General features: G+C 73.6%; 40 protein-coding genes and 2 pseudogenes. 21 read left to right on the forward strand and 21 right to left on the reverse strand.

The window, feature by feature from the left end; all coding sequences use genetic code 11:
• Positions 1 to 201, reverse strand: a pseudogene (locus ABZX85_RS48000) (hypothetical protein); the annotation flags it as partial.
• A gap of 805 nt (positions 202 to 1,006) precedes the next feature.
• Here ABZX85_RS48000 and ABZX85_RS48005 point away from each other — a divergent pair.
• Both ABZX85_RS48005 and fxsA read left to right on the forward strand, forming a co-directional pair.
• A complete protein-coding gene (locus ABZX85_RS48005; RefSeq protein WP_355884609.1) occupies positions 1,007 to 1,834 on the forward strand; it encodes a polyprenol monophosphomannose synthase in 828 nt (275 codons plus the stop codon).
• A gap of 125 nt (positions 1,835 to 1,959) precedes the next feature.
• Positions 1,960 to 2,517, forward strand: a complete 558-nt coding sequence (gene fxsA, locus ABZX85_RS48010; protein WP_355884611.1) for an FxsA family membrane protein — start codon at positions 1,960 to 1,962, stop codon at positions 2,515 to 2,517.
• Positions 2,518 to 2,626: 109 nt separating this feature from the next.
• On the opposite strand, the gene ABZX85_RS48015 is transcribed toward fxsA, so the two are convergent.
• From ABZX85_RS48015 to ABZX85_RS48030, 4 genes are all read right to left on the reverse strand, one after another.
• Positions 2,627 to 3,001 carry an RNA polymerase-binding protein RbpA gene (locus ABZX85_RS48015; RefSeq protein ID WP_010357981.1) on the reverse strand — a complete coding sequence of 125 codons (375 nt, stop codon included), beginning with the start codon at positions 2,999 to 3,001 and terminating at the stop codon, positions 2,627 to 2,629.
• A 278-nt stretch (positions 3,002 to 3,279) separates the two neighbouring features.
• Positions 3,280 to 4,620, reverse strand: a complete 1,341-nt coding sequence (locus tag ABZX85_RS48020; RefSeq protein ID WP_355884613.1) for an MFS transporter — start codon at positions 4,618 to 4,620, stop codon at positions 3,280 to 3,282.
• A gap of 39 nt (positions 4,621 to 4,659) precedes the next feature.
• A complete protein-coding gene (locus ABZX85_RS48025; RefSeq protein ID WP_355884614.1) occupies positions 4,660 to 5,427 on the reverse strand; it encodes a glycerophosphodiester phosphodiesterase in 768 nt (255 codons plus the stop codon).
• Positions 5,424 to 6,086, reverse strand: coding sequence for a hypothetical protein (locus ABZX85_RS48030; RefSeq protein WP_355884616.1), 663 nt, complete (start codon positions 6,084 to 6,086; stop codon positions 5,424 to 5,426). Before ABZX85_RS48030 ends, ABZX85_RS48025 begins: the two co-directional genes overlap by 4 nt.
• A 100-nt stretch (positions 6,087 to 6,186) precedes the next feature.
• Between ABZX85_RS48030 and ABZX85_RS48035 the strand changes: the two genes are divergently transcribed.
• Positions 6,187 to 7,686: a PLP-dependent aminotransferase family protein gene (locus ABZX85_RS48035; protein WP_355884618.1), complete on the forward strand. Its 1,500-nt coding sequence runs from the start codon at positions 6,187 to 6,189 to the stop codon at positions 7,684 to 7,686.
• Between the two features lie 106 nt (positions 7,687 to 7,792).
• On the opposite strand, the gene ABZX85_RS48040 is transcribed toward ABZX85_RS48035, so the two are convergent.
• The gene (locus ABZX85_RS48040) at positions 7,793 to 9,373 is read right to left on the reverse strand and encodes a hypothetical protein (RefSeq protein WP_355884620.1); all 1,581 of its coding nucleotides are present in this window, start codon (positions 9,371 to 9,373) and stop codon (positions 7,793 to 7,795) included.
• Between the two features lie 34 nt (positions 9,374 to 9,407).
• A complete protein-coding gene (locus ABZX85_RS48045; RefSeq protein WP_019059657.1) occupies positions 9,408 to 9,602 on the reverse strand; it encodes a hypothetical protein in 195 nt (64 codons plus the stop codon).
• A 272-nt stretch (positions 9,603 to 9,874) separates the two neighbouring features.
• Between ABZX85_RS48045 and ABZX85_RS48050 the strand changes: the two genes are divergently transcribed.
• The 5 genes from ABZX85_RS48050 (at position 9,875) to ABZX85_RS48070 (ending at position 15,653) form a co-directional block, all read left to right on the forward strand.
• On the forward strand, positions 9,875 to 10,267 hold the full coding sequence (locus ABZX85_RS48050) for an ankyrin repeat domain-containing protein (RefSeq protein WP_355884622.1): 393 nt from the start codon (positions 9,875 to 9,877) through the stop codon (positions 10,265 to 10,267).
• Positions 10,268 to 10,602: 335 nt separating this feature from the next.
• Positions 10,603 to 12,021 (forward strand): HEAT repeat domain-containing protein, encoded by a 1,419-nt coding sequence (locus tag ABZX85_RS48055; protein WP_355884624.1) that lies wholly within the window; start codon positions 10,603 to 10,605, stop codon positions 12,019 to 12,021.
• Positions 12,022 to 12,247: 226 nt separating this feature from the next.
• A complete protein-coding gene (locus ABZX85_RS48060; protein WP_355884626.1) occupies positions 12,248 to 13,378 on the forward strand; it encodes a glycosyltransferase family 1 protein in 1,131 nt (376 codons plus the stop codon).
• Between the two features lie 80 nt (positions 13,379 to 13,458).
• On the forward strand, positions 13,459 to 14,790 hold the full coding sequence (locus ABZX85_RS48065) for a glycosyltransferase (RefSeq protein ID WP_355884678.1): 1,332 nt from the start codon (positions 13,459 to 13,461) through the stop codon (positions 14,788 to 14,790).
• The gene (locus ABZX85_RS48070; protein WP_355884628.1) at positions 14,787 to 15,653 is read left to right on the forward strand and encodes an SGNH/GDSL hydrolase family protein; all 867 of its coding nucleotides are present in this window, start codon (positions 14,787 to 14,789) and stop codon (positions 15,651 to 15,653) included. The genes ABZX85_RS48065 and ABZX85_RS48070 overlap by 4 nt, the downstream gene beginning before the upstream one ends.
• 154 nt (positions 15,654 to 15,807) lie before the next feature.
• Here ABZX85_RS48070 and ABZX85_RS48075 read toward each other — a convergent pair whose 3' ends face one another.
• The 5 genes from ABZX85_RS48075 to ABZX85_RS48095 form a co-directional block, all read right to left on the reverse strand.
• Positions 15,808 to 16,671 (reverse strand): biotin-dependent carboxyltransferase family protein, encoded by an 864-nt coding sequence (locus ABZX85_RS48075; RefSeq protein ID WP_355884630.1) that lies wholly within the window; start codon positions 16,669 to 16,671, stop codon positions 15,808 to 15,810.
• Complete coding sequence (gene pxpB, locus ABZX85_RS48080) at positions 16,668 to 17,306, reverse strand: 5-oxoprolinase subunit PxpB (RefSeq protein ID WP_355884632.1); 639 nt, start codon at positions 17,304 to 17,306, stop codon at positions 16,668 to 16,670. Before pxpB ends, ABZX85_RS48075 begins: the two co-directional genes overlap by 4 nt.
• A 226-nt stretch (positions 17,307 to 17,532) precedes the next feature.
• Positions 17,533 to 18,282: a 5-oxoprolinase subunit PxpA gene (locus tag ABZX85_RS48085; protein ID WP_355884634.1), complete on the reverse strand. Its 750-nt coding sequence runs from the start codon at positions 18,280 to 18,282 to the stop codon at positions 17,533 to 17,535.
• Positions 18,279 to 19,133: a putative hydro-lyase gene (locus ABZX85_RS48090; protein ID WP_355884636.1), complete on the reverse strand. Its 855-nt coding sequence runs from the start codon at positions 19,131 to 19,133 to the stop codon at positions 18,279 to 18,281. The genes ABZX85_RS48085 and ABZX85_RS48090 overlap by 4 nt, the downstream gene beginning before the upstream one ends.
• On the reverse strand, positions 19,130 to 20,401 hold the full coding sequence (locus ABZX85_RS48095) for an MFS transporter (RefSeq protein WP_355884638.1): 1,272 nt from the start codon (positions 20,399 to 20,401) through the stop codon (positions 19,130 to 19,132). Before ABZX85_RS48095 ends, ABZX85_RS48090 begins: the two co-directional genes overlap by 4 nt.
• Positions 20,402 to 20,545: 144 nt before the next feature.
• Here ABZX85_RS48095 and ABZX85_RS48100 point away from each other — a divergent pair, with 144 nt between their 5' ends.
• From ABZX85_RS48100 to ABZX85_RS48115, 4 genes are all read left to right on the forward strand, one after another.
• On the forward strand, positions 20,546 to 21,250 hold the full coding sequence (locus ABZX85_RS48100; protein ID WP_355884640.1) for a GntR family transcriptional regulator: 705 nt from the start codon (positions 20,546 to 20,548) through the stop codon (positions 21,248 to 21,250).
• Between the two features lie 71 nt (positions 21,251 to 21,321).
• On the forward strand, positions 21,322 to 22,848 hold the full coding sequence (locus tag ABZX85_RS48105) for a hypothetical protein (protein WP_355884642.1): 1,527 nt from the start codon (positions 21,322 to 21,324) through the stop codon (positions 22,846 to 22,848).
• A 34-nt stretch (positions 22,849 to 22,882) separates the two neighbouring features.
• A complete protein-coding gene (locus ABZX85_RS48110; RefSeq protein ID WP_355884644.1) occupies positions 22,883 to 23,761 on the forward strand; it encodes a hypothetical protein in 879 nt (292 codons plus the stop codon).
• Between the two features lie 79 nt (positions 23,762 to 23,840).
• Positions 23,841 to 28,391, forward strand: a complete 4,551-nt coding sequence (locus ABZX85_RS48115; RefSeq protein WP_355884645.1) for a hypothetical protein — start codon at positions 23,841 to 23,843, stop codon at positions 28,389 to 28,391.
• A gap of 102 nt (positions 28,392 to 28,493) precedes the next feature.
• Here ABZX85_RS48115 and ABZX85_RS48120 read toward each other — a convergent pair.
• A pseudogene (locus ABZX85_RS48120) lies at positions 28,494 to 28,874 on the reverse strand (hypothetical protein); the annotation flags it as partial.
• A 472-nt stretch (positions 28,875 to 29,346) separates the two neighbouring features.
• On the opposite strand from ABZX85_RS48120, the gene ABZX85_RS48125 reads away from it, so the two are divergent.
• From ABZX85_RS48125 to ABZX85_RS48140, 4 genes are all read left to right on the forward strand, one after another.
• Positions 29,347 to 31,998, forward strand: a complete 2,652-nt coding sequence (locus tag ABZX85_RS48125; RefSeq protein ID WP_355884647.1) for a nitrate- and nitrite sensing domain-containing protein — start codon at positions 29,347 to 29,349, stop codon at positions 31,996 to 31,998.
• On the forward strand, positions 31,995 to 32,435 hold the full coding sequence (locus tag ABZX85_RS48130) for a roadblock/LC7 domain-containing protein (RefSeq protein WP_355884649.1): 441 nt from the start codon (positions 31,995 to 31,997) through the stop codon (positions 32,433 to 32,435). The genes ABZX85_RS48125 and ABZX85_RS48130 overlap by 4 nt, the downstream gene beginning before the upstream one ends.
• Position 32,436: 1 nt before the next feature.
• On the forward strand, positions 32,437 to 32,832 hold the full coding sequence (locus ABZX85_RS48135; protein WP_355884651.1) for a DUF742 domain-containing protein: 396 nt from the start codon (positions 32,437 to 32,439) through the stop codon (positions 32,830 to 32,832).
• A gap of 437 nt (positions 32,833 to 33,269) precedes the next feature.
• A complete protein-coding gene (locus tag ABZX85_RS48140) occupies positions 33,270 to 33,875 on the forward strand; it encodes an ATP/GTP-binding protein (protein ID WP_355884653.1) in 606 nt (201 codons plus the stop codon).
• Between the two features lie 124 nt (positions 33,876 to 33,999).
• Here the strand turns inward: ABZX85_RS48140 and glpK are convergent, their stop codons facing one another.
• From glpK to ABZX85_RS48160, 4 genes are all read right to left on the reverse strand, one after another.
• Positions 34,000 to 35,511, reverse strand: coding sequence for a glycerol kinase GlpK (gene glpK / locus ABZX85_RS48145; protein ID WP_355884655.1), 1,512 nt, complete (start codon positions 35,509 to 35,511; stop codon positions 34,000 to 34,002).
• A gap of 564 nt (positions 35,512 to 36,075) precedes the next feature.
• Positions 36,076 to 37,707 carry a GGDEF domain-containing protein gene (locus ABZX85_RS48150; protein ID WP_355884657.1) on the reverse strand — a complete coding sequence of 544 codons (1,632 nt, stop codon included), beginning with the start codon at positions 37,705 to 37,707 and terminating at the stop codon, positions 36,076 to 36,078.
• A gap of 121 nt (positions 37,708 to 37,828) precedes the next feature.
• Entirely contained in the window at positions 37,829 to 39,019 is a 1,191-nt protein-coding gene (locus ABZX85_RS48155; protein WP_355884659.1) for a lipid-transfer protein, read from the reverse strand.
• Positions 39,016 to 39,471: a zinc ribbon domain-containing protein gene (locus ABZX85_RS48160; RefSeq protein ID WP_355884680.1), complete on the reverse strand. Its 456-nt coding sequence runs from the start codon at positions 39,469 to 39,471 to the stop codon at positions 39,016 to 39,018. The genes ABZX85_RS48155 and ABZX85_RS48160 overlap by 4 nt, the downstream gene beginning before the upstream one ends.
• Before the next feature lie 102 nt (positions 39,472 to 39,573).
• Here ABZX85_RS48160 and ABZX85_RS48165 point away from each other — a divergent pair, with 102 nt between their 5' ends.
• The gene (locus tag ABZX85_RS48165; RefSeq protein ID WP_355884661.1) at positions 39,574 to 40,374 is read left to right on the forward strand and encodes a M15 family metallopeptidase; all 801 of its coding nucleotides are present in this window, start codon (positions 39,574 to 39,576) and stop codon (positions 40,372 to 40,374) included.
• Between the two features lie 47 nt (positions 40,375 to 40,421).
• On the forward strand, positions 40,422 to 40,958 hold the full coding sequence (locus ABZX85_RS48170; RefSeq protein WP_355884663.1) for an NUDIX domain-containing protein: 537 nt from the start codon (positions 40,422 to 40,424) through the stop codon (positions 40,956 to 40,958).
• Here ABZX85_RS48170 and ABZX85_RS48175 read toward each other — a convergent pair.
• Positions 40,949 to 43,324 carry a TIM-barrel domain-containing protein gene (locus ABZX85_RS48175; protein WP_355884664.1) on the reverse strand — a complete coding sequence of 792 codons (2,376 nt, stop codon included), beginning with the start codon at positions 43,322 to 43,324 and terminating at the stop codon, positions 40,949 to 40,951. The two genes, ABZX85_RS48170 and ABZX85_RS48175, sit on opposite strands and share 10 nt — an antisense overlap.
• 178 nt (positions 43,325 to 43,502) lie before the next feature.
• On the opposite strand from ABZX85_RS48175, the gene ABZX85_RS48180 reads away from it, so the two are divergent.
• Positions 43,503 to 45,470: an acetoacetate--CoA ligase gene (locus tag ABZX85_RS48180; protein ID WP_355884666.1), complete on the forward strand. Its 1,968-nt coding sequence runs from the start codon at positions 43,503 to 43,505 to the stop codon at positions 45,468 to 45,470.
• Positions 45,471 to 45,526: 56 nt separating this feature from the next.
• Here the strand turns inward: ABZX85_RS48180 and ABZX85_RS48185 are convergent, their stop codons facing one another.
• Positions 45,527 to 46,846, reverse strand: coding sequence for an aminotransferase class I/II-fold pyridoxal phosphate-dependent enzyme (locus tag ABZX85_RS48185; protein WP_355884668.1), 1,320 nt, complete (start codon positions 46,844 to 46,846; stop codon positions 45,527 to 45,529).
• Positions 46,847 to 46,891: 45 nt separating this feature from the next.
• Here ABZX85_RS48185 and ABZX85_RS48190 point away from each other — a divergent pair, with 45 nt between their 5' ends.
• Together ABZX85_RS48190 and ABZX85_RS48195 are read left to right on the forward strand one after the other, a co-directional pair.
• The gene (locus tag ABZX85_RS48190; protein ID WP_355884670.1) at positions 46,892 to 48,166 is read left to right on the forward strand and encodes an MFS transporter; all 1,275 of its coding nucleotides are present in this window, start codon (positions 46,892 to 46,894) and stop codon (positions 48,164 to 48,166) included.
• Between the two features lie 31 nt (positions 48,167 to 48,197).
• Positions 48,198 to 49,091: a hypothetical protein gene (locus ABZX85_RS48195; protein WP_355884672.1), complete on the forward strand. Its 894-nt coding sequence runs from the start codon at positions 48,198 to 48,200 to the stop codon at positions 49,089 to 49,091.
• 91 nt (positions 49,092 to 49,182) lie between these two features.
• Here ABZX85_RS48195 and ptsP read toward each other — a convergent pair whose 3' ends face one another.
• Both ptsP and ABZX85_RS48205 read right to left on the reverse strand, forming a co-directional pair.
• A complete protein-coding gene (gene ptsP, locus ABZX85_RS48200) occupies positions 49,183 to 50,853 on the reverse strand; it encodes a phosphoenolpyruvate--protein phosphotransferase (protein WP_355884674.1) in 1,671 nt (556 codons plus the stop codon).
• A gap of 95 nt (positions 50,854 to 50,948) precedes the next feature.
• A complete protein-coding gene (locus tag ABZX85_RS48205; protein WP_355884676.1) occupies positions 50,949 to 51,398 on the reverse strand; it encodes a PTS glucose transporter subunit IIA in 450 nt (149 codons plus the stop codon).
• Positions 51,399 to 51,927 lie beyond the last annotated feature (529 nt).

Here is a 51,927-nt window from a genome sequence, read left to right on the forward strand (position 1 = left end):
GCTGCCCGCTGCCCGCTGCCCGCTGCCCGCTGCCCGCTGCCCGCTGCCCGCTGCCCGCTGCCCGCTGCCCGCTGCCCGCTGCCCGCTGCCCGCCGAACGCCAGTTCTGGATGCCGACCTGCGCACGGCGTCCGCCGGACGGTGCCTCGTGCCCGGCGCCCGCCGAACGGCTACCGCCGGTTCTGGATGCCGACCTGCGCACGGCGTCCGCCGGACGGCGCCTCGCGCCCGGTGTCTGCTGCCTGCCGGACGGAGCGCGCCGGTCCCGGACGCCGACCCGTGCACGGCGCCCGCCGAACGGACCCCGCACACCGCCACGCCCCGCGCACCCAAAACCCCACGCACGCCCCCACCTCCCGCACCCGACGCCCGCCCAAGAACCCCGCCACCCCGGCCCCGCCACCTCACCCACCCACCCCCTACGCCCGCCCGAGTGACCCCCACCCCCCGGCCGTCCCAAGATCACCCGTCTGCGCGGGCTCGCCCGGTTTCGGTTGTCTTGCTTCTGACCAGGGCGTTGAGGAGAGAAGTGCAGGTCGAACGGGTGTTGACAGCGAGCGGCGGGGGACAGGTAGGTTCGGCGAGTCCACTGCCGGACGCCCCGCCGGGGAACCTCCACGGCCGCCGCGGCGCCGCTGGGTCAGGGACGGTGCACCGCCCCGGGCACCGCCACTGGCAGCCAGGCCCAGCGCTCGCACAGCGGCGACGGAACGTTCCGCCGAACGGGGAGGTGCGACCCGGGTGGGGCCCGGCGTTCAGTAGACAACGGCTTTCGGTCGACCCGCAGCCAGCGGGCCCCTGGTCGGCCCGAAGGGCGCCGGGCCTCCACCCGCAGAGTTCACCTCGCACACCCTCCGCGTACACCCCGTCGTGGGGGAGCGGGGCCGGCGAACGTGCAGTCTTACCCCACTCTTGGGGATTCGACACCACTGTAGGCACGATCCGGCATGTCGCCGCAGACGGCGACCACTATGGTGGTCCCCTGCGTACGACTTGAAGGGGTAGCGGTGAACGACGGCGACGGGACCCTCGCGGCACAGGATCGCGGGCGGCGGTTCGGCCCCCTGGGCGATGCCTTGGTGATCATTCCGACCTACAACGAGGCGGAGAACATCAAGCGCATCGTCGGCCGGGTGCGCGAGGCGGTCCCGGAGGCCCACATCCTCGTGGCGGACGACAACAGCCCCGACGGCACCGGCAAGCTGGCCGACGAGCTGGCGGCGGGCGACGACCACGTCCACGTGATGCACCGCAAGGGCAAGGAGGGCCTCGGCGCCGCCTACCTCGCGGGCTTCCGCTGGGGCATGGACAACGGCTACGGCGTCCTCGTCGAGATGGACGCCGACGGCTCCCACCAGCCCGAGGAACTGCCCCGGCTGCTGACCGCCCTGAAGAGCGCCGACCTGGTCCTCGGCTCCCGCTGGGTCCCCGGCGGCCGGGTCGTCAACTGGCCCAAGACCCGCGAGTTCATCTCCCGGGGCGGCAGCCTCTACTCCCGCCTCGCGCTCGACCTCTCGTTGCGCGACATCACCGGCGGCTACCGAGCCTTCCGTCGCGAGACCCTCGAAGGGCTCGGCCTCGACGAGGTCGCCTCCCAGGGCTACTGCTTCCAGGTCGACCTGGCCCGCCGCGCCGTGAAGGCCGGGTTCCACGTCGTCGAGGTGCCCATCACGTTTGTCGAGCGGGAGCTCGGTGACTCCAAGATGAGCCGGGACATCATGGTCGAGGCGCTGTGGCGGGTCACCGCGTGGGGCGCCTCGGAGCGGGTCGGCAAGATCACCGGCAAGACGTCCAAGTCGGCGCCCGCGCGCCGGGTGGAGGGGCAGCAGCCGTAACGCGGAGGTGGGGGCGGGGGCCCGGGAGGCGCGGCGGTACCCGCACAGCTCGGCCCGATACCCGTACAGCTCGGGCCGATCATGCCCTTATGCCGCTCTGAGCCGCTTCCAGGCACACTGGAGGCATGACTGGCGCATCGACCCCCACGTCCTCCGTCCGGCCCCCGCGCTCCCGCGTGCGGACGTTCCTGCCGCTCGGGATCGCGGCCTGGCTGGTGCTGGAGATCTGGCTGCTGACCGTGGTTGCGAAGGCGGCGAGCGGTTTCGTCGTCTTCCTCCTGCTGATCGCCGGGATCGTCCTCGGCTCCGTGGTCATCAAGCGCGCGGGCCGCCGCGCCTTCCGCGCGCTGAACGAGGCGCTGCAACGCGGCGGCTCCCCGGCGGCGAGCGGCGGCAACGGCTTCATGATGCTCGGCGGCCTCTTCCTGATGCTCCCGGGCCTGATCTCCGACGCCTTCGGCCTGCTCCTGCTGATCCCCCCGGTCCAGAAGGCCCTCTCCGCCTACGCGGAGCGCGCGGTGGAGCGCAGGCTCCGCGCGGCCGGCCCCGGCACCCTCGGGGACGCCTTCCAGCAGGCCCGTATCCACCGCCCCGACGGCAAAGTCGTCCAGGGCGAGGTCATCCGCGAGGACGGCAGCCGGGCGGACGGCCCGCAGGACCAGCGCCCGCCGCTGACGTACTGAGCCCTCCGGGCCCTTCCGGGCAGCCGAAAGACCGCGGGCGCCGTACGCAACCTTCGCGTACGGCGCCCGCGGTCATTCAGTGCTGAAGTGCGGCCGAAGCTCCGAGGAGCTAAGCGGACTTACGGCTGTCCCGGGGATGCACCGCAAGGTTCATCGCCCCGGACCGCAGTACAGCCAGGCGCTCCTCAAGAACCTCTTCGAGTTCCTCGCGGGTGCGCCGCTCCATCAGCATGTCCCAATGCGTACGCGCGGGCTTGGCCTTCTTCTCCTCAGGGCCGTCGCCGTCCACGAGGAGTGCCTGCGCTCCGCAGACCTTGCACTCCCACTCCGGCGGAATCTCCGCCTCGACCGAGAAGGGCATCTCGAAGCGGTGCCCCTTCTCGCATGCGTACTCCACGGCCTGGCGCGGGGCCAGGTCGATGCCGCGGTCCGTCTCGTAGCTGGTCACCACGAGGCGCGTGCCGCGAAGAGCTCGCTCACTCATGAATCGTGCCTCCCGGGCTTGTCGCCCACAGGACAGGTGTCGCTGTCGTCGTCATCCGGTCAACGTCCGGTCGGCGGTAAAGATTCCCGTCCCGAGTCCCGTTCCGGGTCGTGCGTCGCCGTCGTAGCCGCAGCCTTGTCAACCAGTGCAGTACCCACAGGCGCCCGCTTTGTCACATCTGATCGGAGATGTGACACAGCGTTTCGGCATCTTTGACGCGCAGTAACGGTACGCCTGGCAGGCCAAACGCGTACACTACCGCCCTTTCGCCTTGAGCGCTAAATCTTCTCGGGTACGGGATTCCCCGCGTCGCTGATCGCCTCCTTCACCGAAACCCTCGCGAGCAGCACGAACCCGATGACGAAGAAGGCCACCAGGGAGATGATCGCGTCCCGGTAACTACCGGTCAGTTGGTAGGTGATGCCGAAGAGCAGCGGGCCCAGCCAGCTCATGCCCCGGTCGCTCATCTCGTACGCGGAGAAGTACTCGGCCTCCTTGCCGGGCGGCACCAGGTGCGAGAAGAGGGAGCGGGAGAGGGCCTGACTGCCGCCGAGAACCATCCCGATGGCCGAGGCCAGCAGGAAGAAACCGACCGGATTCCCGGCGGGCAGGAAGTAGCCCGCGCCCAGGGTGAGCGTCCAGGCGACCAGGGAGCCGAGGATCGTCCGCTTGGCGCCGTACGTCCGGGCGAGGCGGCCCATGCCGAGGGCGCCCGCCACCGCCAGCACCTGCACCAGCAGGACGGCCGCGATGAGCGTGGACTGGCTCAGGCCCAGCTCCTCGGAGCCGTAGACGGACGCCTGGGAGATCACCGTCTGGATGCCGTCGTTGTAGATCAGGTAGGCCAGCAGGAAGGCGAGGGTCAGCCGGTGGCGGCGCATGTCCCGGATCGTCGCCACGAACTGCCTGAGGCCCGGGGAGGTGCCCTCCGCGCGCGGGGCCGTCGGCCGGTCGCGCAGCCGCAGCAGGGGGATCAGCGTGAACCCGCCCCACCACAGGCCCGCCGACGCCAGACAGATCCGCACGGCCGTCGACTCGGACACCCCGAACGAGTCGTGCGCCAGATACAGCACCAGATCGACGACCAGGACGATCGACCCGGCCGCGTACCCGAACGCCCACCCGCGCGAGGAGACCGCGTCGCGCTCCTCCGGGCCGGCGATCTGCGGCAGGTAGGAGTTGTACAGCATCATCGACACGGCCTGGGAGGCGTTCGCGACGACCAGCAGCACCCCGCCCAGCAGATAGCGGTCGCCGTCCAGCAGGAACATCCCCAGCGTCGCCGCCGCGCCCGTGTACGCCGTGATCCCCAGCAGCGGCTTCTTACGGCCCGACCGGTCGGCGGCGGCGCCCACGAGCGGCATCAGGACGACGGCCACGATCACCGACAGGGACACCGAGTACGCGAAGAACGACCCCGCGCGCACGGGAATCCCCAGCGGATGGACGTACCCGTCGGCGTCCGCCGCGTTCTCGGCGACCGACGTCAGATAGGGGCCGAGGAACACGGTCAGGACGCTCGTCGAGTAGACCGAGCACGCCCAGTCGTAGAAGTACCAGCCGCGCTGTTCGCGCCGCCGGTCCGTGGCGTCCGCCACCAGGGTGTCCGAGCTGCCCACCCGTGCCTCGCTTCCCCGTTGCGCCGCCGCGCGAGACCCTCAGGCCCAGGCGCCCCGCTCCTCCATGACCTCGCGCAGCGTGTCGATGTGATCGGTCATGATGCCATCCACACCGAGCTCCAGGAGCCGGTGCATCCGCTCGGGCTCGTTCACCGTCCACACGTGCACCTGGAGCCCGCGCGCGTGGGCCGCGCGCACGAAGCGCCGGTCCACCACCTGGATGCCCGACTGGGCCTCCGGGACCTGCGCGGCGACCGCCGAGCGCCGCACCGTCGCGGGCACGCCCCAGGACCGCAGCCGCAGGTTCAGCACCCCCCGGGTGCCGTACGACGTCGCCAGGCGCGGACCGGCCAGACGCTGGGCGCGGATCACCCGGGCCTCCGAGAAGGAGCCCACGCAGACGCGGTCCCAGGAGTTCGTGCGGGCGATCAGGTTGAGCAGCGGGTGCATCGCCGGCTCGGCCTTCATGTCGACGTTCCAGCGCACCTCGGGGAACGTCTCCAACAGCTCCTCGAAGAGCGGTACGGGTTCGTCGCCCCGCACGCGCGCGTGGGCGACGTCCGCCCACGGCAGGTCCGCGATCCGGCCTGCGCCGTCGGTGACCCGGTCCAGCGTCGGGTCGTGGAAGGCGACCAGTTTGCCGTCGCGGGTGGCGTGCACGTCGGTCTCGATGTACCGGTAGCCGAGCTCCACCGCGCGCCGGAACTGCGCCACGGTGTTCTCCAGGCCGTCCGCCGCCCCGCCTCGGTGCGCGAACGGGATGGGGCCCGGGTGGTCGAGGTACGGGTGGCGTATCAGCGTGGTCACCGCCGCAGTATGGCGTCCTCCGGTGTCCCGGTGGCAACGGCCGCGCTGCCGCGTGGTGCCGCCCCGACGGCGAACACCTTCAGGAAGAGCTGCGCCAGCGGTCCGATCGAAAGCGCGTACAGCACCGTCCCGACCCCGAGCGTCCCGCCCAGCGCGAACCCGGTCGCCACCACGGCCACCTCGATCGCCGTCCGCATCAGCCGGATGGACCGGCCCGTACGCCGGTGCAGCCCCGTCATCAGCCCGTCCCGCGGCCCCGGCCCGAACGCCGCCGCGATGTACAGCCCGGTGGCCACGCCGTTCAGCACGATCCCCGTGACCATCAGCGGCACGCGCAGGGCCAGCCCGTGCGCGTCGGGGACCAGAGCGAGCGTGGCGTCCATCGCGAGGCCGACGGCGAACACGTTGGAGACCGTCCCGAGCCCCGGGCGCTGGCGCAGCGGAATCCACAGCAGCAGCACGAGCGCGCCGACGACGATCGCGACCTCGCCGATCGTCAGCCCGGTCAGCTCGGCGAGCCCCTGGTGCAGCACGCCCCACGGCTCCAGACCGAGCCCGGCCCGCACCAGAAGGGCCGCGCTGGCGCCGTACAGCGCGAGGCCGACGTAGAGCTGGACGAGGCGGCGTCCGAGGCGGTGGCGGGTGGCCGAGGCGAACAAGGGGGACCCCCTGATGGTGGAAGTGGACTGGTGCGTGTCACTCTGTGGGTGGGAAGGACAGTGCTTCCATGGCCAATTCGGGGAAGGTGGACTGATCTCAATGGCGCAGTGGACCTCGGCGGTGGGGCCGGCGCAACTCGCACGCCTGCTGACGTCCCAGCAGGAGCGCCCCGCCGGCCCCGGAACCCGCCGCCCGCCCGCCTACCGGGCGCTCGCCGACGGCGTACGGCTGCTGGTGCTGGAGGGCCGGGTCCCGGTGGCCGCCCGGCTGCCCGCCGAACGCGAACTGGCCCTCGCGCTGTCCGTGAGCCGGACGACCGTCGCGGCGGCCTACGAGGCGCTGCGCGCGGAGGGGTTCCTGGAGTCGCGGCGCGGGGCCGGCAGCTGGACCGTCGTGCCCGCCGGGAACCCGCTGCCCGCGCGCGGGCTCGAACCGCTGCCCCCCGAGTCCCTGGGCTCCATGATCGACCTGGGCTGCGCGGCCCTCCCCGCCCCCGAGCCATGGCTCACCCGGGCCGTCCGGGGCGCCCTGGAGGAGCTGCCGCCGTACGCGCACACCCACGGCGACTATCCCGCCGGGCTGCCGACCCTGCGAGCGATGATCGCCGAGCGGTACACCGCGCGCGGGATTCCCACGATGCCCGAGCAGATCATGGTGACCACGGGCGCGATGGGCGCCATCGACGCGATCTGCCACCTGTTCGGCGGGCGCGGCGAGCGGATCGCCGTGGAGTCGCCGTCGTACGCCAACATCCTCCAGCTCATGCGGGAGGCGGGCGCGCGGCTGGTGCCCGTCGCGATGGCCGAGGGGCTCGCCGGGTGGGACATGGACCGCTGGCGGCAGGTCCTCAGGGAGGCCGCGCCGCGCATCGCCTACGTCGTCGCCGACTTCCACAACCCGACCGGCGCGCTCGCCGACGACGACCAGCGGCGCCGGCTCGTGGAGGCGGCCCGGTCCGCCGGGACGGTGCTGGTGGCCGACGAGACGATGATCGAACTCTGGCTCGACGAGGACGTCTCGATGCCGCGCCCCGTGTGCGGGTTCGACCCCGCCGGGTCGACCGTGATCACCGTCGGGTCGGCCAGCAAGGCGTTCTGGGCGGGGATGCGCATCGGCTGGGTGCGGGCCGCGCCGGACGTCATCCGCAGCCTCGTCGCCGCCCGCGCGTACGCCGACCTGGGGACGCCGGTGCTGGAGCAGCTCGCCGTGAACTGGCTGTTCTCGACCGGGGGCTGGGAGAAGGCGGTGGAGGAGCGGCGTGCGCAGGCCCGGGGGAACCGGGACGCGCTGGTGGCCGCGCTGCGCGAGCGGTTGCCCGCCTGGGAGTTCTCGGTGCCCCGGGGAGGGCTCACGCTCTGGGTGCGGGCCGGGGGGCTGTCCGGCTCGCGGCTCGCGGAGGCGGGGGAGCGGGTGGGGGTGCGGGTGCCGTCCGGGCCGCGGTTCGGGGTGGACGGGGCCTTCGAGGGGTATGTGCGGCTGCCGTTCACGGTGGGGGGCGCGGTGGCCGAGGAGGCGGCTTCGCGGCTCGCGGCGGCTGCGGGGCTGGTGGAGAGCGGGCGGTCGGGGGGTGGGGAGACGCCTCGGACGTTCGTGGCGTGAGGGGTGTGGCGGGGCGTTGGTGCGTGCTGGCGCTGCCGTGACGTTGTAAGGGGCGCCCTCTGTAGAGGACGCCCCTTACCGGTAGGGCTCGGCGGGATCTGGAGGGTCACGCCTTCTCCATGGACACCGCTTTCTCCATGGAGACCGTCTTCACCGACACCGTGTCCGCGTCCACCGGGGCGCTGCGTGGTGGCAGGAGGTCGAGGACGGCCTGCCGGTCGGCGTCGCTGGTGGCGTCGTCGTACGGGTCCGGGGTCGCCGGGACCTGGAGGCGGTGGACCGGGCCGGTGCCGAGGCGGGCGTAGCCGCGGCCCGGGGGCATGTGGTCGACGGGGGTGGTGTGCGGGGGAGTGCCGAGGACGGCCGCCAGCTGGTGGGGGGTGGCCGGGCCGAGCACCACGCGCGCGCGGGTGTGCTGCCGTACGGCGTCCCCGAGGGCGTCCAGCGCGTCGAACTGTTCCGTCACGACGACCGTCACCTGGGCGGCGCGGCCGTGCCTGAGGGGGGCCTGGAGGTGGGGCTGGGGGTCCTTCTGGCCGTCGGCCGCCGCCAGGTGGGTGAAGGCGGTCGGACGGTCCAGGAGAATCCACAGGGGGCGCTTGGTGTCCTCGGGCGGGGGGTGCCCCGCCTGCCGGGCGTGGTTGGCGGTGATCAGCCGCCGTTCCGTCTCCTGCGCCGCCCACTCCAGAGCCGTCTGCGCGCCCGCGAGCCCGACCTCGACGCCCAGGACGCCGTCCCGGCCGGTCAGGCAGGCGTACTCGCCGGTGGCGCCGCCGTCGACGACGAGGACGTCGCCGTACTGGAGGGCTTGGAGGGCGATGGAGCGCAGGAGCGTGGAGGTGCCGGTGCCGGGCTGGCCGACGGCCAGGAGGTGGGGCTCCGTGGAGCGGATGCCGGTGCGCCAGACGACCGGCGGGACGTCGCGCGGCTCCTCGCCGTGGGTGAGGGGGAGCGTGCGCTGGGTGTGGGTGGGGTCGGTGAAGCCCAGGACCGTCTCGCCGGGGGCGGTGACGAAACGCTGGGCGGAGATGTCGGTGGGGAGCGGGGCGAGGACGTCGACGGTGAGCTCGTTGCCCTCCTCGTCCCAGGCGAAGAGGTACTCGCGGCCCCGGCCGGCCTTGGCGGCGAGCAGTTGCTCCACGCGCGCGCGTGCCTCCGGTTCGCCGTCCGGGAAGTACGCCGGGTAGCGGACCCTCAGCCGGGCGACGCGGCCCGCGTCGTCGAACTCGTACGCCGGGAACGCCTTCTCCCAGTCGCCGCCGTGGGCGTACAGGGGGGTGGGGTCCTCGGTGGTCGAGAAGTACGGGACGAGGGCCTCGTACAGCGAGCCCAGCCGGGTCGTCTGGGCCTCGTCGGGGCCTTCCGGGGCCGGTGGGGTGCGGTCCCGGCCCTGCCAGGCCGCCGCCGCCATCAGCGCGACGACGGCGAGCAGCGGCCCGTACGGCACGAGTGCCACCACCAGGACCACCGAGGCCACCAGGAACAGCAGCGGCCCGCGCTTGTCCTTGGGGGTCTCGGCCCATCTGCGCCGCCCGGCCGAGGCCAGTCGGCGCAGCCCGCGGGAGATCGTGATCAGCGGGTGGAGGACGTCCGTGGCGCTGTCGGCCGCCGTCCGGGCCAGCTCCCGGCTCCGGGCGAGCTGCGCGCTGCCTGGCTTCAGAATGCGGGGGAGAGGGCGCCGTGCCACTCGTGTCTCCTGGAGGTGCGTGCCGGACGTGGGGTCAGAACTTGATGCCGCCGAGCAGGCTCGCCAGGCTCTCGCCGCCGGCCTTGATGCTCGGGGCGATGGCCGTGCTGGCCATGTAGAACCCGAAGAGAGCGGCCACCAGCGCGTGGGACGCCTTCAGCCCGTCCTTCTTGAAGAAGAGGAAGACGATGATGCCGAGCAGGACCACGCCTGACATGGACAGGATCATTTGAGTTCTCCTGGCTAGAGGGGACAGTCACCATGAGTACTTCCAGCCTCACAGGATGTATCTATACGATAAAAGGTGTGAAAGGGTGAATTTCGGCGATTTTCCCTCGTTCGGCGGAACCCCGCTTGCGCTGCCCCGAGGGGAGGATCGTCTCGAACGGGACTGTTCGTGATCTTTGCCACAGGGGGTGCCACCCATGTGCGCGACGAGCCAGTACCCTGTCGATTCACCCGTACGGCACAGCGCCGGCGTCCGAGAGGCGGTCCGAACCGATGGCTGAAGCCCCCGACCCCGAGGTCGTGGAGCTGGCGACCAAGATCTTCGATCTGGCCCGGCAGGGTCGGACCGAGGCGCTCGTGGCGTACGTGGACGCGGGCGTTCCGGCCAACCTCACCAACGACCGCGGCGACTCCCTCGTGATGCTCGCCGCCTACCACGGCCACGCCGGTGCCGTCCGGGCGCTCCTGGACCGGGGCGCGCCCGCGGGGGACGTCAACGACCGAGGCCAGACCCCGCTCGCGGGGGCCGCGTTCAAGGGGGAGACGGAGGTCGTCCGGGTCCTCCTGGCAGCCGGCGCCGACCCCGCCGAGGGCACCCCGTCGGCCGTCGACACCGCCCGGATGTTCGGCCGCAGTGAGCTCCTGGAGCTGTTCGGTGTGAGGTGAACGGCGGCCCTCGGGGCGGCGCTCACCAGGTGATAAACAGATTTTCAGCAGGTAAATCGACCACAACGGGGGAGGCGGTACAAGGCCGCCGGAAATTTCGGTCGCGGCAGGCAGAACGCCCGGGTCATCATGACGTCGTGATTCACGGACATGATGGCTGGGCAGGTGTTGCCGCACCGCGTGGGCCGTGATGCGGCCCGCATGGGCCACCGACGAGAGGCAGAGGAAGATGGTCTACAGCAAGCAAGAGACGGCGGGCGCCCCGACGTGTTGTCACGCGGCCAGGTAGTGCACGATCCCCGGTTGCGTCGACGCTTGATGTGAGGCTGTTTCCCATGTTCGATCCGGTCATAGCGCCCAGCGGAACCCTGCTCGGCCTCCTCCAGAGGGGCCGCGGCGACGGCACGCTGCACGCGCTCACCGCACCGCGAGCCGAGGCGCTCGCGGCCCTGAACCACTGTGTGCTGCGCGATCCACGCCACGACTGGCAGGTGGAGAACCGCTCCCTGTACTACGCCCGTCTCTACCTCGACCTGAACGGCGAGCTGGACGACATCGAGGCGCATCTCTTCGACGCCGAGGACGCCTTCGACACCGAGGAGTCCCGCACGGGACTCGCCCTCGCCGTCCTCGGCCACCTCGCCTCCTACGGCAGGCGCGACGCCCTGTGGCTGCTGCGCCGGTACGCCACCTCGGGCGCCAACTGGGCCTGGGCCCTCGACGAACTCGCCCTGCGCGACGACGACACCGGCCTGCGCGCCCTCGCCATGCCCGTGCTCGCCCGGTTCGCCACCGACGCCGAGGGCGAGGCCGAACTCGCCGCGACCGTCCGCGACGCCTTCGAGCCCCGGCCCTGGCGGCTGTGGGCCGAGGACCCCCGCGAGTACGTCTCGGCACGGGTGCGGGCCGCCCAGGAGACCGGCTGTTTCGACCGCTGGCAGCGCCAGATGAGCCCCAGCGGGCCACGCCCCGGCTGGAGCGTCGCCGCCGTCTTCGAGTGGGCCCAGCAGGGCGTCGAGCGGGGCGCCGCGCTCCATGTGCCCGCCGCCCGCTGTCTCGCGGCCGTCGCGGGTCCCGAGGACCGCCCGGAGATCGTCCGGGCCGCCCAGGACGGCACCGAGGGCGCCCGCTGCACCGCGCTGCGCTATCTCGCCGACAGCCACGACCCCGACGTCCTCGACCTCGTCGAACAGGCCGTCGCCACCGGTACGACCCCGGTCGTCGAGGCCGCCGTGGACGCCTTCGAACGGATGCGCAGCGTCGCCGCCGTCGACCGCGCGCGCGGCTGGGTCCACCGGCCCGACGCGCTCGGCGCCGCCGCCGGCCGCGTCCTCGCCTGCCGGGGCGCCTCCCGCGACAGCGACCTCGTCCTCGGCGCCCTGCGGGAGGCCGTGCGCGGCGAGGGCTGCGACGCCCCCGCCCTGTGGCCCCTGGTCGACGGCGCCGGACGCCTCGGCATCGTCTGCGCCGCCCCCGTCCTGCGCCACATCTACCGCGAGACGGCCTCCTCCCATCTGCGCGGCCACTGCGCCCAGGCCCTCGCCGCCACCGACCCCTCCTTCGCCACCGGCTTCGCCGTCGAATGCCTCTGGGACTGCGAGGAGACCACCAGAGAGGTCGCCGCCCGGCACGCCGAGACCGGTGACGCGCGCGTGGTCGAACGATTGCGCCGGCTCGCCGCCGACCCCGCCGAGGAGGCGGAGGTCCAGACGGCCGTACGGAGCCGGATCGGGCCGGACACGGCTGCCATGTGAGCGACCCTGCGCCTTCGAGTGATCGTTTCTGACCGGAACGGGCCTCCTCCCGTGATCGAAACGGGCTCCCTTCCGCCCGCCGGGTGAACACCCGACGACCCTCGGGTCAGACGGACATGGACACCGTCTGACCTGCTCGGGTGTGCAGTTCAACGCTCATGCGGCGTTCGTCGTTCGGAAAGATCCACTTTGACGCGTTCACGTCCGGCGCGGAGACAACACCCGTATGCGTGTCGTCATCGTGACCGAATCCTTTCCCCCCGACGTGAACGGCGTGGCCCACTGCGCGCTCCAGACCGCCCGGCACCTCGTAGATCGCGGTCACGCCCCCGTCGTCGTCGCCCCGGCCCCCGCGCCGGGACACCGGCCGGACGCCTCGGCGCCCTGCCCCGTCGTCCACATCCCCTCCCTCCCGCTCCCCGGCTACCCCCAGGTCCGCGTCGCCCTCCCCAGCCGGCGCCTCGCCGCGACGATCGTCGAGCACCGCCCCGACGTCGTCCACCTGGCCAGCCCCTTCGTCCTCGGTGTGCGCGGCATGGCCGCCGCCGCCCGCTTCGGTGTCCCCGCCGTCGCCGTCTACCAGACCGACCTCGCCGGATACGCCCGCACCTACATGGGCGCCGGAGAGGCCGCCGCCTGGCGCCGCATCCGCTCCGTCCACTCCGCCGCCGACCTCACCCTCGCGCCCTCCAGCGCCTCCCTGCACGACCTCGCCGCCCACGGCGTCCCCCGCGTGAAGCTCTGGCCGCGCGGCGTCGACACGGTACGGTTCCATCCCGACCTCCGCGACGACGCGATCCGCCGCGAGATCGCCCCGAACGGCGAGACGATCGTCGGGTACGTCGGACGGCTCGCCCCCGAGAAGCACATCGAACTGCTCTCCGGCGTGTGCGCGCTCCCCGGTGTCAAGGTCGTCGTCGTGGGCGACGGACCCAGCCGCCCCGCGCTCGCCGAACAGCTCCCCGGAGCCGTCTTCCTCGGCCGCCGCACCGGCGACGAACTCGCCCGGATCTTCGCCTCCCTGGACGTCTTCGCACACACCGGGCCGTTCGAGACGTTCTGCCAGACCGTCCAGGAAGCCATGGCCAGCGGCGTCCCGGTCGTCGCGCCCGCCGCCGGCGGCCCGCTCGACCTGGTCGCCGACGGGCGCACCGGGCTGCTCTTCCCGGCGGGCGACCGCGACGCCGTACGGGACGCCGTCGCCGCCCTCGCCGCCGATCCCGCGCGCCGGGCGTCCTACGGCGCCGCCGCGCGCACGATGGTCGAGGGACGCACCTGGGCCGCCGTCGGGGACCAGCTCATCGGGCACTACGCGGACGTCCTCGCCGCGCGTCGCCGGCAGGCGGTGGCGGCGTGAACGGGGAACAGGCGACGCGCAGGAGGCCGCCGGTCGCTCTCGGCGGCGGGGCCCTCAGGACCGTCCGCAACGGCGAAGGGCTGCGGATCGTCCGCCTCGCCAACTTCGTCGCCCCCGCCTCCGGGGGGCTGCGTACCGCTCTGCGCGAGCTCGGGAAGGGGTTCCGGGAGGCCGGGCACGATCCGGTGCTGATCGTCCCGGGGCCCCGGTACACCGACCAGGACACCGAGCAGGGCCGTGTCGTCACCCTGCCCGGACCGGTCGTCCCCGGCACCGGCGGCTACCGCGTCCTCACCGACAGGAACCGCGTCGCCCGCCTCCTGGAGGAACTCGGCCCCGACCGGCTGGAGGTCTCCGACCGGACGACCCTCAGATGGACCGGCCGCTGGGCACGCCGCGCCCGGGTCCCCGCCGTGATGGTCTCCCACGAGACCGCCGACGGCGTCCTGCGCACCTGGGGCCTGCCCGAGGGCGCCGCCCGGCGCGCCGCCGACGCCCTCAACGTCCGTACGGCGCACACCTACGCGCGCGTGGTGTGCACCACCGAGTTCGCCGAGCGGGAGTTCGTCCGCATCGGCGCCCGCAACGTCGTCCGCGCCCCGCTCGGCGTCGACCTAGAACAGCGGCACCCCGCCCTGCGGGACGCCGGCCTGCGGGAGCGGTACGCGCGCGCCGACGAGGTCCTCCTCGTCACCTGCACCCGGCTGTCCGTCGAGAAACGGCCCGGCACCGCCCTCGACGCCCTGGAGGCGCTGCTCTCCCGGGGCGTCCGGGCCCGGCTCGTCGTCGCCGGGGACGGGCCCCTGCGGGCGCGGCTCGAACAGCGGGCGCAGGGGCTGCCGGTGACGTTCCTCGGGCACGTCGGGGACCGGGGTGTCCTCGGGGCGCTCCAGGCGTCCGCCGACGTGTGCCTCGCCCCGGGGCCCGCCGAGACCTTCGGGCTCGCCGCCCTGGAGGCCATGGCCTGCGGGACACCGGTCGTGGTCAGCGCCTCGTCCGCGCTGCCCGAGGTGATCGGGGGCGCGGGGGCTGTCGCCGCCGACCGGGGGGAGGCGTTCGCGGACGCCGTCGAGTCCGTGCTCGCCCGGGGTGAGGGGGAGCGGCGGGGGGAGGCGCGTGCGCGGGCGGAGTGTTTCGGGTGGGGGGCGGCGGTGGACGCGTTTCTGGTCGCGCACGAGGCGACGGTGCCGTTGCGTTCTGGCGGCTCCGGGGAGGTGGGGACGGTACGGGGCCGTTCCGACGTCGGTGGGGAGGCCGGGACGGTGTCGTTCCGTTCTGACGCCGGCGGGGAGGTCGGGACGGTACCGTCTCGTCCTGACGTCGGCGGTGCGACGCCACCGGACCGTTCCGACGTCACCGATGGCGCGGCGACGATACCGTCCCGTCCCGGCGTCTCCCGGAGCCTCGCGTGAACCCCGTCCGTTTCGTCGCCCTCGGGGACTCGCTGACCGAAGGGGTGGGCGACCCCGTGGGCGAGGGCTGGCGGGGCTGGGCGGCGCTGCTGGCGGGCGGGCTCAGCGGGGAACAGGTGACGTTCACCAACCTCGCGGTGAGCGGGGCGCAGACCCGGGACGTGGTGGAACGCCAGCTCCCGACGGCCCTGGCGCTGCGGCCGGACGTCGTCTCCGTCGTCGTCGGCGTGAACGACACCCTGCGCTGCACGTTCGACATCCACGCCGTGGCCACCCGCCTGGACACGGTGTACGGCGCCTTCGCGCGCCGGGGGGTGACCCTGCTGACCGCGTGTCTGCCCGACCCGGGGGAGATGCTCGGCCTCCCGGCGGCGCTCGCCCGGCCCCTGGCCCGGCGCGGGCGGGCCGTCAACACGGTCGTCCACGCCCTGTCCGAGCGGCACGGCGCCGTCCACCTGCACGCCGCCGAAGGGGCCTGGATCAGCGACCGGACGATGTGGAGCGCCGACCGGCTGCACCCCGGCGAACGCGGGCACCGGCAGCTCGCGACCCGCTTCCACGCGCTGCTGGCCGAGTCCGGGATGGCCACCGGGCCCGCCCCCTCCCCGGAACCGGAGTACCCGGTGCCCACCCGCTCCGCGAGCCTGTGGTGGCTGGCCACCCAGGGCAGCGCCTGGGTCGCCCGGCGGTGCACCGACCTGCTGCCCCAGCTGCTCACCCTCGCCGCCGACGAACTGCGCCACCACGCGCGCGGGACCAGCGCCCGGCTCGACCTGCGGGCCGCCGCCGCGGTGTCGGCGGCGTTGGGGGCGGTGTCGGTGGGGGCCGTGTCCGTGCGGGAGCGGCGCGGGGAGGTGGCCTGAGCGGGGTGAGGACGGGACGACGTGAGGGGCCGCCCGGCGTGTCACCGGCGTCGAGTGGCCCTGAGGCGTGCACGCGAGACGCCGGAGGACGATCCGGAGCCGTTCTCCCGGCCCCCGGAGGACGATCCGGAGCCGTTCTCCCGGCCCCTCACCCTCACCGCACCCCCACGAACCGCACCGCGATCCCCGGCACCGCCTGCGCCGCCGCCGCGAGATCGCCCGCGCGGGCGACCGCGACGACCGGATACCCCCCGGTGGTCGGGTGATCGGCGAGGAACACGACGGGATGCCCGTCGGGCGGGACCTGGACGGCGCCCAGGACCATGCCCTCGCTGGCGAGTTCACCGGTCCGCGCCCGCTCCAGGACGGGCCCTTCGGTGCGCAGGCCGATGCGGTTGCTGGCGGGGGAGACGCGGTACGCGCGCGTGGTGAACGTGTGCAGCGCCTCGGGGGTGAACCAGTCGGCGCGGGGCCCCGGGGTGACGTGGAGGACCAGTTCGGCGGGCGGCGCCGGGCGGGGTGCCGAGTCCACGCGCGCGGCGGGGGCCGACGGGCGGCCGAGGGGGAGGACGGTCCCGTTCGCCAGGGGGGCCGGGCCCAGGCCCGACAGGAGGTCCGTGGAGCGGCTGCCGAGCACCGGTTCGGCCAGGAACCCGCCCGAGACGGCGACGTACGAGCGGACGCCCGCGGTGGCCGCGCCGATCTCCAGGAGGGCGCCGGCCGGGACGTGCACCGGAGCGCCCCAAGGTGCCGGACGGCCGTTCACGGTCACCGGGCAGGGGGCGCCCGAGACGGCCGCGGTGACCGGGCAGCGGGGGCGCAGGGCACAGCCGTCGAGGGTGGTCTCCAGGACGGCCGCCGAGGCCGGGTTGCCGACGAGCCGGTTGACCAGGGCCGCCGTACCGGGGTCCAGGGCGCCGGAGTGCGGCACGCCCAGGTGGGCGTGGCCGGGGCGGCCCTGGTCCTGGAGGGTCGTGAGGGCGCCGGCGCGGACGACGGCGAGGGCACGGTCGGTCACGTACGGGCCTCCGGGTCCACCGGGACGAACCGCACGCGCGTGCCCGGCGACAGCAGCGCGGCGGGCACGCGCGCGTGGTCCCACAGCACCGCGTCCGTCGTGCCGATCAGCTGCCAGCCGCCCGGCGAGGAGCGCGGGTACACGCCGGTGTACGGGCCCGCGAGGGCGACCGAGCCCGCCGGGACGGCCGTCCGGGGGGTGGCCCGGCGGGGGACGTCGTAGCGCGCGGGCAGACCGGTGAGGTAGCCGAAGCCGGGGGCGAAGCCGCAGAAGGCGACGCGGAACTCGGTGGACGCGTGGACGCGGGCCACCTCACGCGGGGTGACGCCCCAGTGCGCGGCGACCTCGGCGAGGTCCGGGCCGTCATAGCGCACCGGGATCTCGACGGCCGCCTCCGTCCGGGCGGTGACCGGCGGGATCTCGGCGGCCGTCAGCTCGGCGGCGGTCCTGGCGGGGTCCGTGAGGCCGTCCAGGAGGACCGTACGGGCCGCGGGGACCAGCTCACGGACCGTGAGCGCCCCGGCGGAGCGGCGACGGCTCAGCTCGGCGTGCAGCGCCTCGGCCTCGGCGCCGGTGGCCACCTCGACGAGGAGCGCGTCGTCGCCGACGGGGAGGATGCGGAGGTTCGTGCTCATGGGTGCGTCTCCCGACCGGCCCGTACATGCCCTGGTGCCTGTCCCGGTGCGGGCGCCTGCGCCGGCACCTGTGTTCGTGCGGTCCCCGGGGCCTGCGACGGCCGCGTGCCGTGGTCGCGTTCCCGGTCGCCGCCTTGTACGGCGCGCTCCCAGGCCGCGCCCCGTACGGAGCCCGCCCCGGCGCCACCGCGCCCGCGCGCGCCTCTCACCTCGACCGTAGCCCTCCTCACGCGAACGCCTCCACCCGCACCCCGGCCTCCTCAAGACGCCGCCGCACCCGGCGCGCGAGGTCCACCGCGCCCGGCGTGTCCCCGTGCAGGCACAGGGAGCGGGCGCGGACGGCGACGGGGACGCCGGTGTGGGAGACGACCCGGCCGGACCCGGCCAGGACCAGGGAGCGTTCGACGACCGCCTCGGGGTCGTCGACGACCGCGCCCTCCTGCCCGCGCGGGACGAGCGTCCCGCGCTCGGTGTAGGCGCGGTCCGCGAACGCCTCCGGGACGGCGGTCAGCCCCGCCTCCCCGGCCAGCTCCAGGAAGCGGGAGCCCGGGAGGCCGAGCACCGGGAGGGGGCCCGCGAGGAGGACCCCGTCGACGACCGCGCGGGCCTGCTCCTCGTCGTGGACGATCCGGTTGTAGAGCGCGCCGTGCGGCTTGACGTACGCCACGCGCGCGCCCGCCGCCCGCGCGAAGACGTCCAGGGCGCCGATCTGGTAGGCGACCTCGGCGGCCAGCTCCCCGGGCGGCACGTCCATCGCGCGCCGCCCGAACCCGGCGAGGTCCCGGTAGGAGACCTGCGCGCCGATCGTCACGCCCCTCTCGGCCGCCAGCGCGCACACGCGCCGCATGGTGACCGGGTCCCCCGCGTGGAAGCCGCAGGCCACGTTGGCGCTGGTGACGACGGTGAGGAGCTGTTCGTCGTCGGTGAGCCGCCAGCGGCCGAAGCCCTCGCCGAGGTCGGCGTTCAGATCGATCATGCTGTCTCCTGTCGGAAGGCCGAGGCGCCCACGCGGTACTGCTCGTCGCGGGCGTCGGTCAGGAACATCTGCCCCGGCGCGTGCGTGAGGGCGAACGGCGGCCGGGAGGCCATGACCGCCGCCTGCGGGGTGACGCCGCAGGCCCAGAACACCGGGATGTCGTCCGGCCCGGCGTCCACCGGTTCGCCGAAGTCGGGCCGCCCGAGGTCGGCGATGCCGAGGCCCGCCGGATCGCCGAGGTGGACGGGGTCGCCGTGCACGGCGGGCAGCAGCCCGGTCTCGCGGACGGCCGTCTCCAGGTGCCGGGCGGGCACCGGGCGCATGGACACCACCATGGGCCCCGACAGCCGCCCGGCGGGCCGGCAGAGCCGGTCGGTGACGTACATCGGGACGTTGCGGCCCTGTTCGAGATGGCGGATCGGGACGCCCGCCCGGGACAGCGCCGACTCGAACGTGAAGCTGCATCCGATGAGGAACGCCACCAGGTCGTCGCGCCAGTACGCGCGCGCGTCCGTCGGTTCGTCCACCAGCTCCCCGTCCCGCCACACCCGATAGCGTGGCAGATCGGTCCGCAGGTCGGCGCCCTCGGCCAGCGGTGTCGTCCAGGAGCCCGCGTCGGTCACGTCGAGCACCGGGCAGGGCTTCGGGTTGCGCTGGCAGAACAGCAGCATGTCGTAGGCCCAGTCAGCGGGGACGGCGATCAGGTTCGCCTGGGTGTGGCCCGGCGACACGCCGGCCGTGGGCCCCGAGAGGCCCTCCCGGAAGCGCGCGCGGGCCTTCCTCGGGCTCCACGCGTGCGCGTGCGGGTCGACGGCGGTCAGGGGACGGTCGTACGAGGAGGTCGTGTTCACGCCAGGGTCCTTCCCTTGGTCTCCGGCAGACCCAGGAGGGCCAGTGCCGCGATGCCGTAGCCGATCGCGCCGAAGACCAGGGCGCCCCCGACGCCCCAGCTGTCGGCGAGGAAGCCGACGGTGGTCGGGAAGACGGCGCCGACCGCGCGGCCGGTGTTGTAGGTGAAGCCCTGCCCGGTGCCGCGGACGGCCGTCGGGTACAGCTCGGCCAGGTAGGAGCCGAAGCCGCTGAAGATCGCCGACATGCAGAACCCGAGCGGGAAACCGAGCACCAGCAGGAGCGTGTTCGCGCCGTGCGGGATGTTCGTGTAGGCGAGGACGCAGACCGCCGACAGCAGCGCGAACAGCCAGATGTTGCGCCGCCTGCCCAGCCGGTCGGTCAGGTAACCGCCCGTCAGATAGCCGAGGAAGGCGCCCGAGATCAGGAACGTCAGATAGCCGCCCGTGCCGACGACCGACAGGCCCCGGTCGCTCTTCAGGTAGGTCGGCACCCAGGTCGCCAGCGTGTAGTAGCCGCCCTGGACGCCCGTCGAGAGCAGACCGGCGAACAGCGTCGTCCGCAGCAGCGGCCCCCTGAAGATCGCCGTGAACGAGCCCCTCCCGGCGCTCTGTTCGCGGACGGCGATCGCCTTCGGGGCGTCCTGGACGCGGCGGCGCATCCACAGCACGAGGACGGCCGGCAGCGCGCCGGTCCAGAACATCACGCGCCACGCGAGGTCGTCGTCGGCGACCGTGAACACCAGCGTGTAGACCAGCGCGGCGAGACCCCAGCCGACGGCCCAGGACGACTGGATCGCGCCGAGGGTGCGCCCCCGGTGCCGGTCGCTCGCGTACTCGGCGACCAGGATCGCCCCGACCGCCCACTCGCCGCCGAAACCGAGGCCCTGGAGGGCGCGGAAGACCAGCAGCGTCTCGTAGGTGGGCGCGAAGCCGCAGGCGACGGTGAAGACGGCGTACGTGATCACGGTGATCATCAGCGCGCGGACGCGTCCGATGCGGTCCGCGAGGACGCCCGCGACGGCGCCGCCGATCGCGGAGACGACGAGGGTGACGGTGGTGAACAGGCCGGTCTGGCCGCTGTCGAGGCCGAAGTACGCGGCCAGCGCGACCATGCTCAGGGGCAGCGTGAAGTAGTCGTACGAATCGAGGGCGTAGCCGCCGAAGGCGCCCGCGAAGGCGCGTCGTCCGCGCGGGCCGAGGGCGCGCAGCCAGCCCAGGGGGCCGTCGGCGGAGCCGGTCGTGGGGGAGTGGGTGTCGGTCGTGCTCATGGGGCACCTCGCAGAGGGGACGGAGAGTGCGTGGGGATGAGCCGTGCGGTACCTGGCCAGGATGCGTAGCAAGGTAGAGGATCGTTGAACGATCCTTCAATACCCATGTTGTTTCGTTGAGATGTCTGCGGTTGAATTCCGGGCATGACGGAGCGGTCGGGGCAGCAGGCGGGACTGGCGGACGATCGTGCGCTCCTGGGGCGCACCAGCACGGCCGAACGGGTCGCGGACATCCTCCGCAGCCGGATCGCCGAGGGGTACTTCCCGCCCGGGACCCGGCTCTCCGAGGACAGCATCGGCGGCGCCCTCGGCGTCTCCCGCAACACCCTGCGCGAGGCGTTCCGGCTGCTCACCCACGAACGGCTGCTCGTCCACGAACTCAACCGGGGCGTCTTCGTGCGCGTCCTGACGGTCGAGGACGTCGAGGACATCTACCGCACGCGCGCGCTGGTCGAGTGCGCCGTCGTCCGGGGCCTCGGGGAGCCGCCGTTCGCGCTCGACGCGCTCGCCGGGGCGGTCGCCGAGGGGCAGGCGGCGCTGCGCGAAAGTGACTGGAAATCGCTGGGCACCGCCAACATCCACTTCCACCGCGCCCTCGTCGCCCTCGCGGGCAGCGCCCGCACCGACGAGCTCATGCGCAGCGTCTTCGCCGAACTCCGCCTCGCCTTCCACCTGGTCGACGACCCGCGCGCGCTGCACGAGCCGTACCTGGCGCGAAACCACCAGATCCACCAGGCGCTCCGGGCGGGGGAGCGCGCCGAGGCGGAACGGCTGCTCGCCGAGTACCTCCGCGATTCACTCGAACGAGTGGCGGAGGCGTACGAGCGCCGGGTGTCTGACATGCCCTAGAACGCCCCGTCATCCACCGGCGCACCCCGGCGTTTGGGTCGTTGTCAGACCGAGGACCTAGGCTGTGCACCGTGACTTCGCCTGCATCGACGGACCGCGTTCCGCCCCAGCTCAGCGCGGCGCCGCGCCCCGCACCGGGGCCGGCCGCCGACGAGGGCCTGGCGCGTCGGCTGCGCGCCCTCGCCTGCACGGCCCCGCTGCACGACCTGGACGCCCGCAAGGCCAATCTCGCCGGCGAGTACTCGGTCTACGGCATGGCGGAGATCGCCCTCTCCGCGATCGACCTGGTCACCCTGAACATGGACTTCGACACCGGCGCCGACCACGACCACGTCGTCGCCCGCCTCCTCCCCCGCATCGCCGCCCAGGCCCCCCAGCGCCCCGCCGCCGAGCACGAACGCGTGGCCCGCTGGGTCCTGGAGAACCTGATCAACGTCGGCAGCGTCGACCGCGGCTTCCGCGCCGTGTACGGCACGTTCGCGGCCGACGGCAGCTACGTCCGCCGGGACTACGACTTCAAGCTCGTCGAGGAGGTCCCCGGCTTCGACGGCGCGGTCTACCTCCGCACGACCGACGAGGCGGTCAACGTCCTCGTGGGCGCCCTCGACACGGACGTCACCAGCGCGCAGATCGCCGCCGAGGTCAAGCTGGAGGTCCTCATCCGGCGCGGTCGGCTCGCCGACGCCCAGCTCGCCGCCGAACAGGCCCGCTACCGCACCGTCCAGTACTCCGAGACGCTCCGCCGCGCCCTGGAGGCCACCCGGCGCAACGTCCGCGCGGTCGACTGGCTCAACAGCGTGCCCGACATGATCGCCGAGGCCCTGGACCACGTCGCGGACCGCTACCGCCACGAGAACGCGATCCTCACCAACATCCGCAAGGCCCGCGACGAGATCGAGGACCCCGAGAACAAGCGCCGCGCCGCCGAACTCGTCGACATCGTCAAGGACTGCATCCGCCGCCACACCCAGCTCCAGTCCCGCCTCCTGGAGGCCGGCCCCCTGTTCCGTGCCGAACAGGACCGCCAGGCGTTCTCGACCCCCATGACGTCCTCCGGGATAGACCTCTACGGCCACCTCGTCGCCCCCGTGCTGCCCCTCCCCCTGGAGCAGGCGAGCCGGGTCACCGGCGCGTTCTTCGCGCGCGGCACCGGCATGCGCACACCCGTCTCCGTCCGCGTCGCCGACCTCGTCGAGATCCTCCTCACGCCCCCCGTCGAGCGCGAGCACCTCGGCGCGGAGATGCCCGAGCCCGACCTCATCGCCACCCCCGACGACAGCCGCTTCAGCGAGGAACAGCTCGCCTCCGCCAAGGTCCTGCTGGACCTCCCGGCCGACGCCCCCCGCAGGCTCTCCGGGCTGCTCGCCGAGGCCCGCCGCGCCGACCCCGAACTGCCCTACCTGGTCGCCCTCCTCGCGGTCCACGCCGCCAGCCCCGCCGTGGGCACCGCCTACCGCCAGGGCGAGGAGAAACTCCTGTTCGCCGTGGACGACGGGACAGAGCTGGACGACCCCGAGTTCGGCGGGGCCGACCTGATCGTCGGGACCGCACTGCTGGATGCCGCGGGGATGGCCGCGGACCGGACCGAGGCCGCCTGATGTTCTGGAGTTCTTGTTGTGAGTGAGCACGCCGATGACTGAGCACGTCGAGTGGAGTGAGCCGGAGACCCCCGCGCCCTCGGCCCCCGCCCCGATCACCCCCGCCGACGCCGCCGACGCCGCCCGGCTCGTCGCGTTCGGGCTTCAGCCGAAGCTCCAGCCCGCGCGCGACCAGGAGTACGCCGACCTGCTGCGCCGCCACCGCGAGGACCCGGCGTTCGCCCGGCTCGCCGACGCCGTCGCCGCCGGACTCGGGCTCGTCGTCCTGGAGGTCTCCCCGCGCGCGGGGATGGCTGTGACCGCAGGCGAGGACTCCGTGTTCGCCGTCCGCATGGGCGACTACGCGCGCCGGACGTCCGCCGACGGCAGCGACCGCTTCCTGCACGGCCTCGCGCATCTCGCCGTCGCCGCCATGGCGTTCCCCCGGCCCGAGGACCTCGCCGACGACGGCTACATCGGCCGCGTCAGCGTCCACGGCGTCGACGCGTTCGTCCGGCAGGCGTGCCGGCGCCTGGAGGAGCGGGCCGCCGAGGACGGCGAGAACACCGACCCGGCGACCGACGCCCCCGGCCTGGAGTCCGCGTGGCGCGTCTGGACCCGCCGCAGCGCCACCGGCGCGACCAAGGACGCCCGCAGACTCGCCGGGTCCACCACCGGCATCGTCGGCAAGGCCGTCGCCTTCCTCACCGACTCCGGCTTCCTCCAGCGCACCGGCGACGACAACGGCGGCACGTACCGCACCACCGCCCGCTACCAGCTCCAGGTCCGGGACCTGGCCGGCAGCGCCGCGCTCGCCGAACTGCTGGAACTGGGCATCGTCCCGGTCACCGACGGGACACCCACGCTGATGCCCGCCGAGGAGACCGAGGACCTGGATCTCGTGGCCGACGCGGGGCTGCCGTTCCACGCGTGAACCGATCACGCCTCCCAAAACGATCCACTCACAAACCCTGCCGACGATCCACCACCGAGATTCAACGACGAGAGCCGCCATGTACGAGCTGTCCCGGGTCCGCCTCTACTCCATCGGCCCAGCCGGTGCGCGCTATGCCGACACCGTGCTCGACCTGCGAGGAGTGGGCGACGTGGTGCCCGACCCCGCGCCCATGCAGGCGGAGTTCTTCCAGGACGAGCCCATCGGCCCGCCCCGCCGCCCCGCGCCCGCCGGGGTGCTCTTCCTGGAGAACGGCGGCGGCAAGTCCGTCCTGCTCAAGCTGATCTTCTCGGTGATGCTGCCCGGCCACCGCAACACCCTCGGCGGCGCCTCCTCCGGCGTCCTGCGCAAGTTCCTCCTCGCCGACGACTGCGGCCACGTCGCCCTGGAGTGGCAGCACGTCCTGACCGGCGAGTGCGTCGTCGTCGGCAAGGTCAGCGAATGGCGCGGCCGGCAGGTCTCCAACGACCCCCGCAAGTTCGCCGAGGCGTGGTACTCCTTCCGCCCCGGCCCCGGCCTCTCCCTCGACAGCCTCCCGGTCGCCGAGTCCACCGCCGTCCGCGCCCCCGTCGAAGGCGCCTCCGGCGCCCAGGGCCGGCGCCGGACCATGAAGGGCTTCCGGGACGCCGTCACCGACGCCGACAAGGCGTACCCGCACCTGGAGGTGCACTGGGAGGAGATCCACGACCGCTGGGTCGAGCACCTCACCGAACTCGGCCTCGACCCCGAACTCTTCCGCTACCAGCGCGAGATGAACGCCGACGAGGGCGAGGCCGCCGGCCTCTTCGCGGTCAAGAAGGACGCCGACTTCACCGACCTCCTGCTGCGCGCCGTCACCGACACCCGGGACACCGACGGCCTCGCCGACCTCGTCGGCGGCTTCGGCAACAAGCTCGGCCGGCGCGCCGAACTGATCGCCGAACGCGACTTCACCGCCGGCTCGGTGGACCTCCTCAACAGGATCGTCGACGCCACCGACACCCGCGCCCGCGCCCGTGACGTCCACGCCGGAGCCGAGCGCCGCACCCGCGCGCTCGCACGCCGGCTGTCCGCACGCGGCGTCCAGGAGCGGGCCCGCGCCGCCGACCTCGCCCAGCGGGTCACCGCCGCCGCCTACGCCGTCACCCACTCCGAGGGCGCCCGCGAGCGCAGCGCCCTCATCGCCGCCGAACTCGCCTTCCAGCACGCCTCCCTGGCCCTCACCGCCGCCGAGAGGTCCGCCGCCGCGCAGAAACGCGAACTCGCCGACGCGCGCACCCTCCACTCCGCCTGGCAGGCCGCCGAGACCGCCCTGCGCCACCGCGCCGCCGCCGACCGCGCCGCCCGCGTGTCCGCCGCGATCCAGGAAGCCGAACGGGACGCCGCCCCGGCGCTCGCCGCCCGCGCCAAGGCCGCCGTCGACCTCGTCCGCGCCCTGCACGCCGCAGCCGAGAGCGCCGAGGCCCTCGCCAACGAGGGCGAGGAACGCTCCGCCGCCCTCCAGGAGGTCAGCGAGACCGCCTACCGGGACAACACCACCGCCGCGACCGAGGCCCAGCGCGCCCGCAGCGAGACCCAGCACCTGCGCCAGCGGCTCACCGAGGTCGAACAGGAGATCACCGAGGCCGTCCGCGCGGGCTGGCTCGACGACAGCTCCCCCGACGCCGACCCGGCGCGCGCCGCCCTCGCCGCCAGCGACGCCGAGAAGAGCGCCGTCGCCGCCTGGGACACCGTCCGCGAGGCCGCCCGCCGCACCGCCGAGACCGCCCGCGAGACCGCCGCCGCCGAATCCCGCGCCGAACTGACCGCGGCCCGCGCCGCCGACGCCTCGACGGCCGCCGGCCGGTCGTACGAAGCCGAGCAGCGGATCGCCGAGGCACTCGCCGCCGAGGAGCGGCTCGCCGAACTCCTCAGCGCCGAACCGCTGTCCGCGGCCGACCTCGACCGCTACGCCGACGAACTCCGCGGCCTCCTCGACGACGCGGTCTCCGCCGCCGAACGCCAGCTCTTCGAACTGCGGACGGCCGCCGCGGACGACTCCCGCATCCTCGGCGCCCTCGGCGACGGCGGCCTGCTGCCGCCCAGCCCCGACGTCCTGGCCACCGTCGAGTTCCTCGGCGAGCACGGCATCCCCGCGCTGCCCGGCTGGCGCTACCTCGCCCAGTCCGTCGACCCCGCCGACCACGCGCGCGTGCTGGGCGCCCGCCCCGAACTCGTCGACGGCGTCATCATCACCGACCCCGGATCGCACGCCCGCGCGCGGGAGGCGCTCTCCGAGGCCGCCCTGCTGCCCCGCTCGACCGTCGCCGTCGGCACCGCCGCCGCCCTGCTGGCACCCACCCCCTCGGTCCAGGACGACAGCGTCTTCCTCGTCCCCCCGAACCCCGCCATGCACGACGAACACGCCGCCGACGAGGAACGGCAGGCCCTGCGCGCCCGCGCCACCGCCCGCGACGAGGAGATCCGCGCGCTCGCCGCCCGGCTCGGCAAGGACCGGGAGCTGTCCGCGCGGCTCGCCTCCTGGCGCACCGGCTGCCCCGCCGGACGGCTCGTCGAGATGGAGCGCGCCGCCGAGGAGGCCCGCGCCTTCGCCGAGGAGGCCGAGGCCGAACTGACCGAGGCGCGCGTCGCCCGCGCGGAGGCCGAGGAGAGCGCCGCCGAGGCCGCCCAGATCCGCGACGAGAAGCAGGAGGCCGCCCAGAAGGCCCGCCGAGCCGCCGACGCCCTCGCCGGACTCGCCTTCCGGCTGCGCGAACGCGCCGGCTGGCAGGTGCGGCTGCGGGAACTCGCCGACGAGGCCACCGAGTCCGAGGCCCGAGCCCAGGCGTGCCTGGAGCGCGCCCGCGCGGCCGACGAGGACCGCCGAGGCGCCCAGCGCGCCGCCGACGACGCCCGCCGCACCGCCCGCGCCCTGCGCGCCGAACGCTCCGAGATCGCCGGCGCCCCCGACGACGTCCCCGTGGCCGACGCCAAGACCCCCGAGACGTCCCTGCCCGCCCTCAGGGAGGCGTACCGCGCCGCCTCGCAGGTGTACGAGAAGGTCGGCGTCGGCGCCGATCTGAGAGCCGAGCAGGCGCGCGCGGAGAGCGACGAGAGCGCCGCCCGCGCCGAACTGGACCGGCTCAGCAACAAGGTCCGCACGCGCGCCGAACAGCTCCTCCAGTCGCCCGACGGCTCCGACGGACCCTCCCGGCAGGCCGCCGCCGCCCGCGCGGAGGAGCTGGTGCAGCTCCTGGAGACCCGCATGTCCACCGCCAGCGAGCAGCTCGGCCGCCTGCGCGGCGAGCACGAACGCCTCGCCCCCGAGGACGGCGAGGCGCACACCGAACTCTCCGAGGAACTCCTCCCGCGCGACGCCGAGCACGCCCAGGCGCTGCTGCGCACGGCCACCACCGAACTCGCCGCCCGCAGCGAGGCGCTCGCGCAGGCCCGGGAGGCACACGCCGAGCTCCTCGACGCCCACCGCTCCGCCGAGGACGGCGCGAGCGGCTTCGACGAGGTCGCCGCACTCCTGCGGGACCTGCTGCGCGAACACGCCTCGGACGACGACCAGGAGACGCCCGAGCCCTACCCCGGCTCCCTGGAGGACGCCCGGACCTCCGCCGCCGAGACCCGGCGCTCCCTGCGCGGCTGCGCGGGCGACCTGTCCGCCGCCGAGGCCGCCGTCCGAGAGGCGAGCGACGTCCTCGTCCGGCACGCCAACTCCACGCGCTACGAACAGGTACGCACGCCCGCGCGCCAGCAGATCCGGGAGCTGCCCGCGTCCGCGCTGCCGGAGCACGCGCAGAAGTGGGCCGAGGCGTTCGCGCCCCGGCTGCGGGTGCTCACCGACGAACTGGCCCAACTGGAGCGCAACCGCGACTCGATCGTCGACCGGCTGCGCGGGCTCGTGGAGTCGGCGCTGGCGACCCTCAGGTCCGCGCAGCGGCTGTCCCGGCTGCCGGAGGGGCTGGGGGAGTGGTCCGGGCAGGAGTTCCTGCGCATCCGCTTCGAGGAGCCCGACCAGGCGACGCTCGCCGAACGGCTCGGGGAGGTCGTCGACGAGGCGACGCGCGCCGCCGTGAAGAAGAACTCCGATCTGCGGCGGGACGGCATGTCCCTGCTGCTGCGCGGGGTCGCCGCCGCTCTCCAGCCCAAGGGCATCGCCGTCGAGATCCTCAAGCCGGACGCTGTGCTGCGCGCCGAGCGGGTGCCCGTCGGGCAGATGGGCGACGTCTTCTCCGGCGGGCAGCTCCTCACCGCCGCCATCGCCCTGTACTGCACGATGGCCGCCCTGCGCTCCAACGACCGGGGCCGCGACAAGCACCGGCACGCCGGGACGCTGTTCCTCGACAACCCGATCGGCCGGGCCAACGCGACGTACCTCCTGGAGCTCCAGCGGGCCGTCTCGGACGCGCTGGGTGTCCAGCTCCTGTACACCACCGGCCTGTTCGACACGACCGCCCTCGCGGAGTTCCCGCTGGTCATCCGGCTCCGCAACGACGCCGACCTGCGGGCCGGGCTGAAGTACATCACCGTCGAGGAGCATCTGCGGCCCGGACTGCCCCGGGAGATCTCCGCCGGGGAGGCCGTGCACACGGAGATCACGGCGACGCGGATGTACAAGCGGCCGGTGCCCAGCGCGTCGTAGGACGCCGCCGCTCGGGAGGACGCCGCCGGTCGGGAGGCGGGGCCGTCGTGCCCCGTCTCCCGTGGCGCTCCCGGGTCCCGGACGGCTCGGGCCGTCCCCGTGTCAGGAGTGGGACAGCTGACCCGCGCCGCCCTTGCGGGCTATTCGCTCCTGCGCGCGCTCCGCCGCGCGGACCTGACGGCGGGCCAGGCGGCGCTCGCGGCGCAGCGCGCGGGCCGTGCTGCTCGGGGCCGAGACGACGCCGTAGCGCTGCTTCCAGACCTGGCGGGTCACCCAGACGTCCAGGGCGGACCAGGTGGCCACGACCGTGCTCACCACGCTGCTGATGACCATCGGGAACGCCAGCCAGGACTCGGCCATGGTGCAGAAGAACGCCACCATCGCCTGGAGCAGCGTCACCGCGATGATCAGGAACGCCCTGACCGCGGCCGTCCGCACCGGGTCGGGCATCCGGGGCCGCTTCGCGGGCTCCTCCACCCACAGCCGGCGCGCCCGCTGTCCCTGTGCCCGGGTCTGACTCTTCTCCGCCGTGCCCATCACGTGTCACACTCCCCACCGCCGGCCGACCCCTTGCCCGGTCCGAAGACCGGGTTCCCCAGTGGCTGCCCGGCTTGCGCTCATTTACGCCGCCGAGGTGCGGCATGCGGCCCATGTGGCCGGTTCCGCTCCCAATTCCCAATGAGTAGGACGAAGAAGACGCCCCGAAGATTCCCAAGCGACGACAAATTCTCGCCAACCCCGGCAGGAAACAGTTTGGCCACGGTCACGCCGCCGACGCCCGATTCATGGCGGCAATCTCCCGCAATGCCCTGACAACTCCCCATGCCCCGGACCTGGAGCGGAAGTTCGGGTTCCGGACCGGTCTTCGAGTTGCCTGTGGGTCGGTAGTAGGCTCGCGGCGTTTGTTGACGCACATCCGTACCCCGGTCAGACGGGGTCCGAGCTGGGGGAGGCCATGCGCTTTCGCGGGAAGTCGATCCGCAGGAAGATCGTGGCGCTTCTCCTCGTGCCGCTGGTGTCGCTGACCGCCGTCTGGGGGTTCGCCACCGTCCTCACCGGACGTGAGGCGGGCCGGCTCTACACCGTCTCCTCCCTGATGGAGAAGGTCGGTTACCCCCTGGAGGACACCGTCCGGGTCATCCAGCAGGAACGCCGCCAGACCCTCGTCTACCTCGCCGACCCCGACGCCGAGAACGCCCTCGCGGCCCTGCGCCGTACACGTTCGGCCACGGACGAGGCGTTCGCCGAGATCCGCGGCAACACCGAGGACCCCGACCTGCGCGACGGCCTCGACAAGGACGACGGCGACGGACTCACCACCGTCCTGGACGCCTTCGACGGCATCGCCAACCTGCGCCGCGGCGTCGAGGACGGCACCGTCACCCGCAGCCAGGCACTCGACCTCTACAACCGGCTGGTCGACCCCTGCTACACACTTCTGGCCAAACTGGACGTCGTCGACAGCGTCGAGATGGACAAGCAGTACCGCGCCCTCGTCTCCGTCGCCCGCGCGCGCGAACTCCTCTCCCGCGAGGACGCCCTGCTCGGCTCCGCCCTCGTCACCGGCAAGCTCGGCCACGAGGAGAGCCGGACCGTCTCCGACCTCCAGGCCCAGCGGCAGGTCATCTACGAGATCAGCCTCCCGCAGCTGCCCGACGCCGAGCAGGAGCGCTACGAGAGCTTCTGGACGGGCGCCGGCACCGCGTCCCTGCGCACCGCCGAGGACGCCGCGATCGACGCGATGGAGAACGGCGGCACCCCCAAGGGCGTCACCGCCCGCAGCTGGGACACCGCGGCCGGCGGCGTCCTCGAACAGCTCGGCACCCTCGACGAACAGGCCAACGACCGCTACCAGGACCGGGTCCGCCCGGTCGCCGTCGGGGTCATCGTCCAGGCCGTCGTCGCCGGGGTGTTCGGCCTGATCGCGCTCCTGCTCTCGCTCTTCCTGTCGGTGCGCATCGGCCGCGCCCTCATCCGCGACCTGCGCCAGCTGCGCCTGGACGCCCACGAGGCGTCCGCCGTACGGCTGCCCAGCGTGATGCGCCGCCTCTCCGTCGGCGAACAGGTGGACGTGGAGACCGAGGTCCCCCACCTGGAGTACGACAGGAACGAGATCGGCGAGGTCGGCCAGGCCCTCAACACCCTCCAGCGGGCCGCCGTCGAGGCCGCCGTCAAACAGGCCGAACTGCGCTCCGGCGTCTCCGAGGTCTTCGTCAACCTCGCCCGCCGCAGCCAGGTCCTCCTGCACAAGCAGCTCACCCTCCTCGACACCATGGAACGCCGTACCGAGGACACGGAAGAGCTCGCGGACCTGTTCCGCCTCGACCACCTCACCACCCGCATGCGCCGGCACGCCGAGGGCCTCGTCATCCTCTCGGGCGCCGCGCCCTCCCGGCAGTGGCGCAAACCCATCCAGCTGATGGACATCGTCCGCGCGGCCGTCGCCGAGGTCGAGGACTACGAGCGCATCGAGGTCCGCCGGCTGCCCCGGATCGCCGTCACCGGCCCGGCCGTCGCCGACCTCACCCACCTCGTCGCCGAACTCCTGGAGAACGCCACGGTGTTCTCCCCGCCGCACACCGCGGTCCAGGTGCTCGGCGAGCGCGTCGCCAACGGCTTCACCCTGGAGATCCACGACCGGGGCCTCGGCATGGCCCCGGAGGCGCTCCTGGACGCCAACCTGAGGCTCGCCGAGACCCCCGAGTTCGAACTCTCCGACACCGACCGGCTCGGCCTGTTCGTCGTCAGCCGGCTCGCCCAGCGGCAGAACGTCCGCGTCTCCCTCCAGACCTCGCCCTACGGCGGCACGACAGCCGTCGTGTTCATCCCGGACGCCCTCCTCACCGACGACGTCCCGGACACCAACGGCATCGGCTTCCGCCTCGACCGGCCGCGCACCCCCAGGGACAAGAAGCAGCTCCCGGTCCAGCTCCCCGGGATGCCGGCGCCCGTCCTGGACGGCCCGGTCGAACTGGAGGCCCCGGTGGGCCTCGACCCCCTGGGCTTCCCGCTCGCCGAGGACGACGACGCCCTCTTCCACCGCCGCCGCCCCGGGATCGAGCCCGTCACCGAGCTGCCCTCGCGCCGTACGCCGAAGCTGGTCAGCTCGCACGGCCGCCCCGTGGGCGACGACCCGCGCGCGCGGGACGACGACAACGGCCGCCCGGCGTCCCTCGCGTCCCCCTGGGACCAGGGCGCCGCCGACTCCCTCACCCCGCTGCCCTCGCGCCGCAGGGGCGCCTCCAGCCATGTGCCGCGCGCGGGGGAGGAGCCCGCGCCGTCCGCCCCGGGCCGTGCCCCTGAGGCCGCCCAGGGTCGTCTCCAGGGCTTCGGCGAGGCCCCCGGGCAGCGCCGCCCCGAGGCCGTCCCCGGCACGGGCCCGCTCCCGCGCCGCGTCCGCCAGGCCAACCTGGCCCCACAGCTCCGCCAGGGACCGTCGCCGCGCGCAGAGGAGCGGACCGACCTCGCCGACCGCGACGCCGACCAGGTACGCAACCGCATGGCCTCGCTCCAGCGCGGCTGGCAGCGCGGGCGCGAGGAGAACGCCGAGGGCGACGACGCCTACGGCACAGCACCACGAGGAACGACTAAGGGGGACGGTCGATGACCGCACCGAAGACGCCCGGCCACACGACCGAGCAGCGCGAGCTGAACTGGCTCCTCGACGAGCTCGTCGGCCGCGTCGCCAGCATCCGCAAGGCCGTCGTGCTCTCCGGGGACGGCCTGCCCACCGGGGTCTCCCAGGACCTCACCCGGGAGGACAGCGAGCACCTCGCCGCCGTCGCCTCCGGCTTCCACAGCCTCGCCAAGGGTGTCGGCCGGCACTTCGACGCGGGCAGTGTCCGCCAGACCCTCGTCGAGCTGGACGACGCCTTCCTGTTCGTCACCGCCGCCGGCGACGGCAGCTGCCTCGCGGTCCTCGCGGACGCCGACTCCGACGTCGGCCAGGTCGCCTACGAGATGACCCTGCTGGTCAAGCGTGTCGGCGTGCACCTCGGGACCGCGCCGCGCACCGACCTGCCGTCCGGCGGGCCAGTGGGATGACATGAGCACAGACGGTCAGGGAACTCACCACTGGTTCGACGACGAGGCGGGCCCGGTCGTCCGTCCGTACGCCATGACGCGCGGACGCACCACCAGCCCCGGGCAGCACCGCCTCGACCTCATCGCCGTGGTCGTCGCCGAACCCGACGCGGGCGACCCTGAGGACGACCACACGCTCTCCCCGGAGCACGTGGACATCGTCGGACTGTGCCGCACGGCTCCCCAGTCGGTCGCGGAACTCGCGGCCGAACTCGACCTGCCCGTCGGCGTGGTGCGGGTGCTCGTCGGGGACCTCGTGGACAAGAAGTTCGTCCACGTGAATCGTCCGGTGCCCCCCGCCGAGCTTCCGGACGAGAGTATTCTGCGCGACGTGATCAACGGCCTCCGTGCGCTGTGAACAGTGCGGGAACAACGGGGTGAGCGTGTGAGCAGGCAGCCGTGGAAGGACCGGGGGACCACCGGGTCCGCCCGCCCCGCGCCGCGCCGCCCGCACGCCCCGCCACCCCGCGAGCCGCTGTCGGAGAACCCCCCGAGGTCCTCCGGCACGGCCCCCGCGCGCGGGCGCCACACCCCCTCCCCGGCCCCGCTCGGCTTACCGGTCCACACTTCTCCACAACTCCTGTACGGTTCCGGAACCGCCCTCCCGCGCGCGTGCGTCGTACAGACGCGGCGCAGACCGTCCGGCGCAGCCGCCCCCGGAACCCCGCGACGGCCCTCGGCCCGTCCGCACCCCCCTTCCGCACCGTCGTCGGACCCGGCGGCGGCGAGAGACCCGGCGGCGCGGACCAGGGCCGACCGCCTCCCCCCAATCCCAGCAAGCAGGAGAAGTGAACGATGATCTTCGGGCGTTCTGAGCGCGGGAAGCCGCCGGTCGAGCCCGTCACGCTCAAGATCCTGGTCGCCGGCGGCTTCGGCGTCGGCAAGACCACCCTCGTGGGCTCGGTCAGCGAGATCAGACCGCTGCGCACCGAGGAGATCCTCACCGAGGCGGGCCGCCCGGTCGACGACACCACCGGGGTGGAGAGCAAGAACACCACCACCGTCGCCATGGACTTCGGGCGCATCACCCTGCGCGAGGACCTCACCCTGTACCTGTTCGGGACGCCCGGCCAGGAGCGGTTCTGGTTCATGTGGGACGAGCTGACCGAGGGCGCCCTCGGCGCGGTGGTCCTCGCGGACACCCGCCGCCTGGAGGACTGCTTCGCCGCCGTCGACTACTTCGAGCGGCGCTCCATACCGTTCATCATCGGCGTCAACTGCTTCGAGGGGGCGGCCCGTTACCCGGTCGAGGCGGTCCGCCAGGCGCTCGACCTGGACGACGGCATCCCGGTGCTGCTGTGCGACGCGCGCGACCGGCGCTCGGTCAAGGACATCCTCGTCGGGGTCGTCCAGCACGCGATGGACTTCGGGACGCGCCGCCGGCACACAGTAGGTACCTGAGCGTCGCGGCGCGGGGGCGAGACCAGGGGGGCGCGTCCCGGGGGGAGCATTCCGGGGTGTGTCCCGGGGGGTGCGGCCCGTACCCCCGCCGACCGGGGTACGGGCCGCGGCTCGTGAGCGGGCGTCAGCCCGCCGGCCAGCCCAGGCTCCGGTCCACCGCGCGCAGCCAGTTGGCGTGCTCGCGGTCCCGGATGGACGCCTCCATGGCCGGAGTCCACCGCGCGTCCTCGCGCCAGTGCGCCCGCAGCTCGTCGAGGCCGCTCCAGACACCGGTGGCGAGTCCGGCCGCGTACGCCGCCCCCAGGCACGTCGTCTCGGAGACGCGGGGCCGGATCACCGGGACGTCCAGGACGTCCGCCTGGTGCTGCATCAGCAGCCCGTTGCGGGTCATCCCGCCGTCCACCTTCAGGGACGTGAGCCGCACCCCGGAGTCCTGGTGCATGGCGTCCACGACCTCGCGCGTCTGCCAGCTCGTCGCCTCCAGCACCGCGCGCGCGAGATGTGCCTTCGTGACGTACCGGGTGAGGCCGGTGACGACCCCGCGCGCGTCGGAACGCCAGTACGGCGCGAACAGCCCCGAGAAGGCGGGGACGATGTAGGCGCCCCCGTTGTCCTCGACGCTCGCCGCGAGGGGCTCGATCTCGTCCGCGCCGCCGACGATGCCGAGCTGGTCGCGGAACCACTGGACTAGCGCGCCCGTGATCGCGATCGAGCCCTCCAGACAGTAGACGGGTGCTTCGTCGCCGATTTTGTAACCGAGTGTCGTCAGCAGCCCGTGCTTCGACGGCACCGGGCGGCCCCCGGTGTTGAGCAGCAGGAAGCTCCCGGTGCCGTAGGTGTTCTTCGCGTCGCCCGGGTCGTAGCACGCCTGCCCGAAGACGGCCGCGTGCTGGTCGCCCAGCGCGGCGGCGACCGGGACGCCCGCGAGGGGGCCCACCGCGGTCCCGTACACCTCGGCCGAGGAGCGGATCTCCGGGAGGACGGCTTCGGGGACGTCCATCGCGGCCAGGACCGCGGGGTCCCACCGGAGGGTCTCCAGGTTCATCAGCATGGTCCGGCCGGCGTTGGTGACGTCGGTGACGTGCCGGCCGCCGTCGACGCCTCCGGTGAGGTTCCAGATCAGCCAGGAGTCGATCGTCCCGAACGCGATCTCGCCGCGTTCCGCGCGGGCGCGCAGCCCCGGGACGTGCTCCAGCAGCCAGGCGACCTTGGGGCCCGAGAAGTAGCTCGCGAGCGGCAGTCCGGTGCGGTCGCGGAAGCGGTCCTGGCCGTCCGTGCCGCCGAGTTCGGCGCACAGGCCGGCGGTGCGGGTGTCCTGCCAGACGATCGCGTTGTGCACGGGGCGGCCCGTGAGACGGTCCCACAGGACGGTCGTCTCGCGCTGGTTGGTGATCCCCAGGGCCGCGATCCGGTCGGCCCCGAGCCCCGCCCTGGCGAGCGCCCCGGCGACCACCGCCTGAGTCTTCGCCCAGATCTCCGCCGCGTCGTGCTCCACCCAGCCGGGCTTCGGGAAGATCTGCCGGTGCTCCCGCTGCTCGACGGCCACGATCCCGCCGTCGTGGTCGAAGAGGATGCAGCGGGTGGAGGTGGTGCCCTGGTCGATGGCGGCGACGTACCGGGGGGCGGTGTCGGTCATGGCCGCCTCCTTGAGAGAGGGGCGGAGTGCGGTGTGATGATCAGACGTGACGCCGAGTCACGAATGTTCCGGACGGCCGGAAATTCCTCCGGCACCACCCTGCCGACGACCTCGCCGCCGACCGTCTCTCCGCTGCTCATGGCATCTCCCGGGCCTGTCCGGGACGACCGGTCCCGGTGCTCCGTGCCTGGCCGCGCCGCGACAGGGCTCCCGCTCCCCGCCCGACGCCCGTGACGAGCGTGCCGTCGCCGCCGCCACGGAGGGGTGCCCCCGGTACGGCATGCCGGGATACGCCGAGAATGTGCGGCGTTGTCGGCCGACACCGGGAAGTTTTCACCGCCCCTGAGGGACCGTCAAGAAGGCCGGCACCGCCGGATACGGCGACCCCTCGTCCGCCAACCCCCCGAACACCGACCCGAGTTCACCCCGCGACACCGACCGTGAAAACGGACGGGTACGACGCCGGCGTGGACGTTTCGCGCGAGGCGCCGGGGGAAGCGGGCCGCCTCGGCCCCGTACCCGCCCGCCCCCTACCCGCCCCGCTCGCGCCCGGCCCCGCCCCCCTCACCCCACCCCGTGCTCCACCCCCACCGGCGCCGACCCCCGCCGCACCGCGTACCCCGCGAACCCCGCCCGCCCGACGACCCAGCTGGCCCCGTGGAGGCTCTTGGCGGCCTTCTTGAGGGGCGCGAGGTGAGCGGCGGTGTCCCGGTGGTCGGCGACGCTGCCGGGGGCGCACAGGACCGTGGAGAGCGACAGGGTGACCGGACGGCCGCCCGCCGACCAGGGGGCGTCCAGGACGGACAGGGCGAGCGCGTCGAGGAGTTCGGGTTCGGTGAGGACGAGGAAGTCGTCGCCGCCGATGTGCCCCACGCGCGTGGAGCCCGTCGCCGCCCGCTGGAGGGCCCGCCCGACCGACCGGATCAGCTCGTCGCCGGCCGCGAACCCCGCCCCGTCGTTGACCTGTTTGAAGTGGTCGATGTCCAGCCAGCTCAGCGCGAACCCGCGCCCGGCGGCGATCCGCCGGTCCACCTCCCCGGTGATCGCGTCCGAACCCGGCAGCCGGGTCAGCGGATTGAGCCCGGCGGCCTCCTCCACCCGCGTCTCGGCGAGCGCCCGCAACAGATCCGCGAGCCGTACGACGCCCACACAGCGCCCCGCGCGGTCGACGACAGCGACGTCGTCCGAGGCCCGGTCCGTCCCGCCGACGGCGACGACGTCGAGCACCTCCCAGGCGGTCGCGTCGACACCCACGACGCGCGGCGGGTCGCCCAGCTTCGCGGCGGGCCGGTCCGCGTACAGGGCGTGCCCGTACCGGCCGGACATGCTCAGCAGGAACCGCGACCGGTGCACCGAGCGCACCGGCGTCCCCGCGCGGTCCACGAGCAGCACCCCGGACACCTCCGGCGACCCGGTCAGCAGCGCCCGCACCTGCCCGGCCGACGCGGTCGCCGGCAGCAGCGCGGCGGGCCGCACGAACTCCCGCACCGACGGCCCCGACCGGGGCGCGGACGCCTCGCCGAGGGGGCGCGGCGGCAGGTACACGTCCGCGACGGGCAGCCGTGAGGGCGGTGCGAACAGCTCGCCCTGCGCCCACTGCGCGCCCGCCGTGAGCGCCGTCTCGTACTGCCGCTCGGTCTCCACGCCCTCCACCGCCAGCAGCGCCTTCAGTTCGTCGCACAGGGTCCGCATCGCGCGGACGGCGGCCGGGCGCGCCAGCAGCGACGCGTCCAGTTTCAGCAGGTCCGGCGCGAGGTCCACGAGCAGCCGCAGCGGTACGTCGCCGTCCCCGACCCCGTCCACCGCGACCCGGAACCCCAGTTCGCGCAGCGCGCCCACGGCCTCCAGCAGCGCCGCGCGCGGCACGTGCGTGTGCGGCGGGACGATGTCCAGGGTGACCTCCCAGGGCAGCCGCCCGGCCTGCCGTACGGCGTCGTGTACCGGGGTGAGTCCGCCGAGGTCGGCGAGGGTGCCCGCGAACACGTTGACGTGCAGGGGCAGCAGCGTCTCCCGGTGCGCGGCGGCCCGGACCGCGGACACGGCGAGCCGGACGTCGAGTTCGGGGTCGCGCCTGGCCTCGGCGAGGACGTCGCCGCCCTCGGGGCGGGCGAGCACCTCCAATGCGGCCACGGACCCGGTGGTGAGGTTGACCACCGGCTGGAAGGCGAACCGGAGAGTATCCGTCCAGAGGCTCACGGCAGCATGATGACGTGCCCGGCGCGCGCCCGCGCGCAGTTCATGAGACGTTCACGCGGGTTTCCGGCCATTTCGCGCCCCCTCCAGGGCACCGGGGGCCCGTCCCGCCCCGCGCACACCCTCACCGCACCACGACCACCGCCGACCCGTGCCCGAACAGCCCCTGGTTCGCGGTGATCCCCACGCGCGCGCCCGCCACCTGCCGCCCGCCCGCCTCGCCCCTCAACTGCCAGGTCAGCTCGCACACCTGGGCGATCGCCTGGGCCGGCACCGCCTCCCCGAAGGACGCCAGCCCACCGCTGACGTTCACCGGCGTACGGCCGCCGAGCGCCGTCGCCCCGTCCCGCAGCAGTTTGGCTCCCTCGCCCTCGCCGCACAGCCCGAGGTCCTCGTACCACTGGATCTCCAGAGCCGTCGACAGGTCGTACACCTCCGCCAGCGACAGGTCCTCCGGTCCGATGCCGGCCTCCTCGTACGCGGCGTGCGCGATGGCCGCCCGCAGGGGCTCTCCGGAGGGCTCGGCGCCGGCGGCGGAGTCGGTGGCGATGTCCGGGAGGTCGAGGACCTGGACGGGGTAGCGGGGCGTCACCGTCGACACCGCGCGGATACGGACCGGCTCGGGCGTCCCGCGCCCGCGCGCGAACTCGACGCCGGCCAGCACGACGGCCGCCCCGCCGTCCGAGGTGGCGCAGATGTCCAGCAGACGCAGCGGATCGGCGACCACGGGGGAGGCGGCGACCTCCTCGGGCGTCACCCGCGCGCGGTAGCGGGCGTTCGGGTTCAGCGCGCCCAGGGCCGCGTTCTTCACCTTGACCCGGGCGAAGTCCGCCAGGGTGTCGCCGTACACCGCCATGCGCCTGCGCGCGTACAGGCCGAAGTACGCCGGGTTCGTCGCCCCGAGGAGCCGGAAGCGCAGCCAGTCCGGGTCGTCGGGCCGGTCACCCCCGGCGGGGCGGAAGAACCCCTTGGGGGCGGCGTCCGCGCCCACCACCAGGACCACCCGGGAGAGCCCGGCGAGAATCCTCGCGCGCGCCACGTCGATCGCCTGCGCCCCGGACGCGCACGCCGCGTACACGCTCGTCACGCGCGCGCCCTGGCGGCCCAGCGCCCGCGCGAACGTCGCCCCCGCGACGAACCCCGGGTAGCCGCCCCGCACGGTGTCCGCGCCGACCACCGCGTCCACGTCCCGCCAGTCGAGGCCCGCGTCCGCGAGCGCCGCCCGCGCGGCCGTCACGCCGTACTCGGTGAAGCCGCGCCCCCACTTGCCCCAGGGGTGCATCCCCACGCCGAGCACCGCCACCTCCGCCGTCATCCGGTCACCTCCACCGGCCGCCAGTTCCACGTCGTCCACACCGTCCCGGGGTCTTCCGGGTCCTCGCCCAGCACCCCGGGCACCACCTCGACCTCCATGCCCACCGCCAGCTCCCCGGCCCCCACCCCGGGCGCCGCCTGCCCCAGCACCACCATCCGCTCCGCCGCCAGCTCTACCGCGACCAACGCGTATGGCTCCCACGGAAGTTCCCGGTCGCTCACATAGGGTGACGGCGGCCGGTAGCGGCAGTCGGTGTACGACCACACCCGCCCGCGCCGCGACAGCGCCACCTCGACCAGTACCGCCGGTTCACCGCCCCCGCAGCCGGGGTTGCGGCAGTGGACGTCCTCCCGGGGGAAGTACACCGACGCGCAGGCCGCGCAGCGCGTCCCGAGCAGCCTGAAGTCGTCCCCGTCCCCGGTGAACCAGCCGTCCACCGCGGGCCTGCGCACGCGTGCCACGAGGCCTCCCCGCACCGAGATCTGACGGAACGTCAGGAGTGTGTCACGGCCGCCCGCAAATGGGCAGGGCGCGGCCGGGGAAGTGTGCACGGCATGAAGCGACCCCTGCGCGGTGCCCTCACCGCCCTCTCCGCCCTCCTGGCCACGGTCCTCGCCCCCACGACGGCCACGGCCGCGACCGGACCGAAGGCCCCCGCCGACTTCGTCGCCCTGCGCGCGGTGGACCCCACGATCCGCCAGGAGATGCGCTACACCACCGTCCACAACTTCGTCGGCGAGCGCGTCGACGGCTACCGCGAACCCCTGTGCATCCTCACCCGCCCCGCCGCCGAGGCCCTCCACCGCGCGCAGGCGCGCCTGCTGCGCGAGGGCTACACCCTCAAGGTCTACGACTGCTACCGCCCGCAGCGCGCGGTCGACCACTTCGTGCGCTGGGCCCAGGACCTCGGCGACCAGGCGATGAAGGGCGAGTTCTACCCGGACGTCGACAAGTCCCGCCTCTTCACGGACGGCTACATCGCCGAGAAGTCCGGCCACAGCCGGGGCTCCACCCTGGACGTCACCCTCGTCCGGCTCCCCGCCCTCCCGACCCGCCCCTACGTCCCCGGCGAACCCCTGGTGTCCTGTCACGCCCCCAGAAGGGAGCGCTTTCCGGACAACTCCGTCGACATGGGGACCGGTTACGACTGTTTCGACACGCTCTCCCACACCCTCGACCCACGTGTGCAGGGAGTGCAACGCTCCCATCGCCTGTTGCTGAAGAACACTCTGGAGAGCCTCGGTTTCGTGAACCTCGCCGAGGAATGGTGGCACTACACCTTCAAGCCGGAGCCCTACCCGGACACCTACTTCGACTTCCCGGTGGCGGACAAGTCCCTCACCAGGGGGGATTGAAACCGGTCGACGAGACGCCCTCCCCCCGATCGGATACAGTCCGCCGCGTGTCACAAACTCAGCACACCACTTCGAACTCCGCACGGGACAGCCACTGTTCGAGCTGCGGAGCCCCCTTCGGGGAGGGCGTCACCGGCTGGCCCCGCATCTGCCCGGCCTGCTCCACCGTGCACTACCGCAACCCCCTGCCGGTCGGCATCGCCCTCCAGCCCGTGTACGACACCCAGGGCACCGCCCTCGTCGTCATCAAGCGGACCGTCGAACCCGCGCGCGGGGGCATCGCCCTGCCCGGCGGGTTCGTCGACGACCGTGAGGACTGGAAGCACGCCGTCGTCCGCGAGCTCAAGGAGGAGACGGGCATCGACGCGGCGAGCCGCGACGTCCGCCTCGCCGACGCCATGAGCTCCCCCGACGGCCACCTCCTCCTGTTCGGCCTGCTCCCGGAGCGCCCCGCCGACCGGCTGCCGGCGCCCGCCGCCACCGACGAGACGGACGGCTGGCAGCTCCTGCGGCGCCCCGAGGAACTCGCCTTCCCGCTGCACACCATCGCCGTACGCGCCTTCTTCGAGGGCCGCTACATCTGAGCCCGCGGCTCGCCGAGACCCCGCAGCCGCACCGGGTGGGACGGTTCGAGCACCCCGTCCTCGCCCTCCCGCTCGACGACGACCCGCGGTCCCTCCCAACGGGTGACGTACCGCTCGACCTCCGGCTCGTCCCAGCCGTCGCCCGCGTCCCGCACCACCAGGCCGCCGCCCGTCCGCCCCCGGGCGGGCGCCCACACCTCCAGCTCGATCCCGCCGTCCGCCGCCCGCACCGGAACCACCGCACCCGCGCGCGCGAGCACCGGAATCCGCCCCGCCGGAGCGTCCACCAGCACCTGCCCCGGCCCCTGGTACGACCGCTCCGTCGCCGTGTCGTACCAGCGCCCCCGGGGCAGCTGCACCGCGCGCCGGTCCACGTCCGGCGCCAGCACCGGGGCCACCAGCAGACAGTCGCCCAGCAGGAACGCGTCCTCGCAGTCCCGCAGCGCCCGGTCCTCCGGCTCCCCCCACCACAGGGGCCGCGCGTACGGCGCCCCGGTGCGCCGCGCCAGATGCGCCAGCGTCACGAAGTACGGCGCCAGCCGCCGCCGCTCCAGCAGCGCCTCGCGCGCGTGCGCCAGCACCTCGGGACCGAACTCCCACGGCTCCCGGCGCCCCGCCCTGATCGCCGCGTGCGTCCGGAACAGCGGCAGATACGCGCCGAGCTGGAACCAGCGCAGGTACAGCTCCGGCGACGGACTCCCGTCGAACCCGCCGACGTCGGGCCCCGAGTACGGAATCCCGCACAGCCCGAGCCCCAGCACCAGCGCCAGCGACGCCCGCAGCCCCGGCCAGCTCGTCGAGACGTCCCCCGACCACGTCCCCCCGTACCGCTGGAGGCCCGCCCAGCCGGACCGGGAGAACAGGAACGGCCGCTCCTCGGGCACCAGCGCCCGCAGGCCCTCCCAGCCCGCCCTGGCCATGCACAGCGCGTACACGTTGTGCGCCTCGCGATGGTCCCCGCCGCGCCCCTCCAGGTCGTGGCGCGCGGACCGGGGCAGCGTCGTGTCCCCGAAGGCCGCGAACGACGTCGGCTCGTTCATGTCGTGCCAGAACCCCGAGAACCCCTGCGCCAGCCGCTCCGCGTACAGCTCGCCCCACCAGGCGCGCACCCGCGCGTGCGTGAAGTCCGGGAACACCGACTCCCCGGGCCACACCACCCCGCGCACGACCCGCCCGGAGGCGTCCCGCACGAACGCGTCCAGCGCCGACCCCGCGTCGTACACCTCGTTCCCGGGCTCCGCGCGCACCGCGGGGTCGACGATCGACACCAGCCGCACCCCGTCCCGACGCAGCTCCTGCGCGAACTGCGGCAGCTTCGGGAACCGCTCCTGGTCGACGGTGAACACCTGATGGCCGTCGTAGTGGTCGATGTCCAGATGGACGGCGTCCAGCGGCAGCCCGTGTTCCCGGTAGCCCGCGACGATCCGGCGGACCTCCTGTTCGCTGCCGAAGCCCCACCGCGCGTGGTGGTACCCGAGCGCCCAGGACGGCGGCAGCGCGGGAGCGCCCGTCAGCGACGCCCAGCCGAGCAGCACGCGCGCGGGAGTGCCGACGACGACCCAGCAGCGCAGCGGGCCGCCCTCCATCCGCACCTCGCTCGAACCACCCCGGTCGTGCCCCGAACCGGCCCCCTCCTCGCCCTCCCGGAGCGTCACCGTGCCGTCCCAGGACGTGTCGTGGAACACCAGGTGCGTCCCCGCGTCCGCGACGACCGTCTGCACCGGCATCGTCAGATACAACGGATCGTCGCCAGGCCCGAACGAGCCCCCCGGGTCCGTGTTCCACAGCCGGTACGTCCCCCCGCGCAGCCGGGGCCCCTCCGCCCGCCCGCCGAGCCCGAAGAACCGCGCGTCGGCCGCCACCTCGGACCGCTGCATCCACCGCGCGGGACCCCCGTCCACCGGCTCCCACCAGCGCGGCGGCAGATCACGCCGCAGCAGCACCCCGCCGGGCGTGCACACCTCGATCGCGCCGTGCCGGGACACCGACACCGTCGCCCGCTCGGCCACCACCCGCCAGCCGCCGTCCTTGTCCGGCTCCAGCACCGCGCGCGGATCGGGCTCGGGACCACCGGCCAGCGCATACGACGGCTCCGGCTCCGCGCCGTCCCACCCCCAGAACACCGCGCCGCCCGTCGCCACCAGAATCCGCAGCTCCGACCGGTCGAACCGGACGACGCCCCCGCCGGGCCCCGGCTCGGCGCCCCGTACCTGTCCCGGCACCCGCGCCCGCTCGGCGCCCCGGGAGGGCAGCCCGGAGGCGTCCGCCCGCCTCCTGCGCCACGCCGCGCGCACGGTACGCAACCTCTGGGCCGCCCCCACGGAGCCGACCACTTTCATCGAACGCACCAGGTCACGACCGTTCATGCTGCTCACCCTGCCATTGACCGCTCCCCGCGCGCGTACCGTTCAACTTCCGTTCACCCATGACGGGATCACCGTTCACGGCAGCGGCGCGGCGGAGCGCACCCTGGTGCAGAAGTCGATCACATGGCATCGTCCGTGTCAGCCGCCGCCCTCACGCGAACAGCCCGGGAGCCGCCCCATGTCGACCCTGAACCCTCGGCCGCTCTGGCAGCCGGACGCCGAGCGTATCGCCGGCGCCAAGGTCACCCGGTTCCAGGCATGGGCGGCCGAGCGGCACGGCGCCCCGGCCGACGGCGGCTATCCGGCCCTGCACGCCTGGTCCGTCGCCGAACCCGAGGCGTTCTGGACGGCCGTCGTCGAGTGGTTCGACGTCCGCTTCTCGACGCCCTACGCGCGCGTGCTCGGCCACCGCTCGATGCCCGGCGCCCAGTGGTTCCCCGGCGCCACCCTCAACTACGCCGAGCACGCCCTGCGCGCCGCCGCCACCCGCGCGGACGAACCGGCCCTCCTGCACGTCGACGAGACCCACGAACCCCGCCCGGTGAGCTGGACCGAGCTGCGCCGCCAGGTCGGCTCCCTGGCCGCCGCCCTGCGACGCCTCGGAGTACGCCCGGGAGACCGCGTGAGCGGCTATCTCCCGAACGTTCCGCAGGCGGCGGTCGCCCTGCTCGCCACGGCCGCCGTCGGCGCCGTATGGACCTCCTGCGCCCCCGACTTCGGCGCGCGCAGCGTCCTCGACCGGTTCCAGCAGGTCGAACCGGTCGTCCTGTTCGCCGTCGACGGCTACCGCTACGGCGGCAAGGAGCACGACCGTCGCGAGACCGTCGCCGAACTCCGCCGCGAACTGCCCACCCTCCGCGCGGTCGTCCACATCCCCCTCCTGGGCACGGACACCCCCGAGGGAGCCCTCGACTGGGCCTCCCTCACGGACGGCGACGAGGAACCCGTCTTCGAACAGGTCCCGTTCGACCACCCCCTGTGGGTCCTGTACTCCTCCGGCACCACCGGTCTGCCCAAGGCGATCGTCCAGTCCCAGGGCGGCATCCTCGTCGAGCACCTCAAACAGCTCGGCCTGCACTGCGACCTCGGCCTGGAGGACCGCTTCTTCTGGTTCACCTCCACCGGCTGGATGATGTGGAACTTCCTCGTCTCCGGCCTCCTCACGGGCACGACGGTCGTCCTGTACGACGGCAGCCCGGGGTACCCCGACACGGGCGCCCAGTGGCGTGTCGCCGAACGCACGGGCGCCACCCTCTACGGCACCTCGGCGGCGTACGTGATGGCCTGCCGCAAGGCCGGCGTGCACCCCGCGCGGGACCACGACCTCTCGCGCGTCCGGTGCGTCGCCACCACCGGTTCCCCGCTGCCCCCGGACGGCTTCCGCTGGCTGCACGACGAGGTCGGCGCCGACACCTGGATCGCCTCCGTCAGCGGCGGCACCGACGTCTGCTCCTGCTTCGCGGGCGCCGTCCCCACGCTCCCGGTGTACACCGGCGAACTCCAGGCACCCGGCCTGGGCACCGACCTCCAGGCGTGGGACCCGCAGGGCCGCCCGGTGATCGACGAGGTCGGCGAGCTCGTCGTCACCAACCCGATGCCGTCCATGCCGATCCGCTTCTGGAACGACCCCGACGGCAGCCGCTACCACGACAGCTACTTCGACACCTATCCCGGCGTCTGGCGGCACGGAGACTGGATCACCGTCACCGCGCGCGGGTCGGTGATCATCCACGGCCGCTCCGACTCCACGCTCAACCGGCAGGGCGTACGGATGGGCTCCGCCGACATCTACGAGGTCGTCGAGCGCCTCCCCGAGATCAAGGAATCCCTGGTCATCGGCGTCGAACAGGCCGACGGCGGCTACTGGATGCCGCTCTTCGTGCACCTGACACCCGGCTCCGTCCTCGACGACGCCCTCCTGGACCGCATCAGGCGCACGATCCGCGAACAGCTCTCCCCGCGCCACGTCCCGGACGAGGTCATCGAGGTCCCCGGCATCCCGCACACCCTCACCGGCAAGCGCATCGAGGTCCCCGTCAAACGACTCCTCCAGGGCACCCCGCTGGAGAAGGCCGTCAACCCCGGGTCCATCGACGATCTGAGCCTCCTGGACTTCTACGAGGACCTCGCCCGCAAACGCGCCTGACCGGTACCTGCCGTCCGGATACCGGCCCTCCGGTCACCGGCCCTCCGGGAGGGCGGTCAGCCCCCGTACGTGGCCTCGGACTCGCCCAGCACGGCGGCGAAGTCCGCGGCCAGCCGTGCCCCGTCGGCCGGTTCGAGGTCGGCGACCGAGATCCGGACGCCCGGCGCCGACGCCAGCCGGAACCGCGCCCCGGCCGCGACCCACCAGCCCCGGGACCGCAGCCCGTTGACGACCGCCGACTCGTCGCGCACGGGCACCCAGAGGTTCATCCCGCTCACGCCGTGAGCGGTGATCCCGCGCGCGGAGAGCTCGTCCAGCAGCGCCGTCCGGCGCAGCGCGTACGCCTCACGCGCGCGCATGACGAGCGCGCGCGTGCCGTCGTCGGTCATCAGCCCGTGGACCGTCTCCTGGAGCAGGTGACTCACCCACCCCGAGGTCAGCAGCAGCCGTCCGTCGTGCCGGGCGAGCGTCGTCGCGTCGCAGGCCGCCGCCGCCCACCGGAGGTCGGTGCCGAGGAACTTGCTGACCGTCCGCACGTGCACCCAGCGAGCGGGCCCGTCGGCGGTCAGCGTCCACAGGGGGGCGCCGGCCACCTCCGAGGCGTGGTCGTTCTCCACGACCAGCACGTCCGGTGCCGTCCGCAGCACCCCGACGAGCGCGTCCCGCCGCGCGCGCGTGAAGGCTCCGCCGTACGGGTTCTGCGCGCGCGGACTGCACACCACCGCGCGCACACCCGCGCGCAGCGCCACCTCCAGCGCCTCGGGCCGCACCCCCTCGTCGTCCACGGCGACGGGTACGGCCCGCAGGCCCAGGGCGGCGACCAGGTCGAGGAGGTGGTGGTACCCGGGGTCCTCCATCGCGACGGCGTCCCCGGGACGCAGTTCCACGGAGAGCAGGCGGGCGACCAGATCGAGCGCGCCGTGCGCGAACGTCACGTGGTCCACGGGGACGCCCTCCGGTGCGAGCCGCTCCCGTACGGCCTCCTCCAGACGCGCCAGCCTCGGCATCGAGCGGTGGGAGCGGGCGCCGGGGGAGAGGCCCGAGGGAGGTACGAGCGCGGGCAGCAGGGCGGGGTCGGGATGGCCGCCCGCCAGATCCCGCAGGCCCTCCGGGACCCTGGGCGGACGCCGCGGCGCCACCGAGGGCACCTCCGCCACGACCGTTCCGCCGCGGCCCCGGGTCACCACGATGCCCCGCGCGCGCAGCTCCTTGTAGGCGGTGGCGACCGTCCCGGGGCTCACCCCCAGACCGTCCGCGAGCCGCCGCACGGGAGGCAGCGCGGCCCCCGGTCCCAAGGAGCCGTCGGACACGCCCCGTTCGACGGACGCGGCAATCTCCTTGGCCGTCGTCCCTGTGATCGCATATTGTGTTGCCACATTCGACATTATGTATCAATACAAAAATCGGCGCAAGGGGGAATCATGGCGCTCACCCGTCGAAAATCCACCGGAGAACCCCGCATACCCGGCGGCCCCGACGGCCGCCGCATGGTCGTCATCGCCCTCGTCGACCGCATCGGCAGCGGCCTGTGGGCCACCGTCTCCGTCCTGTACTTCACCTACGTCGCCCACCTCTCCCTCGCCGAGGTCGGCACCCTCGCCGCCGTCGCCGGAGCCCTCGGTATCGCCGGCGCCCCCAGCGGCGGCCTCCTCGCCGACCGCTTCCTGCTCACCCGCGTCCTCGTCGCCGTCCAGCTCCTGCGCGCCGCCGCCTCCTTCGGCCTCCTCGCCACCGACCGGTTCGCCCTCCTCCTCGCGCTCACCGCCCTCGGCGGCTTCGGCGACCGCGCGAGCAGCGTCCTCACCAAGCTCTACGCCGCCCGCGTCGCGGGCCCCGACCGCGTCCGCTACCAGGCCGTCCAGCGCACCGTCGCCAACGCCGGCTGGGCCATCGGCGGCCTCGCGGCAGCACTCGGCCTCGCCCTCGGCGGCACCGCCGCCTACCGCTGGCTCCTCCTCGGCGACGCCCTCTCCTTCGCCGCCGTCGCCCTGCTCACCCTCCGCTGCGGCGAACCCGCCTCCCCGGCCCGCACCGTCGCCGCCTCCGGCACCCCGGCACCCACGGACCGGCCACGCGGCCCCTGGCGCGACCGCACCTACCTCGCGTACGTCGCCACCGAAGCGGTGCTCTTCCTCGACGACGCCGTCTTCAAGGTCGGCCTGCCGCTGTGGATCGTCCACCTCGACAGCGCACCGCACGGCCTCGCACCCCTGCTCATGGTCCTCAACAACGTCCTCGTCGTAGCCCTCCAGGTCCCCATGGCCCGCTTCGGCGCGACCACCCGGGCCGCCCGCGCCCTCCTCCTCCCGCTCTCCGCGGCCTTCGCGGCGGGCGGCATCGCCATGGCCCTGGCCGCCGCCGGCGGCGCCCTCGCCGCGACCCTCCTCCTCACCGCCGCGGCCACCGCCTTCACCCTCGCCGAGATCCTCCACGCCACCGTCTCCTGGGAACTCTCCGTCGCCCTCGCCCCCGACACCGCCCAGGGCGCCTACCTCGGCGTCCACGGCCTCGCCCAGTCCGCCCAGCGCACCATCGGCCCGCTCGCCGTCACCGCCGCCATCGCCACCGGCCCCCTCGGCTGGACCGCGTTCGGCACCGCCATCGCCCTGACCTGCGGAATCCAGCACCGAATCGTGCGAGCCAGGCTCACCGAAACCCGATTGTCAGTGCCGACGGTTACTGTGAGTGAGCATTGATCGAACGCTCTGCACACAGGGGGAAAACACCATGAGCACCGACCAGCGGACCATGCGCCGGGCCCTGCGCCGAGAGATCGCCGGCACCATCGGCCTCCTCACCGACGAACACGACTTCCGCGCCATGCGCCGCTACCGCAGCTTCACCTTCGACGACCACACCACCTACCTCCGCCAGGTCGAGGCCCTCCTCAAGACCCGAGCCGCCGAAGGCACCCACACCAGCCTCGCCCTCTTCGACCCGCAGGACTACGCCACCTTCTGCACCGACCACGACCTCGACCCCGACACCCCGCAGACCCGCAGCCGCTACACCGCCGAACTCGCCGCCACCGGCCCCCTCGTGGAGTACGACGGCGGCCCCCTCACCGACCTCGTCCCCACCCTCGTCGACGAAGCGATCCGCCGCGCCACCTGGGAGTACGCCGCGACCCTCCTCGCCCGCCTCGGCACCTGCGCCTCCTGCGGCGAGGACATCGGCCGCGCCGCCTTCACCCGCGCCTCCGCCCTCCTCACCCGCGTCCTCGACACCGCACCACCCGGCCACCGCCACCTCGTGTGCAGCGTCTCCGCCGCCCCCGAGACACTCATCGCCGTCCTCCACGCCGAATCCGTCCCCGACGGCACCACCCGGCTCGACGAGACCGAGGCCCTGGAGTTCACCACCGTCCTCGCCCTCGGCATCGCCACCCAGACCCCCGGCGGCCTCGTCCTGCGCGTCACCGCCCCCGACACCCGCGACCGCGTCCACGGCTGGCGCCTGCGCGGCGAAGACCTCCAACCCCTCACCGCCGCCGAAGTCTTCGACGCCTACTGCACCGACGCCGAATCCGGCGACCTCATCGCCCCCGAGCCCGACGTCGACTACTGCGCCCCACCCGACCTCGGAGACGACCCCCTCCCCCCGACCGGCCACCACCACTGACCACCACACCGGAGACGACGACAGCGGACAGGGGCGCCCCACCCGAAAGCGGGACGCCCCTGCACCACGACCCGAGGACCTGCGCCCCCGGCTACTCGCCCGACAGCACCGCCCGAGCCGCGGCCCGCGCCTCCTCGGCACCGTCCGTCGCCCGCGCCGCCGCCGCGGCCCGCTCGCACTGCGCCAGCGTGTGCTTCGCCAGCGCCGCCCGCACATAAGGAATCGAAGCCGACCCCATCGAGAGCGAGGTGACCCCCAGACCGGTCAGCACACAAGCGAGCAGCGGGTCCGCCGCGGCCTCACCGCAGACACCACAGCTCTTCCCCTCCGCCTTGGCCGCCTCCGCGGACAACGCCACCAGATCCAGCAGCGCCGGCTGCCACGGGTCCTGGAGCCGGGAGACCGCACCCACCTGCCGGTCGGCCGCGAACGTGTACTGCGCCAGGTCGTTCGTCCCCAACGACAGGAACTCGACCTCCTGAAGGATCGACCGAGCCCGCAGCGCGGCCGACGGGATCTCCACCATCGCCCCGAACTTCGCCCGCAGCCCCGCCGCACGGCACGCGTCCGCGAACGCCTTCGCGTCCGCCCGGTCCGCCACCATCGGCGCCATCACCTCAAGGTGCACGGGCAGCCCCTCGGCGGCCTTCGCCAACGCCGTCAGCTGCGTCCGCAGCACATCGGGGTGGTCCAGCAGCGACCGCAGCCCCCGCACACCCAACGCCGGGTTCGGCTCGTCGGACGGCGTCAGGAAGTCCAGCGGTTTGTCCGCGCCCGCGTCCAGCACGCGCACGACGACCCGGCCCTCCGGAAACGCCTCCAGCACCTGCCGGTACGCCTCGACCTGCTTCTCCTCCGACGGCGCCCGCTTGCTGTCGTCCAGGAACAGGAACTCGGTACGGAACAGGCCGACACCCTCCGCGCCGGCCTCCACGGCCGCCGGGACGTCCGCCGGACCACCGATGTTCGCCAGCAACGGCACCTTGTGCCCGTCGGCGGTCAGCCCCGGCCCCGTCGAGGCGGCCAGCGCGGCCTTCCGCTCGGCGGCGGCCGTCGTCAGCCGGGCCCGCGTCTCCTCCTCCGGGTCCACGAAGATCTCGCCACTACTGCCGTCCACGGCGATCACCGTGCCCTCGACCAGCTCGCCGGCCCCCGGCAACGCCACCACGGCCGGCACCCCGAGCGCCCGCGCCAGGATCGCGCTGTGACTGGTCGGCCCGCCCTCCTCGGTCACGAACCCGAGCACCAGCGCCGGGTCCAGCAACGCCGTGTCGGCCGGCGCCAGATCCCGCGCGACCAGTACGTACGGCTCGTCGCTGTCCGGCACACCGGGCATCGGCACGCCCAGCAGCCGCGCGACGATACGGTTCCGCACGTCGTCGAGGTCGGCCACCCGCCCGGCGAGGTACTCACCGGCACCGGCGAGCAGCTCGCGGTACGCGGCGAAGGCGTCGTACACGGCACGCTCGGCCGTGCTGCCGACGGCGATCCGCCGGTCCACGTCGGCCATCAGCTCGGGGTCCTGGGCCATCAGGGCCTGGGCTTCGAGGACCGCCTGGGCCTCGCCGCCGGCCAGGTTGCCGCGCGCGGTCAGATCGGCCGCCACCGCGTCCACGGCCTGCCGGGCGCGGCCCTGCTCGCGCTCCGCCTCCTCCGCGGGGATCTGCTTGGCGGGCGGCTCCAGGACCGCCGTGCCCATGTGCCGTACCTGGCCGATCGCCACACCGTGGCTCACACCGACGCCTCGCAGCGTTGTCTCCATCTCACCGTCTCCGATAGTGCGGCGGTACGCGCCGCCGCGATGGTCGTGCTTTTCACCGGCCGTCGGCCTACAGCCGGTGTGTCACTGCTTCTGTGTCACTCCCAGGAGAACAGAACGTCCCCGGACTTCACATCGCCATCCTCGCTCACATCGGCGAGGGAGTCGGCGCCGGCGTCCAGCGCCACGACCGGGCACACGGGGGACTTGCCGGCCTCTTCCACCGCGGCGGGGTTCCAGCGCACGACGGCCTGCCCGCGCGTCACGGTGTCGCCCTTGTTCACCAGCAGCTCGAAGCCCTGCCCGTTGAGCTGCACGGTGTCGATACCGAGGTGGACGAGGACACCGTGACCCTCGCCGTCGACCACCACGAACGCGTGCGGGTGCAGGGAGACGACGACACCGTCCACGGGGGCGACGGCCTCGGAGGGCTCACGCACCGGGTCGATCGCGGTACCGGGACCGACCATGGCTCCGGAGAAGACCGGATCGGGCACGGCGGCCAGTCCGATGGCGCGTCCTGCGAGCGGGGACGTCACGGTGGTCATGGAGTGCCTCCCAGGGGATGAGGGGAGATGGAGATGTACATGGACCGTCACTGCCTGTCTCCGGCAGCGCACTGTGCAGCAGCGTATGTCATATGAAGTACCGGTTCCGCACGAGAGTTCCCGATTTTGGTCTAGACCAGTGGTCCAGACCATGACCCTAGCCGATTTGCATGCCGTCTGGCGCCGCATGTACAGTCGTACCCCTGCTTGAGGGAGAGCGACGCGATCTCGCGCCTCGACCTGAGCAGCATCCAACTAGCTCAGATCCCTTTCCTTGAGGGCCTGGTTCTGCATGTCCGCAGAGCGGTGGTCAGAGGGGCCGGGGAAACCTGATAAAGTCGGAACCGCCGGAAAGGAAACCGCGAAACAAAAGCGGAAACCTGGAAAGCACCGAGGAAATCGGATCGGAAAAGGATCTGATAGAGTCGGAAACCCAAGACCGAAGGGAAACTGCCCGGAGGAAAGCCCGAGAGGGTGAGTACGAAGGAAGCGTCCGTTCCTTGAGAACTCAACAGCGTGCCAAAAATCA

The organism is Streptomyces sp. NPDC004539 (assembly GCF_040610055.1).
Lineage (GTDB): Bacteria > Actinomycetota > Actinomycetes > Streptomycetales > Streptomycetaceae > Streptomyces.

Coding starts and splice junctions, on each gene's coding strand:
- fxsA (WP_355884611.1), top strand. CDS start 1,960: ATGACTGGCGCATCGACCCCCACGTCCTCCGTCCGGCCCCCGCGCTCC.
- ABZX85_RS48015 (WP_010357981.1), bottom strand. CDS start 3,001: ATGAGTGAGCGAGCTCTTCGCGGCACGCGCCTCGTGGTGACCAGCTAC.
- ABZX85_RS48035 (WP_355884618.1), top strand. CDS start 6,187: ATGGCGCAGTGGACCTCGGCGGTGGGGCCGGCGCAACTCGCACGCCTG.
- ABZX85_RS48045 (WP_019059657.1), bottom strand. CDS start 9,602: ATGATCCTGTCCATGTCAGGCGTGGTCCTGCTCGGCATCATCGTCTTC.
- ABZX85_RS48050 (WP_355884622.1), top strand. CDS start 9,875: ATGGCTGAAGCCCCCGACCCCGAGGTCGTGGAGCTGGCGACCAAGATC.
- ABZX85_RS48055 (WP_355884624.1), top strand. CDS start 10,603: ATGTTCGATCCGGTCATAGCGCCCAGCGGAACCCTGCTCGGCCTCCTC.
- ABZX85_RS48060 (WP_355884626.1), top strand. CDS start 12,248: ATGCGTGTCGTCATCGTGACCGAATCCTTTCCCCCCGACGTGAACGGC.
- pxpB (WP_355884632.1), bottom strand. CDS start 17,306: ATGAGCACGAACCTCCGCATCCTCCCCGTCGGCGACGACGCGCTCCTC.
- ABZX85_RS48085 (WP_355884634.1), bottom strand. CDS start 18,282: ATGATCGATCTGAACGCCGACCTCGGCGAGGGCTTCGGCCGCTGGCGG.
- ABZX85_RS48095 (WP_355884638.1), bottom strand. CDS start 20,401: ATGAGCACGACCGACACCCACTCCCCCACGACCGGCTCCGCCGACGGC.
- ABZX85_RS48100 (WP_355884640.1), top strand. CDS start 20,546: ATGACGGAGCGGTCGGGGCAGCAGGCGGGACTGGCGGACGATCGTGCG.
- ABZX85_RS48110 (WP_355884644.1), top strand. CDS start 22,883: ATGACTGAGCACGTCGAGTGGAGTGAGCCGGAGACCCCCGCGCCCTCG.
- ABZX85_RS48115 (WP_355884645.1), top strand. CDS start 23,841: ATGTACGAGCTGTCCCGGGTCCGCCTCTACTCCATCGGCCCAGCCGGT.
- ABZX85_RS48125 (WP_355884647.1), top strand. CDS start 29,347: ATGCGCTTTCGCGGGAAGTCGATCCGCAGGAAGATCGTGGCGCTTCTC.
- ABZX85_RS48130 (WP_355884649.1), top strand. CDS start 31,995: ATGACCGCACCGAAGACGCCCGGCCACACGACCGAGCAGCGCGAGCTG.
- ABZX85_RS48135 (WP_355884651.1), top strand. CDS start 32,437: ATGAGCACAGACGGTCAGGGAACTCACCACTGGTTCGACGACGAGGCG.
- ABZX85_RS48140 (WP_355884653.1), top strand. CDS start 33,270: ATGATCTTCGGGCGTTCTGAGCGCGGGAAGCCGCCGGTCGAGCCCGTC.
- glpK (WP_355884655.1), bottom strand. CDS start 35,511: ATGACCGACACCGCCCCCCGGTACGTCGCCGCCATCGACCAGGGCACC.
- ABZX85_RS48155 (WP_355884659.1), bottom strand. CDS start 39,019: ATGACGGCGGAGGTGGCGGTGCTCGGCGTGGGGATGCACCCCTGGGGC.
- ABZX85_RS48165 (WP_355884661.1), top strand. CDS start 39,574: ATGAAGCGACCCCTGCGCGGTGCCCTCACCGCCCTCTCCGCCCTCCTG.
- ABZX85_RS48175 (WP_355884664.1), bottom strand. CDS start 43,324: ATGAACGGTCGTGACCTGGTGCGTTCGATGAAAGTGGTCGGCTCCGTG.
- ABZX85_RS48180 (WP_355884666.1), top strand. CDS start 43,503: ATGTCGACCCTGAACCCTCGGCCGCTCTGGCAGCCGGACGCCGAGCGT.
- ABZX85_RS48190 (WP_355884670.1), top strand. CDS start 46,892: ATGGCGCTCACCCGTCGAAAATCCACCGGAGAACCCCGCATACCCGGC.
- ABZX85_RS48195 (WP_355884672.1), top strand. CDS start 48,198: ATGAGCACCGACCAGCGGACCATGCGCCGGGCCCTGCGCCGAGAGATC.
- ptsP (WP_355884674.1), bottom strand. CDS start 50,853: ATGGAGACAACGCTGCGAGGCGTCGGTGTGAGCCACGGTGTGGCGATC.
- ABZX85_RS48205 (WP_355884676.1), bottom strand. CDS start 51,398: ATGACCACCGTGACGTCCCCGCTCGCAGGACGCGCCATCGGACTGGCC.